The organism is Niallia sp. XMNu-256, from assembly GCF_036670015.1.
Lineage (GTDB): Bacteria > Bacillota > Bacilli > Bacillales > Cytobacillaceae > Bacillus_BD.
Map to the genome: position 1 here is coordinate 32501 of NZ_CP137636.1, position 57500 is coordinate 90000.

Annotated in this window: 52 protein-coding genes and 1 rRNA gene (2 of these 53 running past the window's edge); 50 read left to right on the plus strand and 3 right to left on the minus strand. The window is 38.5% G+C overall.

Annotation, left to right across the window (positions count from 1 at the left end):
* Nucleotides 1–79, plus strand: a 5S ribosomal RNA gene (rrf, locus tag R4Z10_RS00155); it begins 37 nt to the left of the window's first position.
* Between the two features lie 82 nt (nt 80–161).
* Here the strand turns inward: rrf and R4Z10_RS00160 are convergent.
* Nucleotides 162–362, minus strand: coding sequence for a sigma factor G inhibitor Gin (locus R4Z10_RS00160; protein ID WP_338471251.1), 201 nt, complete (start codon nt 360–362; stop codon nt 162–164).
* A gap of 221 nt (nt 363–583) precedes the next feature.
* Between R4Z10_RS00160 and R4Z10_RS00165 the strand changes: the two genes are divergently transcribed.
* Entirely contained in the window at nt 584–2011 is a 1428-nt protein-coding gene (locus tag R4Z10_RS00165; RefSeq protein ID WP_338471252.1) for an aminotransferase class I/II-fold pyridoxal phosphate-dependent enzyme, read from the plus strand.
* 19 nt (nt 2012–2030) lie between these two features.
* Nucleotides 2031–2666 carry a dTMP kinase gene (gene tmk / locus R4Z10_RS00170; protein WP_338471253.1) on the plus strand — a complete coding sequence of 212 codons (636 nt, stop codon included), beginning with the start codon at nt 2031–2033 and terminating at the stop codon, nt 2664–2666.
* Between the two features lie 130 nt (nt 2667–2796).
* Here the strand turns inward: tmk and R4Z10_RS00175 are convergent, their stop codons facing one another.
* The gene (locus tag R4Z10_RS00175; protein ID WP_338471254.1) at nt 2797–11022 is read right to left on the minus strand and encodes a glucoamylase family protein; all 8226 of its coding nucleotides are present in this window, start codon (nt 11020–11022) and stop codon (nt 2797–2799) included.
* Nucleotides 11023–11262: 240 nt separating this feature from the next.
* Here R4Z10_RS00175 and holB point away from each other — a divergent pair, with 240 nt between their 5' ends.
* The 6 genes from holB to rsmI all read left to right on the plus strand — a co-directional run bounded on the left by holB (nt 11263) and on the right by rsmI (nt 15560).
* Nucleotides 11263–12270 (plus strand): DNA polymerase III subunit delta', encoded by a 1008-nt coding sequence (holB, locus tag R4Z10_RS00180; RefSeq protein WP_338471255.1) that lies wholly within the window; start codon nt 11263–11265, stop codon nt 12268–12270.
* A complete protein-coding gene (locus R4Z10_RS00185) occupies nt 12263–13090 on the plus strand; it encodes a stage 0 sporulation family protein (RefSeq protein WP_338471256.1) in 828 nt (275 codons plus the stop codon). Before holB ends, R4Z10_RS00185 begins: the two co-directional genes overlap by 8 nt.
* Before the next feature lie 13 nt (nt 13091–13103).
* Nucleotides 13104–13469 (plus strand): DNA replication initiation control protein YabA, encoded by a 366-nt coding sequence (gene yabA, locus R4Z10_RS00190; protein ID WP_338471257.1) that lies wholly within the window; start codon nt 13104–13106, stop codon nt 13467–13469.
* Between the two features lie 223 nt (nt 13470–13692).
* Nucleotides 13693–14436, plus strand: coding sequence for a tRNA1(Val) (adenine(37)-N6)-methyltransferase (locus tag R4Z10_RS00195; protein WP_338471258.1), 744 nt, complete (start codon nt 13693–13695; stop codon nt 14434–14436).
* Nucleotides 14426–14707 carry a GIY-YIG nuclease family protein gene (locus R4Z10_RS00200; protein WP_338471259.1) on the plus strand — a complete coding sequence of 94 codons (282 nt, stop codon included), beginning with the start codon at nt 14426–14428 and terminating at the stop codon, nt 14705–14707. The genes R4Z10_RS00195 and R4Z10_RS00200 overlap by 11 nt, the downstream gene beginning before the upstream one ends.
* Complete coding sequence (rsmI, locus tag R4Z10_RS00205; RefSeq protein WP_338471260.1) at nt 14685–15560, plus strand: 16S rRNA (cytidine(1402)-2'-O)-methyltransferase; 876 nt, start codon at nt 14685–14687, stop codon at nt 15558–15560. Before R4Z10_RS00200 ends, rsmI begins: the two co-directional genes overlap by 23 nt.
* A 41-nt stretch (nt 15561–15601) precedes the next feature.
* On the opposite strand, the gene R4Z10_RS00210 is transcribed toward rsmI, so the two are convergent.
* Nucleotides 15602–15886, minus strand: a complete 285-nt coding sequence (locus R4Z10_RS00210) for an AbrB/MazE/SpoVT family DNA-binding domain-containing protein (protein ID WP_338471261.1) — start codon at nt 15884–15886, stop codon at nt 15602–15604.
* A gap of 312 nt (nt 15887–16198) precedes the next feature.
* Between R4Z10_RS00210 and metG the strand changes: the two genes are divergently transcribed.
* The 41 genes from metG to lysS form a co-directional block, all read left to right on the plus strand.
* Complete coding sequence (gene metG, locus R4Z10_RS00215) at nt 16199–18166, plus strand: methionine--tRNA ligase (RefSeq protein WP_338473128.1); 1968 nt, start codon at nt 16199–16201, stop codon at nt 18164–18166.
* Between the two features lie 171 nt (nt 18167–18337).
* The gene (locus R4Z10_RS00220) at nt 18338–19108 is read left to right on the plus strand and encodes a TatD family hydrolase (protein ID WP_338471262.1); all 771 of its coding nucleotides are present in this window, start codon (nt 18338–18340) and stop codon (nt 19106–19108) included.
* Between the two features lie 236 nt (nt 19109–19344).
* Nucleotides 19345–20523: a ubiquitin-like domain-containing protein gene (locus tag R4Z10_RS00225; RefSeq protein WP_338471263.1), complete on the plus strand. Its 1179-nt coding sequence runs from the start codon at nt 19345–19347 to the stop codon at nt 20521–20523.
* A 224-nt stretch (nt 20524–20747) separates the two neighbouring features.
* The gene (gene rnmV / locus R4Z10_RS00230; RefSeq protein ID WP_338471264.1) at nt 20748–21308 is read left to right on the plus strand and encodes a ribonuclease M5; all 561 of its coding nucleotides are present in this window, start codon (nt 20748–20750) and stop codon (nt 21306–21308) included.
* The gene (gene rsmA / locus R4Z10_RS00235; protein WP_338471265.1) at nt 21301–22191 is read left to right on the plus strand and encodes a 16S rRNA (adenine(1518)-N(6)/adenine(1519)-N(6))-dimethyltransferase RsmA; all 891 of its coding nucleotides are present in this window, start codon (nt 21301–21303) and stop codon (nt 22189–22191) included. Before rnmV ends, rsmA begins: the two co-directional genes overlap by 8 nt.
* A 94-nt stretch (nt 22192–22285) precedes the next feature.
* The gene (gene yabG, locus R4Z10_RS00240; protein WP_338471266.1) at nt 22286–23155 is read left to right on the plus strand and encodes a sporulation peptidase YabG; all 870 of its coding nucleotides are present in this window, start codon (nt 22286–22288) and stop codon (nt 23153–23155) included.
* Between the two features lie 283 nt (nt 23156–23438).
* Nucleotides 23439–23702: a Veg family protein gene (locus R4Z10_RS00245; protein ID WP_338471267.1), complete on the plus strand. Its 264-nt coding sequence runs from the start codon at nt 23439–23441 to the stop codon at nt 23700–23702.
* A gap of 186 nt (nt 23703–23888) precedes the next feature.
* A complete protein-coding gene (locus R4Z10_RS00250) occupies nt 23889–24068 on the plus strand; it encodes a small, acid-soluble spore protein, alpha/beta type (protein WP_338471268.1) in 180 nt (59 codons plus the stop codon).
* Nucleotides 24069–24380: 312 nt separating this feature from the next.
* Nucleotides 24381–25250: a 4-(cytidine 5'-diphospho)-2-C-methyl-D-erythritol kinase gene (gene ispE / locus R4Z10_RS00255; RefSeq protein ID WP_338471269.1), complete on the plus strand. Its 870-nt coding sequence runs from the start codon at nt 24381–24383 to the stop codon at nt 25248–25250.
* 61 nt (nt 25251–25311) lie between these two features.
* The gene (purR, locus tag R4Z10_RS00260; protein WP_338471270.1) at nt 25312–26148 is read left to right on the plus strand and encodes a pur operon repressor; all 837 of its coding nucleotides are present in this window, start codon (nt 25312–25314) and stop codon (nt 26146–26148) included.
* An 83-nt stretch (nt 26149–26231) separates the two neighbouring features.
* The gene (locus R4Z10_RS00265) at nt 26232–26606 is read left to right on the plus strand and encodes a RidA family protein (RefSeq protein WP_338471271.1); all 375 of its coding nucleotides are present in this window, start codon (nt 26232–26234) and stop codon (nt 26604–26606) included.
* A 222-nt stretch (nt 26607–26828) separates the two neighbouring features.
* On the plus strand, nt 26829–27125 hold the full coding sequence (spoVG, locus tag R4Z10_RS00270; protein WP_338471272.1) for a septation regulator SpoVG: 297 nt from the start codon (nt 26829–26831) through the stop codon (nt 27123–27125).
* Nucleotides 27126–27349: 224 nt separating this feature from the next.
* Nucleotides 27350–28723: a bifunctional UDP-N-acetylglucosamine diphosphorylase/glucosamine-1-phosphate N-acetyltransferase GlmU gene (gene glmU, locus R4Z10_RS00275; RefSeq protein WP_338471273.1), complete on the plus strand. Its 1374-nt coding sequence runs from the start codon at nt 27350–27352 to the stop codon at nt 28721–28723.
* A gap of 16 nt (nt 28724–28739) precedes the next feature.
* Nucleotides 28740–29696, plus strand: a complete 957-nt coding sequence (locus R4Z10_RS00280; RefSeq protein WP_338471274.1) for a ribose-phosphate diphosphokinase — start codon at nt 28740–28742, stop codon at nt 29694–29696.
* A 215-nt stretch (nt 29697–29911) separates the two neighbouring features.
* Entirely contained in the window at nt 29912–30550 is a 639-nt protein-coding gene (locus tag R4Z10_RS00285) for a 50S ribosomal protein L25/general stress protein Ctc (RefSeq protein ID WP_338471275.1), read from the plus strand.
* 91 nt (nt 30551–30641) lie between these two features.
* Entirely contained in the window at nt 30642–31199 is a 558-nt protein-coding gene (gene pth, locus R4Z10_RS00290; protein ID WP_338471276.1) for an aminoacyl-tRNA hydrolase, read from the plus strand.
* A 254-nt stretch (nt 31200–31453) separates the two neighbouring features.
* Nucleotides 31454–31684, plus strand: coding sequence for an anti-sigma-F factor Fin family protein (locus R4Z10_RS00295; protein WP_338471277.1), 231 nt, complete (start codon nt 31454–31456; stop codon nt 31682–31684).
* Between the two features lie 102 nt (nt 31685–31786).
* A complete protein-coding gene (gene mfd / locus R4Z10_RS00300) occupies nt 31787–35323 on the plus strand; it encodes a transcription-repair coupling factor (protein ID WP_338471278.1) in 3537 nt (1178 codons plus the stop codon).
* Nucleotides 35324–35498: 175 nt separating this feature from the next.
* Nucleotides 35499–36035: a stage V sporulation protein T gene (gene spoVT / locus R4Z10_RS00305; RefSeq protein WP_338471279.1), complete on the plus strand. Its 537-nt coding sequence runs from the start codon at nt 35499–35501 to the stop codon at nt 36033–36035.
* A gap of 272 nt (nt 36036–36307) precedes the next feature.
* Nucleotides 36308–37909: a polysaccharide biosynthesis protein gene (locus R4Z10_RS00310; protein ID WP_338471280.1), complete on the plus strand. Its 1602-nt coding sequence runs from the start codon at nt 36308–36310 to the stop codon at nt 37907–37909.
* A 13-nt stretch (nt 37910–37922) separates the two neighbouring features.
* Nucleotides 37923–39377: a nucleoside triphosphate pyrophosphohydrolase gene (gene mazG / locus R4Z10_RS00315; protein ID WP_338471281.1), complete on the plus strand. Its 1455-nt coding sequence runs from the start codon at nt 37923–37925 to the stop codon at nt 39375–39377.
* Nucleotides 39378–39393: 16 nt separating this feature from the next.
* Nucleotides 39394–39660 carry an RNA-binding S4 domain-containing protein gene (locus R4Z10_RS00320; protein ID WP_338471282.1) on the plus strand — a complete coding sequence of 89 codons (267 nt, stop codon included), beginning with the start codon at nt 39394–39396 and terminating at the stop codon, nt 39658–39660.
* Nucleotides 39661–39764: 104 nt separating this feature from the next.
* Nucleotides 39765–40067, plus strand: a complete 303-nt coding sequence (yabP, locus tag R4Z10_RS00325; protein ID WP_338471283.1) for a sporulation protein YabP — start codon at nt 39765–39767, stop codon at nt 40065–40067.
* Nucleotides 40064–40693, plus strand: a complete 630-nt coding sequence (yabQ, locus tag R4Z10_RS00330; protein WP_338471284.1) for a spore cortex biosynthesis protein YabQ — start codon at nt 40064–40066, stop codon at nt 40691–40693. The genes yabP and yabQ overlap by 4 nt, the downstream gene beginning before the upstream one ends.
* Before the next feature lie 14 nt (nt 40694–40707).
* Nucleotides 40708–41139, plus strand: a complete 432-nt coding sequence (locus tag R4Z10_RS00335; RefSeq protein ID WP_338471285.1) for a septum formation initiator family protein — start codon at nt 40708–40710, stop codon at nt 41137–41139.
* Between the two features lie 85 nt (nt 41140–41224).
* Nucleotides 41225–41710 carry a S1 domain-containing RNA-binding protein gene (locus tag R4Z10_RS00340; RefSeq protein ID WP_338471286.1) on the plus strand — a complete coding sequence of 162 codons (486 nt, stop codon included), beginning with the start codon at nt 41225–41227 and terminating at the stop codon, nt 41708–41710.
* Nucleotides 41711–42037: 327 nt separating this feature from the next.
* A complete protein-coding gene (gene spoIIE, locus R4Z10_RS00345; protein WP_338471287.1) occupies nt 42038–44512 on the plus strand; it encodes a stage II sporulation protein E in 2475 nt (824 codons plus the stop codon).
* Between the two features lie 61 nt (nt 44513–44573).
* Entirely contained in the window at nt 44574–45308 is a 735-nt protein-coding gene (locus tag R4Z10_RS00350) for a VWA domain-containing protein (protein WP_338471288.1), read from the plus strand.
* Nucleotides 45280–46284, plus strand: coding sequence for a protein kinase family protein (locus R4Z10_RS00355; RefSeq protein WP_338473129.1), 1005 nt, complete (start codon nt 45280–45282; stop codon nt 46282–46284). The genes R4Z10_RS00350 and R4Z10_RS00355 overlap by 29 nt, the downstream gene beginning before the upstream one ends.
* Nucleotides 46285–46428: 144 nt before the next feature.
* Nucleotides 46429–47856 carry a tRNA lysidine(34) synthetase TilS gene (gene tilS / locus R4Z10_RS00360; protein ID WP_338471289.1) on the plus strand — a complete coding sequence of 476 codons (1428 nt, stop codon included), beginning with the start codon at nt 46429–46431 and terminating at the stop codon, nt 47854–47856.
* Nucleotides 47857–47949: 93 nt separating this feature from the next.
* Nucleotides 47950–48498, plus strand: coding sequence for a hypoxanthine phosphoribosyltransferase (gene hpt / locus R4Z10_RS00365; RefSeq protein WP_338471290.1), 549 nt, complete (start codon nt 47950–47952; stop codon nt 48496–48498).
* Between the two features lie 128 nt (nt 48499–48626).
* Nucleotides 48627–50588 (plus strand): ATP-dependent zinc metalloprotease FtsH, encoded by a 1962-nt coding sequence (gene ftsH / locus R4Z10_RS00370; RefSeq protein WP_338471291.1) that lies wholly within the window; start codon nt 48627–48629, stop codon nt 50586–50588.
* Nucleotides 50589–50704: 116 nt separating this feature from the next.
* The gene (locus R4Z10_RS00375) at nt 50705–51490 is read left to right on the plus strand and encodes a type III pantothenate kinase (protein ID WP_338471292.1); all 786 of its coding nucleotides are present in this window, start codon (nt 50705–50707) and stop codon (nt 51488–51490) included.
* A gap of 51 nt (nt 51491–51541) precedes the next feature.
* Nucleotides 51542–52420, plus strand: coding sequence for an Hsp33 family molecular chaperone HslO (gene hslO / locus R4Z10_RS00380; RefSeq protein WP_338471293.1), 879 nt, complete (start codon nt 51542–51544; stop codon nt 52418–52420).
* Nucleotides 52421–52528: 108 nt separating this feature from the next.
* Entirely contained in the window at nt 52529–53455 is a 927-nt protein-coding gene (cysK, locus tag R4Z10_RS00385; RefSeq protein WP_338471294.1) for a cysteine synthase A, read from the plus strand.
* A 136-nt stretch (nt 53456–53591) separates the two neighbouring features.
* On the plus strand, nt 53592–54425 hold the full coding sequence (gene folP, locus R4Z10_RS00390; protein ID WP_338471295.1) for a dihydropteroate synthase: 834 nt from the start codon (nt 53592–53594) through the stop codon (nt 54423–54425).
* On the plus strand, nt 54418–54780 hold the full coding sequence (gene folB, locus R4Z10_RS00395; RefSeq protein WP_338471296.1) for a dihydroneopterin aldolase: 363 nt from the start codon (nt 54418–54420) through the stop codon (nt 54778–54780). Before folP ends, folB begins: the two co-directional genes overlap by 8 nt.
* 1 nt (nt 54781) lies before the next feature.
* Nucleotides 54782–55306 (plus strand): 2-amino-4-hydroxy-6-hydroxymethyldihydropteridine diphosphokinase, encoded by a 525-nt coding sequence (gene folK / locus R4Z10_RS00400; RefSeq protein WP_338471297.1) that lies wholly within the window; start codon nt 54782–54784, stop codon nt 55304–55306.
* The gene (locus R4Z10_RS00405) at nt 55258–55461 is read left to right on the plus strand and encodes a helix-turn-helix transcriptional regulator (RefSeq protein ID WP_338471298.1); all 204 of its coding nucleotides are present in this window, start codon (nt 55258–55260) and stop codon (nt 55459–55461) included. The genes folK and R4Z10_RS00405 overlap by 49 nt, the downstream gene beginning before the upstream one ends.
* A gap of 31 nt (nt 55462–55492) precedes the next feature.
* On the plus strand, nt 55493–56491 hold the full coding sequence (gene dusB / locus R4Z10_RS00410) for a tRNA dihydrouridine synthase DusB (RefSeq protein WP_338471299.1): 999 nt from the start codon (nt 55493–55495) through the stop codon (nt 56489–56491).
* 210 nt (nt 56492–56701) lie between these two features.
* On the plus strand, nt 56702–57500 hold the 5' portion of the coding sequence (gene lysS, locus R4Z10_RS00415; RefSeq protein ID WP_338471300.1) for a lysine--tRNA ligase. Its footprint extends 686 nt past the window's final position; only the first 799 of its 1485 coding nucleotides appear in the window; its start codon is at nt 56702–56704; the stop codon falls past the right edge of the window.

A 57500-nucleotide genomic window follows, 5' to 3' on the forward strand; every position in this document is an offset into this window, starting at 1 on the left:
TCCCGAACACGGAAGTTAAGCTTCTCAGCGCCGATGGTAGTTGGGGTTTTACCCCTGTGAGAGTAGGACGTTGCCAGGCAAACAAAGAGTATCCTTTTTATTTGGATACTCTTTTTCGTTTTCACAGTAAAAAGAGCATCTAAAATCAGGTGCTCTTTTTACTAAGAAAAGATCTCTGGTGCTGTTACCTTTCTTAACTTACTCAGAAAGTATTTATACTTTGGGTCATTTGTTTCAGTCGCAATCATATCCTTTTCACAATCTGAACAAATAAATGAAGTATACAGATGGATTCCCTTTTCTTTATGAACTTCACAAATCACACATACTTCTCCTCTTTCGTCCCTTGTCGCTGAATTCACTCGATTCACCTCCATATCATTATGTTGCCCATTGCAACATTAATATATACAACATTGCGAAAATTAAATCATATAGTTTACTTGATTAATATTGTATGTTTACCCTTTTCATTGGTTGTATGTCTCTTCATACTTTTATATAAGATGAATGTTGAACATTATGTTTGGTTTGATAAAATGAATGAGGATTGGATAATGAATTAGAAAAGGTAAGGTGTATAATGAATCATTCAATAACCCCTTTATATAATAGATTAATCAATCATATTAAGAAACATCCAATTTCCTTCCATGTTCCAGGGCATAAACAGGGGATAATTTTTACAGAACCGTTTTCATATTTTCATGACATACTTAATTTAGATGTAACTGAGTTAACGGGTTTAGATGATCTTCATTGCCCTGAAGGAGTTATAAAAGAAGCTCAGGATCTTTTGGCGTCTTTATATAAAGTTAATAAGAGCTATTTCTTAGTAAATGGATCAACGGTAGGCAATCTAGCTATGATATTGGCTGCTATAAAAGAGAATGATGAGGTACTAGTTCAGCGAAATAGTCATAAGTCTGTCCTTAATGGGATTGAATTGGCAGGGGGCAAACCTGTTTTCCTAGACCCTGAATACAATGAACAATGGGCTATTTCTCAAGGAGTTTCTCGAGAAATGGTTCAACATGCACTAGATATGTTTCCAAATGCTAAGGCGCTTGTTCTCACATATCCGAATTATTACGGACAGGTTAATGATCTTGAAGGCATTATTAAAATCACGCATAGCAAGAATATCCCTGTTTTGGTTGATGAGGCACATGGTGCTCATTTTATTACAGGGGGGGCATATCCAAAATCAGCCGTTCAATTAGGAGCTGATATAGTCGTTCAATCTGCACATAAAACTCTCCCTGCCATGACCATGGGTTCGTTTTTACATATAAATAGTCGATATATTTCAGTTGAATCGATAGAAAAATACCTTCATATTTTGCAGTCAAGCAGTCCGTCCTATCCAATTTTAGCTTCACTTGATCTAGCGAGAAGCTATGCAGCGACCTATGAGGATGACGATCATGAATACTTAAAGAAGGAAATAGAAACTTTTAAAAATAAACTCCATCAATTGGATCAAATTAATGTACTTGAGAGCAGTGAAGGGGATTTGCTTAAACTTACCATTCAAACAGCGAATGAATTAAGTGGATTTCAAATGCAATCTTTGTTTGAAGAAAAAGGTATTTATACAGAAATGGCTGACCCAGCTAATGTCTTACTCGTTCTTCCACTTTTAAAAAGGGGGATGGACTTTCCCTTCGATAAGGTAGTTGATACCATAGCTAGTTCATTAAACCCCTATAAAATACAGAGAAGGACAATCATTAAATCTAAATATCAGCCAAGAGTTTCAACTCTAGTCATTCATTCAAATCAATTTACCCAATGGAAGGTAAAAGAGGTTAATTTAAGGCAATCAATAGATGGAATTGCTGCAGAGCCAGTTACTCCTTATCCACCAGGAATTCCGATATTAATGCCTGGAGAGAGAATCACAGAAACAGTTGTTGAGCAAATAGAAGGTTTAATCGAAACTGGGGCAAGGTTTCAAGGGAATCCGAGAATTTACAAGCGATTAATCTATATTTTTGAAAAACAGTGAGTTGGAGGAAACAGGACAAATGGGTTATTTTATTACTCTTGAAGGTGTAGAAGGCTCTGGAAAATCTACGCTTATTCAAAATTTAAAGGAATTTGTCGGAAGTATCGGTAGAGAGGTTATTGTTACTAGGGAACCGGGTGGAATTGATATCTCTGAACAAATACGCTCAGTTATTTTGGATACAAAAAATACAAAAATGGATGGCCGCACGGAAGCATTGCTTTACGCTGCAGCTAGAAGACAGCATTTAGTTGAGCGAATCATCCCTTCGTTACAGGAGGGAAAGGTTGTCTTATGTGATCGGTTTATTGATAGCAGTTTAGCTTATCAAGGTTATGCTAGAGAGCTTGGCATTGATGAGGTTTTATCGATCAACGAATTTGCAATTGGAAGTTTTATGCCAGATTTAACAATATACTTAGATTTGGATCCTGAAATTGGTTTGAGTCGGATTCGTAAAAATAAAGGGAGAGAGGTCAACAGGCTGGATTTAGAGGAAATTCACTTTCATAAGAAGGTTCGAGAAGGTTATGAGGCTGTTATAAAGAGGTTCCCTGAGAGAATCGTGACAGTAGATGCAAACCAGGAATTTAATAAAGTATTTGCAGATGTAAAAGAGGTATTTTTGGATAGAGCAAAGGAAATATTTAACTAGTTAGGCAGGCAAAATGGGGTATTAAGTTCGGGTAGAAATCCGGTCAAATAAGAGAAAGGGTTTCTAGGTCCGCGTGCTGCTTACAAATCAACCAAGAAAACCCCCATTCAAAGAATGGGGGAAGGTATTCTTATAATCGAATCACGACAAAATGTTCATTACCGTCGTTTAGGAGTTCGATCGCGAAACCAGTGTCAAGGGAATCATTAATTAAATCAACTCCCTTTCCATCAACTTTAATTCCAGTGGATCCTGTATGATTTTCAACTTCAATTGTATAGACCGTATTTCCATAGCGATAAGAAGCTGAAAAACCAGGCCAATCCCGAGGAATTTTCGGGTCAATTACAAGCTTATCTCCACGACGTCGGATACCGAGTATCCACTCAATCCCAACTTGGTACATCCAGCTTGCGGCACCGGTATACCATGTCCAGCCTGCATGACCTTCATTTGGTATAGCGGTGTACACATCGGCTGCCATTGCGTATGGCTCTCCGACATATCGTTTAACCTCTTGATCGGTTCGGGTGTGATTCATCGGGTTCAGCATATTGAACATTTCCATCGCTTTATCCCCATTTCCAAGCTGACACCAAGCAACAATTCCCCAAATGACCCCATGAGTATATTGGGCGCCATTTTCCCTAAGACCTGGTGGGTACCCTTGAATATAACCAGGGCTCGGTTCTGTTTGATCAAAAGCCGGAGTTAACAAGCGAACAACTGATAATTCTCGTTCAACGAGTTCACGGTCAAATGAATTCATCGCTTGTTGGGCACGTTCTTCCGGGGCACCACCAGATATGACGGACCAGGATTGGGCAATGGCATCAATTCGACATTCATCATTTTCAATGGAACCTAACCAGTCCCCAGAATCAGTAAAGGCCCGGCGGTACCATTGACCATCCCATCCATGTTCATTTAAGGCGGCAACCAACTGTTCTCTTCTCTCAATGTAGCCTTTTGTCTTTTCAGAATCACCACGGTTATGACAAATTTCCTCAAACCGCCTTAACACATCACAAATAAACCAGCCAAGCCAAACACTTTCTCCACGGCCATTGGCACCAACTAAGTTCATGCCATCATTCCAATCCCCCACACCGATGAGTGGCAATCCATGTTCGCCAATACGTGACAGGGCTTTATCAATAGCCCGTAAGCAGTGCTCGTAAATATTGGCCAATTGAGAGGATTGAACGGTTGGCTCATAGCGTTCATGCTCACCTTCTTTAAGTGGTTCACTATGGAGGAACGGTACCACTTCATCTAATAGACTATCATCACCTGTATGCTCCATATACCTGGATACTGTATAGGGGAGCCACAATAAGTCATCAGAGAATAGAGTTCGAATTCCCCGTTGGGTTTCTTCATGCCACCAGTGTTGAACGTCACCTTCTTCATATTGGTGGGAGGCATGTAGTAATATTTGCTTTCGGGTTAATTCTGGCAAAGTATGCAGCATCGCTAAGGAATCTTGTAATTGATCCCGGAAGCCATAGGCACCTCCTGCCTGATAGAAGGCTGTTCTAGCCCACATTCGACAGGCAAGGGATTGATACAATAGCCATCCATTTAGCAGAATATTGGTTTTAACAGATGGGGTTGAAACTTGAATTTGATTTAAATGGTCTTCCCAAAATGTGATGACCTCTTGGAGTGCCTCCTCACAAGCAACGGGTTGACTATACTTGTTAGCCAATTCCACAACAGTCTCATTATCATCGTCACAGCCTAAAAGTACATAGACAACTTGCTCTGATTGTGGCTCAATTACGAGCTTTTGTTGAATTGCCCCACAGGATTCATGAAACACACCCGTTCGACAAGTTAGTGAAAGATAATCGAAAGCTTCAGGATGTTCCAATGAACCGTTACGGCCAATAAATTCGGTTCGATCTGTTGTCCACGATTGATTTTCCACTAGTTTGCCGCTGTCATCCTTAGGGAAAATGCCTAAAAAGGCAATTGCCTCACGGAAAATCTCTTGATACGTATTTCTTGCGGTTAAAATATGAGCAGTCTCGTTCCACTCTGAAACGATATAAGGTGCATTTGCCGGTCTCATGACACCGAGCACCCATTCAGCATAATACGTTAAAGAAATCTGCCTCTGTCGATCACTATTGTTTTTCAATACAACCCTCATAATTTTAACCGGATCTTGTCTTGGAACAAAAACAGTCATTTCATGGAAAATTCCGTTACGTTCATGTTCAAAACGTGAATACCCTCGGCCATGTGTGACTTTATAAGGTTCCTTCGCTTTAATAGCAGAAGGAGTAACAGACCAAACCTTGCCGCTTTCTTCATCTCGTAAAAAGGCTGTCTCTGTTGGCGAATCTAGGACGGGATCATTTGACCATGGAGTTAGCTTAAACTCGCGACTGTTATTCCACCATGTATAGCCTGTCCCTAGCTCCGATATGAACGTACCGAATTTTGGATTAGCCATGACATTAATCCATGGTGCTGGTAAGTGGTGTCCGTCTTTTATTAAAATATTGTACTCGTTTCCATTAGGAGAGAATCCCCCCCAGCTATTGAAAAACTGCCAATTTTTTGTATCCTCCAGCCGATATTGATCAGAAGATGGAGAATAGGAAACAAGAGGGGTAGCAGGAACCAATTTCTCTCTTTTTATAGCATCATCTTTGTCTTTAGGAATGCGCATTTGTGCTTTTAAGCTGACTCCGCCAGCCTGTAAAATTAAGCGGGATACAGCCAACAATAGACTTTTATCTTCTTCTGGTAATTGGTTTGCGGGAATTGCAAATACCCCGGAAGAACCAGCACCAAAGCGATTGACCCCATGCTCAGCTGCACGCTGCAACGATTCCTGTAAGTTTTGCTGATACCCACCTGCTGATTCATTGAGCAGGACAAGGTCAAATAAAATTCCAAGTCGTCGTAAATACTCATGACCCGTTAAGATTTTTACAATGAAAGGCATCTGACTTTCATTTTCAATCCGAACGAGTAAGATTGGACGGTCACCGGAAATTCCGTATGACCACAGGCTAGATTGGCCTTTTTGATTGTTCAAAATGCTACTCTCACTCTCTTTACGAAGAGGGGAGCGGTATAAAATTTGGCTTGCTAGGTATTGGTATTCGGTCGCTTCTTTACTTGATAAGTGTAAATTTCGCAACTCGATCTGAGCTCGATTCCAAGCCATTTGAAAGGCTCTTTCCATTGAATGGTCTGGTGTCAACTGGCGAACAATCTCAATGGCCTCTTCACGATTCTCACTCACAGAGGTAATCGCAAACATTTGAATTTGTTGGCCCGGCTTGATGGATACCCTTCGTCTCATAATGAAGGCTGGGTCGGCAACAGACCCTACTTTTCCACGAAGACGGGAACGAATCGCTTGTGGTTCTGATAAGCGATAGCCACGGCCGATGAAACTAGAGCGACTCGTATCATACTCAATCGTTCCCATCTGACCGCCTTCTAAAAGGATCTTATGGGCAGCCCATAAAGTTTGATCGCCTTTTTCCCGAGGTCTTCTACCAGCAACAAGACAGCCTGCATGTTGGTCAAATTCCGTCCGAATAAATAATTTGCTAAATGCGGGATGGGCTTCATCAGCAATTGGATTCGCTAAGGCTAATTCAGTAAAGGTTGTTACCTCAACCACCTTAGATTCTTCACTTGTATTGTTTAATGTGATCCGACGAATCTCTGCATTCCATTCGGGAGAAACGCAAATCTCCATGGATGTTTTGAGATCGCCATCTATCCTTGTAAAGGTAGCTTTATCCAATCCAAATCCTACGTGTTGATCCAATGATTCAACTTTACACGGCTGGTAAGAGGGAGACCAAACTCGATCCGTTGAAATATCACGTATATAAACATAGTTCCCCCAGTGGTCCATAACTGGATCAGGGCGCCATCTTGAAACAAGTAACCCTTTATAAAGGGTGAACCCGCTTCCACTGTTCGTCACCACCGTTGTAAAAGAACCATTCGACAGAACATTTACCTCAGGAGTTTGCGTCTTTGGTGAACGATACTCTCTTACAGAGACAGCGTCCTGTTTTTGTTTACTATTTTCCACATGATCTTGGGTTAAGGCTGGATGTTTTATAAATCGTGCTTTTTTCGGAATTCGTTCTTGTAAAAGCAGCTCAGCGGCCCGTACTTGTTTATTACGATGGAATCGCTCATAAATCGGTGTCGGCAGTAATACATTGGCAAGCGTTAAGAAACTCATTCCTTGGTGATGGGCCATAAAACTGCGAACCACCATATGTTTTTTATTTTCAGGTAAGCGTCTCTTCGTAAAATCGATCGCTTCGTAATAGCCATACTTTCCTCTTCCATTTAACTTTTCAATTTCCTTTAATGTTTGTAAGGCCTTATTCTTGGCAAAAGGAAGCGAAAGGATGGTAGCGTAAGGGGCCACAACTAAGTCTTGTTCTAGTCCACGTTTAAAACCTAGACCAGGAACCCCAAACGCACGATATTGATAATTCATTTGATAATCGAAGGCGTAGAAGCCAGATTCGGAAATACCATAAGGGACGCCCCGATTCTTGGCATATTCGATTTGCCGCTCCACAACAGCTTTGTACGTACTTTCCCATAGGGAGTTTCTATAGGTGCGCGTAAAGAGCCAGGGCATCAAGTATTCGAACATGGTAGCGGACCAAGATAGCAATACAGGTCTTTTTCCCACTCTAGTCATTGTTCTACCGAGTGCTTTCCAATGTGAAACAGATACTTGTCCTAAAGCAATCGAAATAAAACTTGCTGTTCTTGCCTCAGAAGCCATTAAATCATAGAGAATATCATCACGTTCATGCCGCTCCACATGGTATCCCAATGTGAACAGCTTTGCATCATGATCGTATAATGGAACGAAGTTGGTTTCCCTAATCATTCTGTCCATTCGTTTAATTAGCTTTCTTCCTTTTTCAATCCATTCGTCGCTAAGCGGATTTCGCAAAATTTTTCCAGAGCCAACTGGTGTCAGCTCCTCTGAAAAGGCAATTTGCAATGAGTCAAATTCACTATAGTTGGTATCTGCAGTAACATCATTTAAATGAAGTAAATCTGCTAATCCTTCTTTAACCGTAATGAGGCAACCTACAAGGTTTCCAGAATCTACAGTTGATACGTAAATAGGGGACAATGGTTTTAGTGTAACGGTGTCATACCAGTTGTAGAGATGTCCTTCCCATTTTTCCATTTTATCAAGCGTATCTAACGTTCTGTCCAATCTTTGTATCAATCCAGGTGTATCAATAAAGTGGAAATCCCTTGCTGCTAATATACAGGTTAAATATAACCCAATATTAGTTGGTGATGTTCGGTGGGCAATTCCGTTTGGTGGATCGATTTGAACATTATCAGGCGGTAACCAGTTGTCCTCCTCGGTTACATAATCCTCGTAAAAAGACCAGATCTCCCGTGAGAGCTTTCGGAGCTCTTCTGTTTCTTCCTTTGAAAAGGAAAGTCTCTCTTGACGCACAGGTTTGTTCAACCACCCCACCATGAATGGTGTACTTGTCCATAAAGCAGCAAGAATTAAACCAATCACCCTAACGGCAGTATTTTCATAGAGAAAAGTTGCAAGAATGAAAAGCCCAATTAGAAGATAACCACCATACAAGCCATAAATGTGATTTCGATTATGGGAATGTTTACGTTCTTCTTCCGCTGCCGTCGTCCATTGGAGTAATTGCCTTTTTGAAATGATCAGACGGTATAACGTTCGAGCAATTGCATCAAGCAATACGGCCGTTTGAAACGGCAGAGTAATAATTAAAACCATTACTTGGCCAAGGGTATAAAGAAAGCCCTTGAAATTCTGTATGACATTCTGTATCGGTACCAATGATCGGAATACAGGAATAAATAAAGTTGCCATCACAATGAACACCCATCTTAATGGGGAACCCGGGAGTACGGTTAATGCTAATAGCAATGTAAAAAACAGAGCCGGAGAAAGTAAACTTCGACGTAAATTATCAAAGATCTGCCAGCGTGTTAAAATGGACAAATCAACGGGTGCCAGTTCTCCATTTCGATTGCGGGCTTTTGGAAATAGCCATAATAGCAGTTGCCAATCCCCACGTACCCAACGATGCAGCCTTTTTTGATAAGAGCTAAAAAGGGAAGGATGATCATCAATTAATTCAATGTCTGACAGCAATCCAGCACGGAGAAAACCGCCTTCTAATAAATCATGACTCAAGACACGGTTCTCCGGAATTCGATCACAGAGGACTTCGTAAAAGGCATGGAGATCAAAAATTCCCTTACCTGTGAAAATCCCTTGACCAAAAGCATCTTGATAGGCATCAGATACGGCAAATGCGTAAGGATCAATTCCTGGATCTGAAGACCATAAATTAGCAAGATTTGATTTGGTAGTCGCATTATGACTAATGGCTACCCTCGGTTGTAGAATGCCGTAACCTTCAATGACTCTTGTACCAGATGGATTTAGTCTTGGTTGATTATATGGGTAATGCAGCGCCCCAATCATGCGATGAGCACTTTCTAAAGGGAGCTCAGTATCAGCATCAAGAGTAATAATATAGCGGACCTCTTTTAATGCTTGGAGGTTTCCTTCAATAACCGAAAAACTTGTCTCTTTTTTTCCTTTTAATAGCTCAACAAACTCAACTAACTTTCCACGCTTTCTTTCCCATCCCATCCATTTCTTTTCAGACAGATTCCATTTTCTTTGTCTCTGTAACAAATAAAAAGAGCCTTCTGGATAAGATTGATTTAATTGTCTAATCTTTTTCACTGCCGTCTTTAGGAAGATGTCATCCTCTGGACAAAGCTCTGAATCAGCATCAGCAAAATCACCTAATAAGGCAAAATGGAGATGCTGATGTTTATTGGCTAAGTAGTGCAATTGGAGCCGATCGGCTAATTCCTCTACTTCTTTTACCGATGACCATATAACAGGAATGACAACAGCTGTTGCCGCTTCTTTTGGAATCTCCTTGGAAAAATCATATCTTAGCAGATGAACGGGTTCTTTCGTTTTTTCTATAAAATAATGTACTCCGGTTATGGCCCATTCCAATGCTGGAAATGACAGGACCAAGAGGACAGCCAACCATTGGAATGGTGAAAGAACTTGATCCCAGCCAATTAATAGAGTAAATGCGAATAAAAAACCTGCAAAAACCCCGCCAAGAGTATTGAAATACGTTGCTGCCGGACGTCGCATAATTTGTGTTTCAGGTACCGGTTTTGGCTTTCCACATTTTTTAAGTGCCTTTCGTAAAGCATCGATGCCATCTGGCTCGAATAAATAAAAGGCAACATAAGCCTTGCGAGGCAATGGTTCGGAGCGGTTCTTTGAAAGACCCTTTACAAATGCTTCAACAAGCTCAATGGCTTGGGTTGCGACTAGGTTTTCCGGAAGTTTAAAACGACGGCTTAAATATTCAACCCGCTTCCGAAGGGTATTCCGACTAGAAAAGTCTAATTTGGCATAGGTTCCGGTTGGCTCTTTTCTAAGTGTTTGCTCAACAACGGAAATCTGTTCAAATGTTTCATGCCAATTCCACCGATTTAATTTTCGTAGGCTTGTAATTAGATTGCCCGTGGAAATTCCAAATGAGGACTGGAGCTGGTATTCGTAGGATAAGATATGGTCAAGGCTTTCAGGCCCATTTTCCAACTTACAAACTAACCATTCTCCAACGGTAGCGGTATAATCGGCTCTTTCTCGTAAATGGGTCACTAGATGGACAATCATTGGCCCCGAAAGAGGGAATTCCTGTCCATAATTCTCCAATACTTCATTTAGCCTTTCAGGGGTAATCTCGCTTGTCTCGAAATGGGAGAGCACATCCTCAACGAAAGCACAGGTTTCATGACGTTCTTTTAAAGTATTCATCACTTCAGCTAGACGGTGAATCAGAGCTACTCTCATAAACATTGGAATCGACCATACTTCAGACATAGTTAGTACGGATACTTCCTGGTAGGCACGTACATAGGAAATAAAACTATCCATATTTAAATTTCCATCTGTATACTTTATATAATCCTTACAAATTGAAAAAATCCGGGCTTCCTTTGTTTTCTTTAAATGTGGAAGTAAATTGACGACCTTTTTTGTCAGTTCCTCTTTAATGACTAAGGCTTGTTCTTCCAAAAACTCAGCGTTATCGAGGAGCCATTCTTCAGCAGGCTGGGCACAAGAGGCTCTTTTTTCACGTAAAAGATGAACGAAAGAACGTAAATCCTCAATATCTGATTGACCCAATCCCCAAAAAAGTTTAGATGATTTACGCTTCATATGAGGGTCATGGTTCAATGCAGACTTATGTGCTTCCTCTCTAAGCTGTTCTTGACTTAAAATCACTTTAATTTCCCCCTAAAAATTACATTGCAAAATCTGCATTATATAAATGTGCCCAAATTAAGGAAAAATTATGCATTTTAAAGGGAAAGCCTGTTTGGTTCGGATTTTTGCAAGGTAGCAACAATGCTATTACAGGTGTTTGTTTCAACAAATTCTTGCTATAATAGAACTACATCATAAGAAAGAGTTTCTATGATAAAAAGATAAATCATTAATATAAATAAGTTAGTGAGTGATAGTGTGGTAAATACGTGGGAGGAAATCCAGAAAATACAGCCTGTTGTCTTAAAAATGATAAAGAATAGTTTAGAAACGAAGCGAATTGCCCACGCTTATTTATTCGAGGGAATGAGAGGAACAGGAAAAAGAGAAATGGCCATGCTTTTGGCGAAAGGCTTGTTTTGTCTATCTCCTCAGGATGAGGTTATTCCTTGTGAGAATTGTATAAATTGTAAAAGAATTAATCATGGCAATCATCCTGATATTCATATCGTTGAACCGGATGGATTATCGATCAAAAAACAACAGATCGGCGAATTACAAAAGGAATTTTCAAAGACAGGATTGGAAACGAACCAAAAGTTGTACATGATCTATCATGCAGACCGAATGACCGTCAATGCTGCAAATAGTCTGCTTAAGTTTCTCGAAGAGCCTCATCCCCAAACCTATGCTATTTTAATCACGGAACAGCAACAGAGGATGCTGCCAACAATCTTGTCGCGTTGCCAAATTCTCTCATTTAAGCCCTTATCCACTCAATACTTTATTGAGAAGCAAATCGCAATGGGCATTAAGAGTGAAAAGGCACCACTAATTGCAGAGCTTACTAATAATTTAGATGAAGCTTCAGAGCTGAGTAATAATGAATGGTTTGCACAAGCCCAAAAGATAGTGGTAAAATTATATGAAGTGCTTATGAAGAGTTCTTTAGAAGCACTCGTTTTTCTTCAAGAAGAATGGTATCCGCACTTTAAAGAAAAGGAACAAATTGATCGTGGATTAGATCTTTTACTTCTTATTTATAAAGATTTATTATATATACAAATTGGGAAACAAGAGCAGACGGTTTATGTCAGTGAAGCCCCAAAGATAGGACAGTATGCTTTCAAAATTTCAGGTCGGCGTTTGGCAGCACAAATGACAACGATTTTGGAAGCTAAGAGAAAGCTTCAAGCGAATATGAATACACAATTGTTAATGGAGGAGCTAGTGCTTAGCTTGCAGGAGGGATCTTCAAATGTATGACGTTGTAGGTGTACGTTTTAAAAAGGCGGGGAAAATCTATTACTTTGATCCCGGTGATCTCTCAATTCAAAAAGACAGCTTCGTCATTGTCGAAACGGTAAGGGGTGTCGAATATGGCAAAGTGGTCATAGGCCCCAAACAGGTTGACGAAGAGGATGTTGTTCTCCCTTTAAAAAAAGTACTAAGAATTGCAGACGAAAAGGATCACTTGATTGTGAAAGAGAATAGAAGTGCCGCGAAAGAAGCTTATGAAGTTTGTAATGAAAAGGTATCCACCCATCAACTAGATATGAAATTAGTAGATGTTGAGTATACATTTGATCGTAATAAAATTATTTTTTATTTTACAGCGGATGGAAGGGTCGACTTCCGAGAGTTGGTAAAAGACTTAGCGGCTATTTTCCGCACAAGAATCGAGCTTCGGCAAATCGGTGTCCGAGACGAGGCGAAAATGCTTGGTGGAATTGGTCCATGCGGAAGGATGCTCTGTTGTTCTACGTTTTTAGGTGACTTTGAACCAGTCTCTATCAAAATGGCAAAAGATCAAAATCTATCATTAAACCCAACGAAAATTTCAGGATTATGTGGCAGGCTCTTATGCTGTTTAAAATATGAAAATGATGAGTATGAAGAGGCAAAGCAACAACTGCCAGATCTAGGCCAAATCATCGATACTCCGCTTGGTACTGGAAAGGTCGTAGGACTAAATATTTTAGAAAGAGTCATACAGGTGAACATTCCAGAACTAGAACGTGTAGTAGAATATACTTTAGACGAAATCCTTAAAGAGGGTGCTGTATCGGTACAATCCACAGATTAATGAGGTGGAACCAGTGGATAAAAAGGAAATTTTTGATTCAGTCAGTAATATGGAAAAACAGATTGGACAACTGTACCAGCAGCTTGGTGAGTTAAAACAACATTTGGCAGAATTCCTCGAAGAGAATAACTCGTTAAAGCTGGAAAATGAAATACTGAGAAGTCGCTTGGAAGAAATTCGTAACATGGAATATGAAAAAAAGAAGTCGAATAAGAAGAAGTCCAATTCAAACGAAATTGGATTTGTTGATATAGGAGAGGGCTATGATAATTTAGCTCGCCTCTATCAAGAAGGATTTCATATATGTAATCTTCAATTCGGCAGTCCACGAACAGAAGGAGATTGTATGTTTTGTTTATCCTTCTTAAATAAAAAGTAATAGCTAGCCTTCCTAATTCTTTGGGAAGGCTATTTTTTAGAAACTAAATGAAGAAGAGCAATGAACAGAAGTATTGGGAGAGTGAATATGGCCAAAATTAAAGGAGAAGCGTAAAACGGGTAGTACCCAGACAGATAAACAAATAAAAAAGGTACCATAGTGTAATTGTTTACTCTATAATCTAGAAGTTCACCTTAAATTAGAAAGGAGGGACCCCACATATATGGTTGAATTAATTGAAGATGAGCGGCTTGACTATTTATTAGCCGAGAAGGATATGCGGATTATACAAAGTCCATCCGTTTTTTCATTTTCCTTGGATGCGGTTCTTTTGGCAAAATTTGTGTATGTACCAATCCAAAAGGGAAATTTACTTGACTTATGCAGCGGAAATGGGGTCATTCCTTTATTCTTGAGCTTACGGACAAAAGGAAAGATTACCGGTGTTGAGATTCAAGAAAGACTGTATGGGATGGCAACCCGGAGCATTAAATACAATCACCTAAGCGATAGAATTGAAATGATCCATGGGGATATTAAAGAAATGCCCAGTGTACTCGGCTATGGAAAATATGACGTAGTTACTTGTAATCCTCCGTATTTTATTACACCATCAAATGAGGAAATCAATGAAAATGAACATCTTGCTATCGCTCGACATGAAATATTATGTACGTTAGAAGATGCGGTAAAGGCATCGAGCCAGCTTGTTCGGCAAGGGGGCAAGGTAGCATTTGTTCATCGGTCGGGTCGTCTTATTGATATGATTACATTGATGCGAAAGTATCGGTTGGAACCGAAGCGACTGCAGTTCATTTACCCAAAAGAAGGCAAAGAGGCAAACACTTTATTAATAGAGGCTACGAAGGATGGTAAACCTGATTTAAAAATAATGCCTCCACTTATTGTTTATCAGGACAATGATGAATACACAGAATCGATGAGGAAGATTCTATATGGAGAATGAGGAACATTTTTTTTATGTACTTTCTTGCAAAGATAATAGCCTTTATGCGGGTTATACGAACAATTTGCAAAGAAGAATTAAACTTCATAACGAAGGCAAAGGTGCTAAATATACGCGTGGCAGAGGACCAGTGAACCTAGTATTTTCAAAAAGGTATCCCACTAAGCGTGAGGCAATGCAAGCAGAATACGCATTCAAAAGATGGGGCCGAAAAAGGAAATTACAATACTTAAAAAAGGAGGGGTGTTATGTGGCAACAGAAGAGCTTTGAGGGAGAAGAAATGAAAGGGATTCTCTATTTGGTTCCAACCCCAATTGGTAATTTAGAGGATATGAGTTACCGGGCCATTCGAACCTTGAAAGAGGCGGATTACATTGCGGCAGAGGATACCCGCAACTCTAAAAAACTTTGTCATTATTTTGAAATTGATACCCCATTAATGAGCTACCATGAGCATAATAAAGAAAGCAGTGGTCGGAAAATCATTGATTTGTTGAAAGATGGTTGTAAAATTGCCTTGATTAGTGATGCAGGCTTGCCAACAATTTCGGATCCTGGATATGAGATCGTTGTCTCCGCTTTGGAGGAAAGATTAACTGTTGTCCCATTACCAGGGGCAAACGCAGCTTTAACAGCGTTAATTGCATCAGGTATTTCTACTCAGCCTTTCTATTTCTTTGGATTTTTGGATCGTCAAAAAAAAGAAAAGAAAAAACAGCTAGAAGAATTGTTACATATTCCTTCGACTATTATTCTATATGAAGCTCCGCACCGTTTAAAGGAAACATTAATCTTAATAAAAGAAGTATTAGGGGATCGCCAAATCGCACTCTGTCGAGAACTGACTAAGAAGTTTGAAGAATTTATAAGGGGAACAGCCTCTGAGTTGATTGTATGGGCTTCCGAAGGAGAAGTTCGTGGAGAGTTTTGCCTTATTATTGAAAAAGGTGAAAGCCCTCTTACCATTGAAAAAGAGCAGTGGTGGGATGAATTATCGGTCCAAGACCATGTTACCCGCTATATAGAAGAAGGACACACTTCAAAAGAAGCCATTAAACTTACAGCGAAAGACCGTAATCTTAATAAAAGAGAAGTCTATCATACGTACCATGTTCAAAAATGACAGGCAAAAAGGGGCTCAATAATGAGCCCCTTTAAAAATATTTATTTTGTAAGATCAAATCTCTCTTGGATCTCCTTTAAGAGCTTTTCGGCTCCTTCACGGCTTAAAGTCAATTTGCTGCCAGCTAATTGAATATTATCATCTGAAACTTCCCCTGTAACTTGGCAAGCCCTCGTTGGTTTGTATTTTTTTAAAATAATCCGATCATCATCAACATAAATCTCAATTTGATCCTTTTCGCCAATCTCAAGGTTACGTCTCAATTCAATGGGAATAACAACCCGACCCAGTTCATCAACTTTACGAATAACTCCTGTAGATTTCATCCTAATCCCTCCAATCTAAGATTTTTTTATGCTCATCTATTACATTTTTCGTCATTTTTCGACACAATTTAATAGTTTCATAGTAACAATTTTTCCAATAAACGTCAAATAGAATAGGAACGCATTGGTTAGCAATTTTTCCCATTTATATGTGGCTATAGATCGTCAATTTTGTCAATGATGATAGGAGCAAAGAGTAAACAAAGTGGTTTTTGATAAAAATTTATGAGAAGTATTTTGCCTGTTTTGTATAAAGCGATATAATGGAAGGTAGCGTACTTTGCTGAAGATTGATGAAAGAGGAGGGAAAATATAGTGGGAGAAAAAAAGACTTTCTATTTAACTACTCCTATATATTATCCAAGTGGTAATTTACATATTGGACATGCGTATACAACGGTTGCAGGAGATGCAATGGCGAGGTATAAACGAATGCGTGGTTTTGATGTCATGTACTTAACAGGAACGGATGAACATGGCCAGAAAATCCAACAAAAGGCAGAAGAAAATGGGGTGACCCCTCAGGCATACGTAGATGAAATTGTGTCTGGGATTAAAGATTTGTGGCAGAAATTGGATATCTCTTATGATGATTTTATCCGTACAACAGAAAAACGCCACACTGAAGTTGTACAGAAAATATTTGAAAGATTACTGGCTCAAGGAGATATTTATCTCGGTGAATATGAAGGGATGTACTGCACCCCTTGTGAATCGTATTTTACAGAAATTCAATTGAATGAGGAAGGCAATTGTCCTGACTGTGGCAGACCAGTGCAAAAGGTAAAAGAAGAGTCATACTTTTTTAAAGTAAGCAAATATGCGGACCGCTTATTGCAATACTATGAGGAAAACCCGGACTTCATCCAACCTGAATCTAGAAAAAATGAAATGATTAACAATTTTATCAAACCAGGTTTAGAAGATTTGGCCGTATCCCGAACCACATTTGACTGGGGAATTAAAATCCCAAGTAATCCAAAGCATGTAATTTATGTATGGATCGATGCCTTAACCAATTACATTACCGCTTTAGGCTATGGGTCAGAAGACGATACAAAGTATAAAAAATACTGGCCTGCAAATGTTCATTTAGTTGGAAAGGAGATTGTTCGATTCCATACGATTTATTGGCCAATTATGTTAATGGCATTAGACCTTCCATTGCCTAAAAAGGTATTTGCACATGGTTGGTTATTGATGAAAGACGGTAAAATGTCAAAGTCAAAAGGGAATGTTGTTGATCCAGTTACGTTGATTGATCGTTATGGATTAGATTCATTAAGATATTATTTATTAAGAGAAGTTCCATTTGGTTCAGATGGCGTTTTCACACCTGAAAGCTTTGTCGAACGTTTAAACTTTGATTTAGCAAACGATTTAGGGAACCTATTAAATCGTACAGTGGCAATGATTAATAAATACTTTGACGGCGTCATTCCTGTTTATAATGGCTCAAACGGTGAATATGACCAGTCTTTACTAGAGATGAATAAGGCAACAGTTGAAAAATATGTTGAAGCGATGGAGAAAATGGAGTTTTCTGTTGCATTATCTGTATTATGGCAATTAGTTAGCCGTACAAATAAGTATATTGATGAAACACAACCTTGGCAGTTAGCAAAAGAAGAGGCGAAGACAGAGCAATTAAAGGATGTGATGGTTCATTTAGCCGAATCATTGAGAAGAATTGCCATTATGTTACAGCCATTCTTAACAAAAGCGCCAAAAGAAATCTTTTCCCAACTAGGAATAGAGAATGAAAACTTAACCACTTGGGAGAGCGTAAATGAATTTGGTGGCATCCTAGAAGGAACAAAGGTGAAAAAAGGCGATCCGATTTTCCCAAGATTAGATATTGAAGAAGAAGTAGCCTATATCAAAATGAAAATGCAAGGAAGCGTACCACAGCAAGAAGAGAAAAAAGAGGCAAAGGCGGAACCCCAACAAGAAGCTGCTGAAATAACAATTGATGACTTTATGAAGGTTGACTTACGCGTAGCAGAGGTTATTGCCGCAGAGCCTGTGAAAAAGGCAGATAAACTGCTGAAGCTGCAATTAAATCTAGGCTATGAAACTCGTCAAGTTGTTTCTGGAATCGCGCAATATTACAAACCAGAGGATCTTGTCGGCCAAAGAGTCATTTGTGTGACAAATCTAAAACCAGTTAAGCTTCGTGGAGAATTATCTCAAGGAATGATTTTAGCAGGAAGCCAAGATGGAACCCTTGCATTAGCAACCGTTCCTGAATCATTGCCAATTGGAGCAAAAGTTAAGTAACATTATTGGAAAATGTTTCACGTGAAACAAAGCGTGAAGCATTTTTTTAATTAGATCTCTTCTCCTATTAGGAGAGGATAAAGCTCCCTAAAAAGGGTTATAATCAATTTCTTTGTAATCAAGTTGTAATACTTGTAACATTAAAAATATTTATAAAAAAAGGAGTATGACATGTTATTTGATACTCATGTGCATTTAAATGCCGATCAATTCGAAGAAGATTTAGCAGAGGTTATAGAAAGGGCGCTTCAAGCAGGAGTGGAGCAAATGGTCGTTGTTGGGTTTGACCGTCCAACAATTACAAAGGCAATGGATCTCGTAGAAGCGTACGATTTTCTCTATGCAAGTGTCGGTTGGCATCCGGTAGATGCGATTGATATGACAGATGAGGATTTAATCTGGATTGAGGAGCTTTCCGCTCATCCAAAGGTAGTGGCTTTAGGGGAAATGGGACTTGATTATCATTGGGATAAATCACCTAAGGAAATCCAACACGATGTATTTAGAAAACAAATTCGCTTAGCTAAAAAGGTGAAGCTGCCGATCATCATTCATAATCGGGAAGCCACCGCAGATATCGTCCGTATTTTACGGGAAGAAGGGGCGGATGAGGTTGGCGGAATCATGCATTGCTTCAGTGGCAGCGTAGAAGTGGCCAGGGAATGTATAGAAATGAACTTCTATATTTCACTAGGTGGACCGGTCACCTTTAAAAATGCAAAAAAACCAAAAGAGGTAGCAAAAGAAATTCCATTAGATAAACTTTTGATCGAAACCGATTGCCCATATTTGGCCCCGCATCCATATAGAGGAAAGAGAAATGAACCTTCATATGTAAAATTAGTAGCGGAGCAAATTGCAGAGTTAAAAGGTATTTCCCTAGAGGAAGTAGCCAATGCGACAACCAAAAATGCGCAGAAATTATTCGACATTAACAGATAAAGATTGCTGTCGAATATATGGTAAGTTTGTCCAAAGTCTATCCAAATGAACTTGTTCTATACGTCTCCTTTTCTTCATAGGATAACCTTGTCGATAACTTTCTCTTTACTTTTTTCTCAAACCTTTTGCATAATAGGTATTAAATTTGAGGAAAGAGAGGGGGTTGACAGATGACAGGTAAGTCTATATAATTCACACGAAGAGAAAAGGAGGCGTTTTTCATTTGGATTGAGACCATGAAAAACCTGTTTTCCAAGTCTTTCACACACAAAAAATGGTCGATTGTTATTGCAAGTCTAATAGTTTTACTCACATCAGCAGGATTTATTACATACGAAACGAGTAAAAAGAATGTAACACTCAACCTAGATGGCCGAGAGAAGGTCGCAAAAACACATGCAGCAACAGTTGAAGAATTGTTTGAAGAATTGGACATTTCAATAAAGTCACAAGACCATGTGACACCCACAAAAGACTCGAAGGTTACCAACAACATGGAAATTGTTTGGAAACCGGCAAAACAGGTACAATTAACGCAAGAAAATGGGAAAACATCAGTATGGACGACAGCCCAGACAGTTGATGGTTTTTTGAAAGAGCAAAACATTGTACTAAATGAACATGACGAAATACAGCCAGATAAGAATACAACTTTACAAAAGGGTATGAATGTAGTAATTGATAGAGCTTTCCCGCTCACGATTATCGACGGAGGGAAAGAGGAAGTTGTGTGGTCAACTTCGACTACGGTCGCTGACTTTTTAAAACAACAGGAGATTTCTTTAACGGATTTAGACCGTGTTGAACCAAGCTTAGATGAAACTGTCGTAGAAAATGACATGGTTCATGTTATTCGAGTAGAAAAGGTCACCGATGTAGTGGAAGAACCAATTCCATTTGCTGTTGTCACGAGAAAGGACGAGAATCTGGCAAGTGGAACAGAGAAAATCATTACCCATGGAAAAGAAGGACTTATCAAAAAGACCTATGAAATTGTAAAAGAAAACGGGAAAGAAGTATCGCGTACTGTATTAAATGAATCAGTAACAAGAGAAAAGCAAGATCAGGTTGTTGCAGTAGGGAACAAGGAAGTGGTTCAAATCGCTTCTCGTGGCAGCGAGAGCGGAAAAGAAATCCATGTAACCTCTACTGCATATACAGCGAATTGCAACGGCTGTTCTGGCACAACAGCTACTGGAATTAATCTGCATGCCAACCCGAATCTTAAAGTGATTGCAGTAGACCCAAATGTCATTCCACTTGGTTCTAAGGTCCATGTGGAAGGATATGGATATGCAGTTGCTGCAGATACCGGCGGTGCGATCAATGGCAATAAAATTGATGTGTATTTTGCTTCTAAACAAGATGCAGTTAATTGGGGAAGAAAAACAGTTAAAATAAAAGTACTAAACTAACATAAGGTGCAGTGGAGATTCTCCGCTGCATTTTTCTTTTTCCCCTTATAAGCTATAATAAGTAAGGTAAAAGAATGTCCATTGACTAGCGGCGGTTCTTTAGCATATAAACACTAAGGATAGAGAAAAAGATTTCCTATCCTAATCTTATTTATATAGACGTTTAATATTACAAAAAGGTTTCATTTTTCTATCAATTTTATTATAAATATTTCGGAGGACCTATGAAAATAAGGGAAATAATTGTTGTAGAAGGAAAAGATGATACAACAGCCATTCAACAAGCTGTTCATGCAGATACCATTGAAACGAATGGCTCTGCGATTAACACAGAGACAATCGAGAAAATTAAATTAGCGCAAAGTACTCGGGGGGTGATTGTGCTTACAGACCCTGATTACCCGGGGCAACGAATTCGCACGATCATTTCTGAAAAAGTCCCAGGCTGCAAACATGCCTTTATTGAAAAGGGAGATGCCCTTCATAAGCGCGGAAGGGGTGTAGGAGTTGAACATGCTTCCCCAGAAGCCATCAGAAAGGCGTTAGCGGGTGCGCAATTAATGCAGGAAGACGTGAAAGAGGAAATCACTCATGATGATTTAATCGCAGCAGGATTAATTGGTGGCCCTGGAGCGAAAGATCGAAGAGAAAAAATCGGCAAATTACTGAAAATAGGTTATACCAATGGAAAACAGCTCCACAAGAGATTGATGGTATTCGAGATCAGTAAACAAGCGTTTGGAGAGGCTGTAAAAGTGATTCGTCAGGAGGAAAAAGATGCATAAAGATATAGCTACACCCGTAAGAACGAAGAAGATCTTAGAGAAGTATGGATTCTCTTTTAAGAAAAGTCTCGGACAAAACTTTTTAATTGATACGAATATTTTAAGAAATATTGTCGAGTATGCCGGGTTAACGGGGGAATCAGGTGCCATTGAGGTTGGTCCAGGGATTGGAGCTTTAACCGAGCAATTGGCAAAGGTATGTAAAAAGGTAGTTGCCTTTGAAATTGACCAGCGATTACTGCCAATACTAGATGATACACTGTCCCCATACCCAAATACAAAAATCATTCATCAAGATGTGTTAAAGGCTAATGTTAAAGATGTGATAAAAGAAGAATTTACGGAAATTGAAGACATTATGGTCGTCGCGAACTTGCCTTATTATGTAACAACCCCAATTATTATGAAGCTGTTAGAGGAACAATTGCCAATACGTGGGATTGTGTGTATGTTGCAAAAAGAGGTAGCAGATCGAATCTCAGCTAAGCCAGGAACGAAAGAATATGGGTCTCTTTCAATTGCAATCCAATATTATACAGAGGCAGAAACAGTCATGATTGTTCCAAAAACCGTGTTTATGCCCCAACCAAATGTTGATTCAGCAGTCATTAAGTTAGTAAAAAGAAAAGAGCCGTTGTTTCCGGTTAAAGATGAGAACTTCTTTTTTACCGTTACGAGAGGAAGTTTTATTCAAAGACGAAAGACGATTATTAATAACTTAATGAGTGCATTACCAAATGGTAAGGAGAAAAAGGAGTTAATCCTGAGTGCTCTTTCCGAGGTGGGCATCGAATCAAACAGAAGAGGAGAATCACTATCTATTGAGGAATTTGCCAAACTAAGTGATGCTTTGTATCCATACTTTCACGAAACGACAGTCTAGGAGATTCCACTTTACATTCACAGGTAAACAGCCCCGTGCATATTTTAAGGAGAAGGATCGTATTCCGGATGATATGTAAAGTGGAGTGTTGCCAATGAGTATAAAGAAGATGGATATAGTTGGCAGAAAATCTTATCGTTGCGATATTTTATTTAGAGTGATTGACATTAGGGAACAAGGGAATACAAAGATAGCCGTTTTATACGGAGAAGACTTTCGGTTAATTGCTGATGCACCTTTTGATGATTTAGTGCCGATAAATCCTTCAGAGCGGGCTAAGAAGTCACAGCAATTTCGATCGATGGAAGAACAGTCCCTTCAACTATTTCGGCAGGATCTTCATCTTTTAAAGGAAAAACGGGAATTTGAAACGACAGAGGGTTATAAGAAACCAAATAATTATTTCCATATGCCCGGAAGAGTCCTTCATTTAGATGGAGATCCTCTCTATTTAAAAAAATGTCTTACTTTATATGAAACGATTGGGATCCCTGTTACTGGTATCCACTGTAATGAGAAAGAGATGGCTCATAAGATCGGTGGGTTAATTGAAAGTTACCGGCCTGATATTTTAGTTGTCACCGGTCATGATGCTTATTCAAAATCAAAAGGTGAGAAAACCGATATTAATGCGTACAGACATTCAAAGGATTTTGTCCTAACAGTGAAAGAGGCTAGAAAAAGGGTTCCAAGTTTGGATCAACTTGTGATTTTTGCAGGGGCATGTCAGTCCCATTTTGAATCTCTGATTCATGCTGGAGCCAACTTTGCTAGTTCACCTTCTCGTGTGAACATCCATGCACTAGATCCTGTCTACATTGTTGCTAAAATCAGTTTCACCCCATTCATGGAAACCATTAATGTCTGGGATGTCTTGCGGAATACATTAACAGGTGAAAAAGGCCTCGGTGGTATAGAAACAAGAGGGATTTTACGAACTGGAATGCCATTAAATAAAGAGTAACGTATAGCCGTTGTTTTTAATTACGGCTATTTTTTTATGGTTGATAGACTGGTAAACAAGGTGTTTTTATCTTTCTTGTTATATTTGAAAATCAATATATTAAATATGTTTGAAAAGGCTACATAATTCCTTTCATTGGGGAAAAGATAATAATGTTGAAATAAGGGAGAAAATGTAGAAGAAAAAATGTTGACTTTTATATTATAGAAATATATAATTTATTATTTTGGGTTGACTTTTTTTCATCTTTGTTGTAAACTAACAATTAGTGAGGTGGTTCGAAGTGGCAAAAACACTAACGGATATTAAAAAAGCACTCGATTCAAATTTGGGTAAGAAGCTTTTACTTAAAGCTAATGGCGGAAGAAGGAAGACAATTGAGCGGTCAGGTATTTTAGCGGAAACATATCCATCAGTATTTGTTATTGAACTTGATCAAGACGAAAATGCTTTTGAACGTGTTTCATATAGCTACGCTGACGTTTTAACTGAGACGGTACAAATTACTTTTTATGAAGATACATCAGGACAAGTTGCTTTAAGTTGATACATGTTGGCAGCATCTCATAAGATGAGCCGATGAGAAGAGGATCTGCACCTTCTCATCGGCTCATTTTGTTTTATATGTATTTATGTTTACTAATGCACTCCAACTTCAATTAAAAGGCAATTATAATTAGCCTCATATCTTTCCATAATAGGAGTACCGGGATGATGAAAGGAGTTGTTACGATTGGGCAGAAGAAGAGGAATTATGTCTGAAGGGTTTAAAGAGGAACTTGCAAAAGAACTTGGGTTTTATGATGTCGTTCAAAAAGAGGGATGGGGCGGGATCAAAGCCCGAGATGCAGGTAACATGGTGAAGAGAGCGATTGAAATCGCTGAGCAAAACCTTTTAAACGAAAGACGTTAAGACTCTTTATAAGCCATATAAGTTTTGTAACAGAACTGATTTCAAACAAAAATGGATTCATCACGGTTGTCGGGAGATTGATCTCCCGACTATTTTTATGGGTTATTCCTATACTAACATCATAATTTCACACCTTTTATAAGTTTGTTAGGATTGTCATGTCTTACATTAGTGTTTTTGTGGTAAAATAGGACAAAAAATGTAGTCGTATTTTGTCTCCCGTTTTTATTAAATCGGTTGAAAGGAGAGTTATATTACAAAATAGAGATTTGACGGAGACATCCTGACCTGAGATTAAAGTAGGTGGAATTTTTGAAGCTTTTAGTAAAGGCACCGGCAAAAATTAATTTGTCTTTAGATGTGTTACATAAACGTCCTGATGGTTATCATGAGGTCGAAATGATTATGACAACCATTGATCTTGCAGACCGATTGGAATTAACTTTATTAGACCGTGATGAAATATATATCGTTTCTCACAACCGTTTTGTACCGGACGATCAACGTAATTTAGCTTATCAAGCGGCCCTTTTACTTAAAAAGCGATACGCTGTTAAAAAGGGTGTTGTGATAAGAATCGAGAAAACAATCCCAGTCGCGGCTGGTTTGGCTGGTGGGAGTAGTGATGCTGCCGCAACATTAAGAGGGTTAAACAAACTGTGGAACTTACATTTATCAATGGATGAATTAGCACGAATTGGAGCTGAGATTGGCTCAGACGTATCCTTTTGTGTCTATGGAGGGACAGCATTAGCAAAAGGCAGAGGGGAAAAGATTAAACATCTTCCAGCGCCCCCAACATGCTGGGTCATATTAGCGAAGCCCTATATTGGTGTATCAACAGCAGATGTATATCGACGCTTAGATTTATCCAAGATCGAACATCCACAAACAAATCAAATGATTCAAGCGCTTGAAAAGGCGGATTTCAACGGGGTATGTAAGAACCTTGGAAATGTTCTGGAGGATGTGACTTTGAAGGTTCATCCAGAGGTTGCCTTGATTAAAGAACAAATGAAACGCTTTGGAGCGGATGCTGTACTAATGAGTGGCAGTGGACCGACAGTATTTGGACTTGTTCAGCATGATTCAAGAATGCAACGGGTTTATAACGGTTTAAGGGGATTTTGCGATCAGGTTTTCGCGGTCCGGATGCTAGGAGAGCAACATACTCTTGATTAAATCCGGATATTAGTGTTATATTTACAGTAAATTATTCGGATTTGATGGGAGGTTAGGAAAAGTGAAATTTCGTCGAAGTGAACGTTTGATCGATATGACGAACTTTTTATTACATCACCCCCGACAATTAATTCCGCTTACCGTTTTTGCTGAAAGATATCGTTCTGCGAAATCATCTATTAGTGAGGATTTGGCCATTATTAAAGAGGTTTTCGAGGAAAGAGGAATTGGCACGTTGCAAACGGTTGCAGGAGCGGCAGGCGGGGTGAAATACCAGGCCTTTGTTAGTAAAGATGAAGCGCGTTCATTTATTAGTGAACTATGTGAAACAATAACAGACCCGGCCCGATTACTGCCGGGAGGCTATTTATATTTAACTGATATTCTTGGAGACCCAATGATTGTTCAAAAGGTTGGAAAAATGATTGCTGCGGCCTTTATTGATAAGGATATTGATGTCGTCATGACCATTGCAACAAAAGGAATCCCACTTGCTTACGGAGTTGCAAATTACTTAAATGTCCCAGTCGTTATTGTAAGAAATGATAATATTGTGACAGAAGGTTCTACCGTCAGCATCAATTATGTATCAGGTTCAACAAAGCGGATCCAAACAATGGTTTTATCGAAAAGAAGTCTTTCCGAAGGTTCTAAAGTGCTAATTATTGATGACTTTATGAAAGCAGGCGGAACCATTAATGGGATGATTAATTTATTAGAAGAATTCCAAGCCCAATTGGCTGGAATTGCCGTTTTAGTTGAGGCAGAAAAAGCAGAAGAACGATTAGTAGAGGATTATTTGTCTCTTATTAAACTTTCCAATGTGGATTTAAAACAAAAGCAAATTAGTGTTAGTGAAGGAAATTACTTTTCAAAAGGTAATACAAGCTATAGTTGATTAAATGCCTGCTAAGGTCCATTACAGGGTCAATAAATAGCAGGCATATTATTTTATATATATAGAAAATAGGAGGAGATACCATGAAAGTAGTAAGCACAAAAGAAGCACCAGCAGCAATCGGGCCATATTCCCAAGGGATGGTGGTCAACAATGTTTTTTATAGCTCAGGGCAAATTCCTTTAACTGCAGAAGGTGAACTTGTTGAGGGCGATGTTGTCGTTCAAACTCATCAAGTATTTAAAAACCTACAAGCTGTTTTAAAAGAGGCTGGAGCATCATTAGATTCTGTCGTTAAAACGACTGTTTTTATAAAAGACATGAATGACTTTGGAAAGGTAAATGAAGTGTACGGTGAATACTTCCATACACATAAACCAGCGCGCTCCTGTGTGGAAGTAGCTCGGTTACCAAAAGATGTATTAATTGAAATTGAAGTAATTGCACTCGTTAAGTAATAGTTTAGTTAATGGCGAAAAGACCCTGAAAAAGGGACTTTTCGTTTTTTTATACTTTTATCTTTGAATATGTATAAATTCAAAGATTTTTGTTTATGATTCTTAAAGGATTTAAAATTATCACTATATTTTTAAAAAATTTTAATAATTAAGAAGGATTTAAGAAAATTCTGTTGAATTATTACCAATAGATTTGAATCTATGGAAAAGGTGGTGAACAAAATGGAAGTAACTGACGTAAGATTACGCCGTGTCAATACGGATGGCCGCATGAGGGCGATTGCATCTATTACGTTGGATAATGAGTTTGTTGTTCATGATATCCGCGTCATTGATGGAAACAATGGCTTGTTTGTTGCAATGCCAAGTAAACGTACACCAGATGGAGAGTTTCGCGATATCGCCCACCCAATTAATTCTGGAACTCGCGGCAAAATTCAAGAAGCCGTTTTAACAGAGTATCATCGTTTAGGGGAAGCAGAAGCGGAAGTAGAATTTGAAGAAGCTGGTGCTTCATAAAAAGATAAATAGTAATTACAATTAGAGCCTTCTTCAAAAGTTGGCTCTTTTTTCCTGCTTAAATCTCCCCTCATCCCCCCTAAAGTCAGTATTTTATCTTAGTTAGTTATAATTTCACAGTTAGATTTTTGTCCCTTTTTCATGTCTTCTATTATCTATCCTTGAAAAGAATGGGTTTTTAAGATATATTTTTAATGGATAAAAAGGTAAATTGGAGGCCTGTTATGCTCACACGTTATGCAATCATATTGGCCGCAGGTAAAGGGACGAGAATGAAGTCTAAGCTATATAAGGTCCTTCATCCCGTTTGCGGCAAACCAATGGTTCAACATGTTGTTGATCAAATTTCACAGCTTAAAATAGAAAAAATTGTAACGATTACTGGCCATGGTGCGGAAGAGGTAAAATCCACGCTCGGTCAACAAACCGAATATGTCCTTCAGGCAGAGCAATTAGGTACAGGACATGCGGTTATGCAAGCGAAAGAATTATTAAGCAATAAATCTGGTACAACACTTGTCGTATGTGGAGACACTCCGCTCATCAAGGCAGAAACGATGGAGGCCCTTTTTACTCATCATGAGGAAAAGGGAGCAAGTGTAACCGTTTTAACAGCAGAGGCAGATGATCCTACTGGATATGGCCGAATTGTCAGAAGTGAATCAGGCTTAGTTGAAAAAATTGTGGAACATAAAGATTCTACAGATGAAGAAAAATTGATTAATGAAATCAATACAGGTACGTATTGCTTTGATAATCAGGCTTTATTCGATGCTTTGAATCATGTGACAAATGAAAATGCTCAAGGGGAGTATTATTTACCTGATGTCATTGAAATTTTGAAAAATCAAGGTAAAATGGTATCGGCCTATAAAACGCCTGATTTTAGTGAGACACTTGGTGTAAATGATCGAGTGGCTCTTGCAGAGGCTGAAAAAATTATGAAAATCCGAATTAACGAGCAACAAATGAGAAACGGTGTCACACTTATTGACCCGGAGAATACGTACATTGGTGCCGACGTTGAGATTGGATCGGACACGGTTATATATCCTGGATCAGTCCTTACAGGCAAAACAACCATCGGCTCTGATTGTGAGATTGGTCCGAACAGTGAAATAAAGAATTGCCAAATTGGTGATGCTACTGTTATAAGGCATTCGGTTGCCCATGATAGTCAAATTGGTTCGCATGTTAATATTGGTCCTTTTGCTCATATTCGTCCGCTTTCAACAATCCATGATAAGGTGAAGATCGGTAACTTTGTTGAGATTAAGAAGGCTGAGTTTGGTGAAGGCAGTAAGGCTTCTCATCTAAGTTATATTGGTGATGCGGAAGTTGGAAAAGATGTTAACATTGGCTGTGGTTCAATTACAGTGAACTATGATGGGAAAAATAAATATTTAACTAAAATTGAAGATGGTGTCTTTATTGGATGTAATTCTAACTTAGTTGCTCCTGTTAAAGTTGGAAAAGGAGCCTATGTAGCAGCGGGTTCAACCATTACTGAGGATGTACCAGGGGAAGCTTTAGCCCTTGCACGTGCTCGTCAAATTAACAAAGAGAATTATGTAGATAAATTGGACTTTAATAAATAAAAAATCGGAGGCTATCATGTCTAATCAATATCTCGATCCTAACTTAAAGGTATTTTCCTTAAATTCCAACCGTGACTTAGCAGAACAGATCGCAAAAGTCATTGGTGTTGAACTTGGTAAATGTTCTGTTTCTCGTTTTAGTGACGGGGAAATCCAAATCAATATTGAAGAAAGTATCCGTGGTTGTGATGTATATGTCATCCAATCGACAAATACTCCGATTAATGAGCATTTGATGGAGCTATTGATCATGATTGATGCACTGAAAAGAGCTTCAGCTAAATCAATTTGTGTTGTAATGCCTTATTACGGTTATGCACGTCAAGATCGTAAAGCACGTGCTCGTGAACCAATCACGGCTAAACTAGTAGCAAACTTGTTAGAAACAGCTGGAGCAACACGTATGATTACATTAGATTTACATGCTCCGCAAATCCAAGGATTCTTTGATATTCCAATTGACCACTTAATGGGTGTGCCAATTCTATCGGACTATTTTTCAAACAAAGAGCTAAACGGTGAAATCGTGGTTGTATCTCCTGACCATGGTGGTGTTACCCGTGCCCGTAAAATGGCCGAGCGCTTAAAAGCACCGATTGCAATTATTGATAAACGCCGTCCACGTCCAAATGTGGCAGAAGTGATGAATATCGTCGGTAATGTTGAGGGCAAGGTCTGTATTTTAATTGATGATATTATTGATACAGCGGGAACGATTACTATTGGTGCAAATGCTCTTGTTGAAAGTGGGGCAAAAGAAGTGTACGCTTGTTGTACACATCCTGTATTATCAGGACCTGCTATTGAAAGAATTCAGAATTCGAAAATTAAAGAGTTGGTTATTACGAACTCCATCGCCTTGCCAGAAGAAAAGAAAATTGATAAAATCAAAAACCTATCAGTGGCATCGTTAATGGGTGAAGCGATCATTCGCGTTCATGAAGAACAATCTGTAAGTATTTTATTCGACTAATTTGACCAATAAAGGTTTTCAAGGCTTGCTCTTGTCGGCAAGCCTTGAAATTATGATAATAAAATTTATTTGTTTGGAAAATTTTTATTTTTTAATATAATTAAGAGTAGGTGCCATTCCTTTACGTTAATTTAGAACTTAAATGTTTAGACCTTCTGTTTTTGGGGCATTTTTTATATAGATGCTATTTATAAAAAATGGAAGGTGATTAAGTGATGAGTACTGTATTGCAAGCAAAGGAAAGATCAGATAAGCGTCGTGGTACACTTACAAAACTTCGTAAAGAGGGGAATGTCCCTGCAGTTGTTTATGGACCAAAAAAGACAAACCGTTCGATCTACTTAAGTGAAGCAGATTTAATGAAGACGATTAAAGATGTCGGCCGTAACGGGGTCATTTCTTTAGATGTAAATGGGACAACAGAAAATGTGGTATTAACAGATTACCAAGTGAACCCATTAAAAACTGGTTTTGTTCATGTAGACTTTTTGGCGGTGGATATGTCAAAGGAAATTACGGCGAATGTAGGCTTAAATTTGGTCGGTGATGCAGCAGGGGTTAAAGATGGCGGTGTGATGCAACAGTCATTATTTGAAATCTCCATCAGCGCAAAACCAGCTGATATTCCAGCATCGATTGATGTCGATGTTACTCATTTACAAGTTAATGAAACGATTACTGTAGCTGATATTAAAGTTCCATTTACGATTAATCATGATGAAGACGAAGTCGTTGCTTCAATTCTACCTCCACGTCAGGAAGAGGAAATCAGCAGCGGTGAAAAGCAAGAAGCCGGTACTCCTGAGAATGAGGAAGGCAGAGAAACTAAAGCAAGTGCAGAAAGTAAAGCATAATGATTTTAGCAGCCCTTTTCTAGAGAAAGGGCTGCTATAATGATTTGAACAAGAGATAACCCTTTATGGGTGTGAAAAAAAGGTGGGGAATATGAAACTTATCGTTGGTTTAGGAAACCCGGGGAAACAGTATGAACATACGAGACATAATATAGGTTTTGAAGTGATTGATGCCCTCTCCGAGAGAATGCAAATCCCACTCGATCAAGCCAAATTCAAAGGAATCTATGGTTTTCGGGTCATTGATGGTGAAAAAGTATTCTTATTGAAACCATTAACCTATATGAATTTATCAGGTGAATCTATTGTTGCTCTTATGAATTATTATCAAATTAATGAAGAGGACCTTGTCGTAATCTATGATGATTTAGATTTACCCGTAGGGAAAATACGTCTTAGACAAAAGGGAAGTGCAGGCGGGCATAATGGAATCAAATCGATCATTTCTCATTTAGGAATAAATGAGTTTAATCGAATCCGCGTCGGCATTAATCGTCCATCCAATGGAATGTCTATTGTCGACTATGTACTCGGGCGTTTTTCAAAAGAAGAAACCGAAGAAGTCAAAATCGCTGTTGATAAAAGTGCGGAAGCCTGTGAGGATTGGATCAAGAAACCTTTTTTACAAGTGATGAATACTTATAATTAACTCTCTATTCGAGGGAAGTATATGATTAAGTACAAATATGAAATTTAATAATATTCACACAAAGGAAAATAGGTCCGCAAGTCAATCGATTTTCCAAAAAATGATTCGATCAAGCTCAAATAATCTGGGTGGAATCACGTACGCCAAGGTGAATTTGATTAGGTTGAATGGAATGTCCCATTTTAGGAAATAATAACATTAACAAAGTAGGCACTATATTGAAATACTATTATGTTATTAGGGAGGAAATGGGAATGGCCATTCATTACCATTGTCGTCATTGCGGTATCCAAATGGGGACCCTTGATCAAAACATCGTTGAAGCCGAGCGTTTAGGTCTTCATACCTTAAATGAAGAGGAGCGGCAAGAGATGGTTTCGTATGAATCAAATGGCGATATAAACATTAAGTCCATTTGTGAAGATTGTCAGGAATCATATTTAAGAAATCCCGATAATTATCAAAATGACTTTATCATTCATTAAAGCTTTGGAAATATCCAAAGCATTTTTCTATTGTAAAAATAATAATCAAGAATATGAACTGTTTATTAAGAATAGAGAAAAACATCGGAGGGAGGGGCTGTCATGTTAGGCTTAAAACGCCTTTTTATACAACAAGAGGATATAAGCAATTTGACTGCGGGAATAGAAGAAGGCTTACGAGAGCAGCTAGTCGCAGGACTGTCCGGTTCAGCGAGAACCATGTATATTGCGTCTATTTATGAAAAAATCAAAAGACCGATTGTTATTATTACGTATAACCTTTTACAAGCACAGAAATTGTATGATGATCTTACAAATGTCATTGATGACGAGAGTGTGGCCCTTTATCCAGCTAACGAATTAATCGGAGCTGAGCTCAGTGTAGCAAGCCCTGAGCTTAAGGCACAAAGAATTGAAGTTTTAAATCTATTAAGTAAAAGGCAGAAAAGTATTGTCATTGTCCCAATTGCTGGAATGCGGAAAATGGTTCCCCCAGCAGATATATGGAAACGATATCAGCTTTCATTGAAATTAGGGGATGAAATAAATATTGAGGAAATGCTGGTACAACTTGTTCAAATGGGCTATGTCCGTTCAGATATGGTCAGTGCTCCAGGAGAGTTTAGTGTCAGAGGTGGAATTATTGACGTTTATCCATTAACTGAACAAGATCCAATTCGAATTGAATTATTTGATACTGAGGTCGATTCCATTCGTACCTTTTCCCTAGATGATCAACGTTCGATTGAAAAACGGAAGGACGTCATGGTTGGCCCAGCAACAGAGATGCCCCTGCAGAAGGAAGATTACGCTCGCTTAGTTGATAAGTTGGAAGCGGGACGAAAAGAGAGCCTTAAACAAATAAAAAATGAAAAGGTTAAAACAGAACTCGTTCAAAATATAGGTTTTGAAATTGAAAAATTAAAAAATGAGCAAAGACCTGAACAGATTTTTAAATATCTATCAATTGCTTACGGTGAGGCCCATAGTTTAATAGACTATTTTTCAAAGGATACCATTCTTTTGGTTGATGAAATCAGCCGCGTTCTTGAAATGAATGAGACATTGGAGAAGGAAGAGGCAGAGTGGTATACAAATCTAATTAGTGAAGGAAATATCATTCATGGTTTAAGGATGTCCCATAACTTAACCGAATTAATTTCAAATAGCTCTTTATCGATTGTGTATTTATCGCTATTTTTACGGCATGTGCCTAATACGAACCCGCAAAATATTATTAATTTAACATGCAAACAAATGCAGAATTTCCATGGTCAAATGAATGTCCTAAAAGGAGAAGTCGACCGATGGAAGAAAGGGCGGTTTGCAACAGTCTTTCTAGGTGCTGATGATGATCGGGTGAAGAGACTTGAACGGATTCTAGCAGATTATGAAATTGAAGCTGATATCATTAATGAACAATCTGACTTAATGCCCGGGAAGGTTCAAATTATGAAGGGGGATCTGCTGACAGGATTTGAACTTCCACTTCAAAAAGTAGCGGTTGTTACGGAAGAAGAACTTTTCACAAAAAGAGCTAAACGCACGAAAAGTAAGCAGAAACTATCAAATGCTGAAAGAATTAAAAATTATTCTGAATTAAAGGTTGGCGATTATGTCGTTCACGTCAATCATGGGATTGGTAAATATTTAGGAATAGAAACGCTCGTCATTAATGGTGTGCATAAAGATTACCTTCATATTCGTTATCAGGGCAGTGATAAGCTCTATGTTCCTGTTGAACAAATCGATCTCGTCTTAAAATATGTCGCGGCTGAAGGCAAAGAGCCAAAAATATATAAACTAGGCGGCAGTGAGTGGAAAAAGGTTAAGAAGAAGGTTCAATCTTCTGTGGAGGATATTGCAGAAGATTTAATTAAACTTTACGCTGAGCGAGAAGCATCTAAAGGGTATGCTTTTAGTCCTGATGGGGATCTTCAGCGTGAATTTGAAGGATCCTTCCAATACCAGGAAACAGAGGATCAATTACGATCAATTCATGAAATTAAAAAGGATATGGAAAAAGAGCGGCCAATGGACCGGCTTCTTTGTGGGGACGTTGGATACGGTAAGACAGAGGTAGCGATTCGAGCGGCCTTTAAAGCAGTTGCTGATGGAAAACAAGTGGCAATCCTTGTGCCAACGACCATTCTAGCTCAGCAGCATTATCAAACGTTAACAGAGAGATTTCAAGACTATCCGATTCAAATTGGGATTCTTAATCGCTTCCGTACGAGAAAACAACAAACTGAAACGATTAAAGGTTTGAAAAATGGAACCATTGATGTGGTCGTTGGAACTCATCGCTTATTATCCAAAGATATTGTGTACCGTGATTTAGGACTTTTAGTCATCGATGAAGAGCAGCGTTTTGGGGTCACACATAAGGAAAAAATTAAAAAGTTGAAAACAAATGTTGATGTTTTAACCTTAACAGCCACTCCGATTCCACGAACATTGCATATGTCGATGCTTGGCGTCCGTGACTTGTCTGTCATTGAAACGCCACCAGAAAACCGATTCCCTGTTCAAACGTATGTGATGGAATATAATGGAACACTGGTTCGCGAAGCGATTGAGCGTGAACTTGCGAGAGGCGGGCAAGTGTATTTCCTTTATAACCGTGTAGAAGATATTGAACGGAAGGCAGAGGAAATATCTATGCTTGTTCCAGATGCCAGAGTCACTGTCGCCCACGGCCAAATGACTGAAAACGAATTAGAATCTGTCATGTTAAGTTTTATCGAGGGTGAATTTGATGTGCTTGTCAGCACAACGATTATTGAGACAGGGGTAGATATTCCTAATGTGAATACATTAATTGTGAATGATGCTGACAAGATGGGACTTTCACAACTTTATCAATTAAGAGGTCGGGTAGGGCGATCAAATCGGGTTGCGTATGCTTATTTTACGTATCAAAAGGACAAAGTCTTAACAGAGGTTGCCGAAAAGCGTCTTCAAGCAATGAAGGAATTTACTGAACTTGGGTCTGGTTTTAAAATCGCGATGCGAGATTTGTCCATTCGTGGAGCAGGAAACCTATTAGGCTCACAGCAACATGGATTTATTGATTCCGTTGGATTTGATTTATATTCGCAAATGTTAAAAGAAGCCATTGAGGAAAGAAAAGGAATTGTTGAAGAGGTCAAACAGAAGACAGTTGAAATTGATCTTGATATTGATGCTTATATTCCGGATACCTACATCAGGGATGGTCAGCAGAAGATTGAAATGTATAAACGATTCCGTGGTATTACCGATATAGAAGAAATAGAAGAGTTACAAGAAGAGATGATTGACCGGTTTGGAGAATATCCGAATGAACTGATGTATTTATTTAAGATTGCAGAAATTAAGGTATTTGCTCTTCAATTAGGAATTGAAAGCATTAGGCAAGTAAAAGAAGAGGTAACCATTTTATTATCAGAGGAATCTAGCACGAATGTCGATGGTCAAAGGGTTTTCCAATTAACAAGTCAATATGGTCGTATGATTGGTCTTGGCATGGAAGGACAGAAGTTCAAAATGGTTGTCTATATTAAGAAGATAGCCTTAGAAACATGGTTAAATGCAATCCATGAAATCTTAAAGGGATTAGCAGAGGGAAAGAAGGATAAGGCGGAGTCTATTCGATAGGATGATTGGTTCAATCGGTATTGGGAATAATTCCCTTAGGTAGAAAAAGTAATTCGATATGCATAGATCTTTCCAGATGTAAGATACTAAGTTCAAATATGGTGAAGGTTAACAAAAAAGGAATTCAAACCATCGCCACTAGTAAAATCATCTGATGAAAGTGAGGCAACGTTGAATGAAAGCAACTGGTATTGTTCGTCGAATCGATGATTTAGGTCGTGTCGTAATTCCTAAGGAAATCCGTAGAACTTTACGGATCCGAGAAGGAGATCCTTTGGAGATTTTTGTAGACCGTGAAGGAGAAGTAATTTTAAAGAAGTATTCTCCAATTAGTGAATTAGGTGACTTTGCAAAAGAATACGCCGAGGCTTTATTTGACAGTCTTGGGAATCCTGTTCTGATATGTGACCGAGACAACTATATTGCTACCGCTGGTGGCTCGAAGAAAGACTATTTAAATAAAAACATTAGTAACTTGATTGAAAAGACGATGGAAGAACGTACTTCAATTTTAATGAATCAAAAAGGTGAAACTGCATTAGTAGATGGGAATAATGAGGAAGTTTCCGCTTATACCATTGGTCCAATCATTGCAAACGGGGATCCTATCGGTGCTGTGATTATTTATTCAAAAGAAGGATCACTAGGTGAAGTTGAACAGAAGGCTGTTGAGACAGCTGCAGGCTTCCTAGCAAGACAAATGGAATCATAATAAGTAGATATTCGAGACAGCACATTGCTGTCTCTTTATTTTGTAAAACAATGCAATAATTGTTTATGTAAGCCCTATTTTGTTTGGATATGCGTCATTTTTGCTGTATATGGTGAATTTGTCGGATATGAGTCATTCTAGCCAGATATGCGTCATTTTAGACCTTATATCCATTATTTACCATTATCTGTAAAAGTGTACAGTCATCCGATGATAGAAACGTCCAAACGTGCTATAATACTTTGGAATTGACCATTGGAAGGGGATAAAAAATGGAGCTCAAGGATCAGACAAAACATCTATTTAAAGGAACATTGATCTTAACCATTGCAGCCCTTCTTACCAAAGTTTTAAGTGCATTTTACCGAATTCCCTTCCAAAACATTGTCGGGGATGTAGGTTTTTATATTTATCAACAGGTATACCCATTTTATGGGATTGCTATTGCATTATCGACCTATGGATTTCCTGTCGTCATCTCTAAATTATATGCAGAGGAAATGGGGAAGGGGGAAAATGGAAATCCTAAACAATTACTAGGGACGATGATGATTATTTTATGTGGCTTTGGTTTCTTAACATCGGCCCTCTTATTTGTGCTATCGGATTCCATTGCTCATTACATGCATGATCCTGGGTTGGCTCCATTGCTAAGACTTGTATCGCTTGTTTTTTTAATGATGCCTGTCATTTCTCTTCTGAGAGGAGTTTTCCAAGGATATGGGGAGATGCTGCCGACAGCAGTGTCCCAAGTGAGTGAGCAGCTCATAAGAGTCATTACGATTCTTGTGACAGCTTTATTCCTTGTGTCTCATGGGTCTTCCCTATATACCGTTGGCGCTGGCGCCGTGTTTGGTTCTATTACAGGGATGATCGCATCCTTTAGCATTCTGTTATTTTATTGGCTTAGATTACAGAAAAGGAAGCCGATTATTGGAAAAATACAATTTAAACAGACCCGAAACATCTTTAAGCTTTTTCTCACTCAAGCATTGCCCATTTGCATAAGCAGTATGTTGCTTGTCTTGATTCAATTAGCTGATTCCTTAAATCTGTATTCATTATTAGTGAGTTCAGGGATATCTGTCGATAGCGCCAAGGCTACAAAAGGTGTGTACGATCGGGGGCAGCCTCTTATACAATTAGGGACTGTCGTGGCGACATCGATGTCATTGTCCTTGGTTCCCTTGATTACAAAGGATAAAATGCAAAACCATTCAGCTGAACTAAAGGAAAAAGTGGTTTTAGCATTAAAAACAAGTATACTTGTTGGCGTTGGGGCGACACTGGGATTATTAAGTATTATAGAGCCTACAAATATCATGCTCTTTGAAAATAATGCCGGTTCCTATGTTTTGGCGGTGCTCACTATTTTAATCTTGCTTGCTTCCGTAACGATGACTTTGGCAGCTATTTTTCAAGGGTTGGGTTTTACTATTTATCCAGCCGTGTTAGTAGTGCTAGCATTTCTGTTAAAGAATGGGTTAAATACAGTCTTAGTCCCCGTGTGGGGGATATTAGGAGCAGCGATTTCATCTGTTCTAGCATTATTCGGGATTCTCGTCTTATTTATTATTAAATTACATAGAATGGTGGAAGAGTCCTTGCTGACCCTGCGTTTTTACATAATGACCCTCTTATCAGCACTTGTAATGGTGATCGTACTGAAAGGTTTTTTGTTATCTACTCACTTTATCTATGATCTAGATTCTTCAGAACGCTTGTTGGCCAGCTTTCAAGCGTTAGCAGCAGTTGTGATCGGCGGTTTCGCTTACATATTTATGATGATTAAGACCCATTTACTTACAGAGTCAGACCTCTTTTTGTTGCCATTCGGAAGTAAGTTAATGGTTTTTTTACCAAAGGAAAAATAGAAAGGAAGAGTTAATGAAAAAAATTAATATTGTTGGACTTGGTGCAGGGGATCTGGATCAACTTCCATTAGGAGTATACAAAACATTAAAAAGTGGACTTCCTGTATATTTACGAACAAAGGAACATCCAGTTGTGGCTCAATTAGAAGAGGAAGGCTTTACCTATCAATCCTTTGACCACATTTATGAAAATCAGTCCCAATTTGGAGCGGTTTACGAGGAGATATGTGAAACTCTTCTTTCCGTCGAGGAGGATGAGCTCATCTATGCCGTTCCAGGACATCCGCTTGTCGCCGAGAGAACGGTTCAATTATTGTTGCGATCCGGCGACAAACGCGACGCCACGATTGAAATAACCGGTGGACAAAGTTTCTTAGACGATATGTTTCGTGTGTTACGAATTGATCCAATTGAAGGGTTTCAATTACTTGATGCTACTGATTTAAAGCCAGAAGAGATACAATTAAGACAACATATATTAATAGGCCAAGTATACGATTCCTTTATTGCCTCCAACGTTAAACTTACTTTTATGGATAAGTTGCCATATAACTATGATGTTTATTTAGTTACGGCCGCAGGTAGTAAAGAAGAAAAGATTCGTAAAATCCCACTTGTTGACCTTGACCGTGAAACTGAAGTAAATAATTTGACGACGGTGTACATACCACCGGTTCAACAAGGGACGCTTCTCTATAAGGACTTTTATAAATTGAAAGACATTATTGCGGAATTAAGAGGTCCAAATGGTTGTCCATGGGATTTAAAGCAAACCCATGAATCATTGAAAAGGTATCTAATAGAAGAAGCCTATGAAGTTATTGAGGCGATCCAAGAGCAAGATGTCGATCATTTAGTCGAGGAACTTGGAGATGTGTTATTACAAGTTCTGTTACATGCACAAATTGGAGAGGACGATGGTTACTTCACCATTGATGATGTTATTGAAGGATTATCGGCAAAAATGGTTAGGCGCCATCCCCATGTGTTCGGTGATTCTATAGCAGAAACGGCAGAAGATGTCGTGAAAACTTGGCGGGAAATCAAACAAGAAGAAAAAGGCAAAGAACAAGAATCGCTTTTGGATGAAGTGGGTAAGTCGTTGCCAAATATCTTGCGGGCCTTTGAACTTCAGAAAAAGGCAGCGAAGGTTGGTTTTGACTGGCCTGATATCAGTGGTGCCTGGGATAAGTTAATGGAAGAGATTCAAGAGTTTAAACAAGAAATTACGCAGGAACAACACGAAAAAGCGCTGAAAGAGTTTGGAGATATTTTATTTGCCTTTATAAATATCGCTCGTTTCTATGGAATTAATCCAGATGAAGCATTATTTACGACAAATCAGAAATTCAGCAACCGTTTCCGTTATGTAGAGCAAAAGGTAATGGAGAGCAGTAAGCCTTTTTCCCATTATACGTTAGAGGAACTAGATGGTTTTTGGGATGAGGCAAAGAAGTTAGGGTTATAGGAAGGATGTGTAAGCGTTGAGACTAGATAAATTTTTGAAAGTATCTCGATTAATTAAACGGAGAACATTGGCAAAAGAGGTTTCTGATCAAGGCAGAATTCTCGTCAATGGGATACAGGCAAAAGCGAGTACAAATGTGAAGGTTGGAGATGAATTAACCATTCGTTTTGGACAAAAGGTGGTAACGGTTAAAATTGAACGAATACTAGAAACAACAAAAAAAGAAGAAGCAGCTGAAATGTATTCTGTTGTTAAAGAAGAACGCGTACCAACAGAATCTTAAGCCGTTTAACTCTCTTTTGCTCTTTCAATTTCTGTTCTAATTGCCATCGTTTTTCATACACTTGTACAAAAGGGTTGTACAATGTGATTGAGAGGGATGAATGCATGAGCCAATTTTATGATAGTAATTCTACAAAGGGTACGATGCAAGAACATGATGTTGTCATGAAAGGGAGAAGGCTTTTAGATATTACGGGTGTTAAGCAGGTAGAAAGCTTTGATAACGAAGAATTTTTATTAGAAACTGTGATGGGTTTTCTCGCCATTAAAGGGGAAAATCTTACGATGAAAAATCTTGATGTGGACAAGGGGATTGTCTCGATCAAAGGAAAAATCTTTGACCTGGTTTATATTGACGACCATAGCGGAGAAAAGGCTAAAGGCTTCTTTAGCAAGTTATTTCGATGACACTAAGTACACAATTTATGACCATGTTGGCAATGGTCGGCATGGGAACTTTTTTTGGAGCTGCCCTTGATACGTATAATCGCTTCTTACAGAGAAGTAAAAGAAAAAGCTGGTTAACGTTTATTAACGATGTATTATTTTGGGTTTTTCAAGGGCTGCTCATCTTTTACGTATTATTTCAGGTAAACCAGGGTGAATGGAGATTTTATATCTTTCTCGCATTAATATGTGGCTTTGCCGCTTATCAAAGTTTATGTAAAAGCTTGTACTTAAATCTATTAGAAAGACTCATCATTTTTACAGTTTCAACATACAAACTAATCGTAAGGTTATTTCGTCTATTAATCTATAAACCCATCCGAACGCTTGTTACTCTCATCATTTCCTTCGTCATTATGCTTGGGAATGGTTTATATACGATATTGAAATGGATTTTAATGGTTATTTGGTCTGTTGTTCGACAAGCAATTAAGTTTATTATGTGGTTTTTATCCCTTTTTTGGAAACTTGCCCCAAAACCGCTTAAAAAATACGTCGAGAAGATATATAATAAATTGGAAGGAAATTTACGTAAGATCAAGAATTCTATTAATAAATGGGTTTCTCGTTGGAAGAAGGAAAAGTAAGGAGGGTTGCTGAAGTGGGTGACAACAAGAAAGACAACATTACAAAAATCCAAACAAATTATGCACTACAACATGAAGAAGGTCAAATCAGTGTTGCAAGGAGAAAAAAGCTATTATATCGAAGGTTAACAGCTTTCTTTGTTCTTGTTGCGATTGTAACCTATATTATGGTTTCAACACTCATTTCACAAACCTCAACGATCGCAGAGAAGAAAGAAGAACAAGAAAAGGTTAAACAAGAACTTGCTTCCTTAAAACAAGAAGAAATTCTTTTAAAAGAGGAAATTGTAAAATTAAATGATGATGATTACATTGCAAAGTTAGCTAGGAAGGAATACTTTTTATCGGATGAGAACGAAATCATCTTTACTCTTCCTAGGGAAAAGGAAAAGGAAAAGGGTAAAGAAGAGGAAGAAAAAGAGGAAGAGGAAAAATCTTCAAGGTAAGCACTGTATTGCACTCTTTGGTATCATTCGGTATAATATAGTATAGGTATTATTCTGCATATTTTTAAGGAGGAAATTTTTTTTTATGTCAATCGAAGTAGGCAGCAAGTTACAGGGAAAGGTAACCGGTATTACTAATTTTGGAGCGTTTGTGGAGCTGCCAGAAGGCTCAACTGGACTTGTTCACATCAGTGAAGTTGCGGACAACTATGTAAAGGACATTAATGACCATTTAAAAGTGGGCGATGTTATTGAGGTCAAAGTCATTAATGTAGAAAAGGACGGGAAAATCGGCCTTTCAATTAAAAAGGCAAAAGACCGACCAGAAAGACCAGATCGACCAGATCGACCAGAAAGACCGGCAAGAAATGATAGGGGAGATCGTGGTGATTCTAGAGGGGGTCATTCAGGTCGTCCACGTCAAGGGAGATCAAATGATAACCACCGTGCTCCAAAGGAAAACTTTGAAGCAAAAATGGCACGCTTTTTAAAAGATAGCGAAGACCGATTATCTTCTCTTAAGCGTAACACCGAATCAAAGCGTGGTGGAAGAGGCGCAAGAAGAGGGTAACTTGTTGCTGATTTAAATAAAGAATAGGGTTTATCATGATATTCCCTTAAGGCAAATTCATAATGAATTTGCCTTATTTTTTTTAGTGTTAGGCACCCCATTCAATGGAGGATGTCTGACACTTTTTTTATTTGTCCCATTTAGTTGACTGCTTTCGATATCAAGCCTTTGGTTTCCTGTTTATATTTCTGGGAAAAACAGTTATTTTTCCGCTTTTACTAGAAATGAGTCGAACGAAAATGTAGGGCTTGTCTGCCATTTTGACAAACTTCTAATCTAGTGGACTATATAATGTTTAAAAATACTTGTATAGGGAGTGTAGCTATAGTGGAAAAGGTGGAACAAAACTTCATTGAACCAATCAGGGAAGTTGACTTTGTCAAGCCATTTAAAATAGAGAATCCCTTTAAAAACTTCCAGGCGAAAATGGAAAACTTTTTTCTTAAAAAGGGCTATATCCTGCTTTTTTTATCGTTTTTACTTGGACGATCTCTCATCCTAGCTCAATTGACGCCATTTAGTGTACCGTTTTTTGCAGCTGTATACTTAATTAGAAGAGATAAAGCTCCTCTTGTGCTAGTGGGATTAATCGCTGGGGCTGCTACACTGTCCATTGGTACAGCCATATCTACTTTTGCCATTACCGTCTTATTTTTACTAATATACCGGGGAACGAAAAAGTGGTTAATGAATGAAGTGAAACTTATACCTTATTATGTATTTTCTGTTTTGTTACTTGGAAGTCTTGCTGAAGGGTATTTATTCTCAGATTCATTTACGATGTATGAACTAATGATGGCTGGTGTCGAGTCAAGTCTAGGCTTTATATTAACCCTCATTTTTATTCAAAGTCTTCCACTCCTAACCATTTCAAAGCGAAGGCAATCCTTTAAAACCGAAGAGATTGTTTGTTTAATTATATTACTGGCTTCTGTTATGACGGGAACCATCGGATGGACGGTATATGATTTGTCGATTGATCATATTTTTTCTCGTTATCTTGTCATACTATTTGCTTTTGTAGCTGGTGCAACGGTAGGTTCAACGGTTGGGGTCGTAACAGGTCTTATTTTTAGTTTATCTAGCGTAGCTAGTTTTGCCCATATGAGTTTACTAGCTTTTGCTGGGTTACTAGGGGGTCTATTAAAAGAGGGAAAAAAACTGGGGGTATCTATTGGGTTATATATTGCTACATTACTCATGGCGATGTATGGAGATGGCACAGCAGTATTAGTCAATACATTGTTAGAAACAACTGTAGCAGTTGTTTTATTGCTCCTTACACCAAAAAGTATTACCTCAAAGCTCGCCAAATATATTCCTGGAACGATTGAATATTCTCAAGAGCAGCAACAATATATGCGAAAAATGCGAGATGTTACTGCCCAAAGGGTTGAACAATTTTCTAATGTGTTTCAGGCGTTATCCCGTAGTTTTTCCAATCAAAATGAACCCAATGAGTGGGGGGATGATGAAAGGGAGTTAGATTACTTTTTAAGTAATGTAACAGAAAGAACTTGTCAGCTATGTCACCGTAAAGAGCAATGTTGGACGAGGAACTTTAATACAACCTATGATTATATGAAAGAGATTATGCTTGAAATGGAACAAAAGGATGGAGCGGTTACCCAAAAGTTATATAGAGAGTGGGACACCCATTGTGTGAAACCGAAAAAGGTCATTGAGATTATGTCACAGGAATTAACCTTCTATCAGGCGAATCATAAGCTAAAGAAACAGGTAAGGGAATCAAGACGACTTGTGGCCGAGCAATTGCTAGGCGTTTCAGAGGTCATGGGGAATTTTGCTAGTGAAATCCAAAAAGAACGGGAGAACCATCACCGTCAAGAGGAACAAATCCATGAGGCTCTCCAGGATTTTGGAATTGAGATTGAAAATGTAGAAATTTATAGTCTTGAGCAAGGAAATATTGACATTGATATGACTATTCCTAATTATGAAGGGCATGGAGAATGCGAAAAATTAATTGCCCCGATGTTATCCGATATTCTAGGAGAAACAATATTAGTAAATTCAGAGGAGTATTCAGAGTATCCAAATGGCTATTACCATGTTACGTTCCGATCTGCTAAAGCGTATACAGTTGAAACAGGAGTTGCCCATGCAGCAAAGGATGGTGGTCTTATTTCAGGTGACAGTTACTCCACCATTGAGATTGGCTGTGGAAAATATGCGGTTGCCATTAGTGATGGGATGGGGAATGGTGAACGCGCCCATATAGAAAGCCAGGAAACTCTAGGGCTCTTGCAGCAAATTCTCCAATCAGGAATTGAGGAAAGGGTAGCCATTAAATCGGTCAACTCTGTATTATCCTTAAGAACAACGGATGAAATTTTCTCAACCTTAGATTTGGCAATGATTGATTTACAAAATGCATCAACTAGATTTCTGAAAATTTGCTCAACACCTAGTTTTGTAAAAAGAGGGGACAAGGTCACCAAAATTCATGCTAGCAATTTACCAATGGGAATTGTTGATGAATTTGAAGTAGACGTTGTTAGTGAGCAATTAAAAGCAGGAGATCTGCTTATTATGATGAGTGATGGTGTCTTTGAAGGTCCAAAGCATGTAGAAAATTATGATTTATGGATGAAACGTAAAATAAAAGAATTAAAAACCAATGACCCTCAGGAGATTGCGGATTTAATTATGGAGGAAGTAATCCGTTCGGGCTCAGGATTTATTGAGGATGATATGACCGTTGTTGTTGCGAAAATCAAGCACAACACACCAAAGTGGACTTCCATTCCAGTTCCTCAGTTTAAACAAAAGGCAAACTAATGTATAAATCACCCTCCAATGGTGAAAAATGGTAACATTTCATATTTTGGAGGGGAACTTGATGAAGACTGGAACGCTGAAGCAAATTTTACTAATCACGGATGGCTGTTCAAATCAAGGAGAAGATCCCATTGCAATCGCTGCGCTTGCAAAAGAGATGGGCATTACAGTAAATGTTATTGGGGTTATGGAACATGATGTAATTGATGAACAAAGCGCTAAAGAAATTGAGGGAATTGCACTGGCTGGTGGTGGCGTAAGCCAAATCGTTTATGCTCAGAAATTGTCACAAACCGTTCAAATGGTGACAAGAAAGGCAATGACTCAAACCCTTCAAGGTGTTGTTAATCGAGAGTTACAGCAAATCCTTGGCAAGTCCCAAACCATAGAAGATCTTCCACCTGAAAAAAGAGGGGAAGTGATGGAAGTTGTCGATGAGCTCGGAGAAACCGTAGAGGTTGAGGTTCTGATTCTTGTTGATACATCAGCAAGCATGAAGGAGAAACTTCCAACAGTGAAGGAAGCGCTCCTTGATTTATCATTAAGTTTAAACGCCCGAAGTGGGGAAAATCGTTTTTCCGTCTTTGTATTTCCCGGGAAAAAGGGTGAAGTGGATAAATTATTAGACTGGACCCCAAAACTGGAATCGTTAACAGGTATTTTTTCTAAGTTAACAACCGGTGGAATTACCCCGACAGGGCCAGCTGTTAATGAAGCGATTCGTTACTTTAAGAAAAAACGGTCATTGAGGAGCTTGTTATCCCGTGATGATGAATTCTTCGAAGAGTCGATTTAATGTCCAGCCGGGAACGGTCATAGAGGGTAAGTGGCATAAAAATCGATACACCATTATAAACGAATTAGGATTTGGGGCAAATGGGATTGTCTATCTTGCAAGGAACAAAAATGTTCAAGTTGCATTAAAAATGAGCGATAATGGGATGTCGATAACATCTGAAGTGAATGTGCTCAAATCCTTTGCAAAGGTCCAAGGATCAGCCCTTGGGCCTTCTTTGTTGGATGTAGATGATTGGCAAGTAAACGGCGGCCAAATTTCCTTTTATGTAATGGAGTATATCGAAGGGCCTGACTTTTTAACATTTATTGAAAAAAAGGGAAGCTCATGGCTACCGGTCCTGATTCTACAATTACTAGCAGATTTAGAAAAACTCCATCATAATGGTTGGGTTTTTGGGGATCTAAAACCGGAAAATTTAATTGTGACGGGGCCGCCGTCGCGTATCCGTTGTATTGATGTCGGTGGCACTACCCTCCAAGGAAGAGCCATTAAAGAGTTTACTGAGTTTTATGACAGAGGGTATTGGGGTCTAGGATCGAGAAAGGCAGATCCGAGTTATGATCTATTTGCCGTAGCTATGATCATGATTAATTCTGCTTATCCGAAGCGTTTTAATAAAAAACAAGGTGGAATCACTCAATTACGCCAAGCTATTAATAATAGTAAGTTATTACAAAAATTTGAGCCTGTCATTTTAAGTGCCCTACAAGGACAGTACTTGAGTGCTGGCGATATGAGAGATGATTTATTGCATCTCGTTAAAGCAAAAACTAGCAAGGCGACAGCAGGAACTAGACAAACAAGACAAACTAGGCAAACCAGGCAAACCCATTCGGTCAACACAAATCCTCAAAGAAATCGGGTGAGACAAAACCAGAAAGGAAGGAAGAAAAAGGGATCGCTAGAAACGGTTTTAATCCTTGTTATTGTGATGCTATTCTATGCCTTCTATATATTCGGAGAACTCATCTGAAATAGTTTTGAAAAAATATTAATATAAATGAAAAAAGTTCTGGTTAATCTTTTGTTTTTTTGATAGAAACTGATATCCTTATAAACAAGGAACTGGATTTATTAGGGTTAACGGACAGTGAAGCCCACTGATGGAAGTTTCAATTTGATTAAAGACGATTACTTTTTTAAGGAAGAAATGCAAATGGAAGAAAAGGTTGACCAGTTTTTAAAACAGAAAGGATTTACATTTGCCGGGAAACGGGTTCTAGTCGGGGTATCTGGCGGACCGGATTCCTTAGCTTTGTTAAACTACCTCTTAAATAAACATCAGGATATCACACTTGTCGTCGGTCATTTAGATCATATGTTTAGAGGAGAGGAGTCTCTGCAAGACGCAAAATATGTAGAACAGTTTTGCCAAGTAAGAGGAATTCCCTTTAAGATGAAAAGGGTAGACGTACCTGAGTATATGGAGAAAACAGGAAAGAGTCCAGAAGTTGCAGCCCGAGAATGTAGGTATCAGTTTTTTGCAGAAGTGATGAAAGAATACCATCTTTCACATTTGGCACTGGCCCATCATGGGGATGATCAAATTGAAACCATTCTAATGAGGCTTACTAGAGGCAGCTCTGGCAGTGCTCGAGCTGGAATTCCATTTATGAGGCCATTTGAAAAAGGGACGATTGTCAGGCCATTCTTAGCCTTAAGTCGTCAAGAAATTGAACAGTATTGCATGGAGCATCACTTACATCCTCGTCATGACCCAAGTAATGATAGTGATAGCTATCTACGCAATCGGTTTCGAAAATATGTTTTACCCTTTTTAAAAAAGGAAAATAACAATGTACATGAACATTTTAGACGGTTTAGTGAGGATCTGCTGCTTGATGAAGAATGCCTTCAGGAATTAACGAAGCAAAAGATGAATACAGTATGGAGAGAGAAGCATACCGATAAAGTAACCATTGATTTAGATGCATTTCAGAAGTTGCCGCTGCCTTTACAAAGAAGAGGGATTCAACTAATATTAGATTATCTTTATGAACATAGACCACAAGCATTATCTGCTATACATATTGATTCCTTCTTTTCATTAATAGCTAGTGAAAATCCTTCTGGAAGACTAGATTTCCCTTCAGGATTGAAGGTTATTCGTTCCTACCGATTATGTCACTTTCTATTTTTGGTTGACAATCATCCAAACTTCCATTATGTTTTGACGGAGCCTGGTGAATGTATACTTCCAAATGGTGACCAGATTACTATTCAATGTATTAAAACTCCTGTAGAAACAAACTCTAACAACATTCTGCTAAATAAAAGTGATGTTGCATTCCCGGTCATTATTCGAACAAAGGAACAAGGGGATCGCATGAGTTTAAAAGGAATGGGAGGAACGAAAAAACTTAAAAGTATCTTTATCGATCACAAAGTTCCAATTGCTGAGAGAGAAGAATGGCCAGTTGTTACAGATGGTAAAAATCGTATACTGTGGCTGCCAAGATTAAAAAAATGCCACAATGCAGACACTTTAAATAATGATAAGGAACCATATATCCTTATCACCTATAAGGAGAAGCGGCAATCATAATGTTTCAATTTCTATATTCAGGCAACACATCTCTAAAGGTTATTATTTAACAAATACATATAAGCATTGATCATCTAGGGGGTTTAACGAAGTATGAAAAACGATATTGAAAGAATATTAATATCGGAAGAGGAAATCCAAAAAAAGGTTACAGAATTAGCAGAGCAGCTGACAAATGATTATCAAGACCGTTTTCCACTTGCAATTGGGATTTTGAAAGGTGCAACCCTATTTATGGGAGACCTTCTGAAAAGAATGGATACTTATCTTGAAATGGACTTTATGGATGTTTCAAGTTATGGTAAATCAACTGTTTCATCAGGTGAAGTTAAGATCATTAAAGACTTAGATGCATCTGTTGAAGGTCGTGATATTCTAATCATTGAGGATATCATTGATAGTGGTTTAACACTGAGCTATTTAGTTGAACTATTTCATTATCGAAAAGCAAAATCGGTTAAAATCGTTACTTTATTAGATAAACCAACAGGTCGAAAAGCTGATATTCAAGCGGATTATGTAGGGTTTAGTGTGCCTAACGCATTTGTCGTTGGATATGGTTTGGACTATGCTGAACGCTATCGTAATCTACCTTATATTGGTGTATTAAAACCAAAAATATATAGTGATACAGAGGAATAATTATTTTATTAGTATTCATATATTATAAACTTGATTTTACTTGGTTTTACAAGTGTAAATCCTTGTAATAGTAGGATTTTCTATGGTACTATACACTATAGTTTCTTGACCGTGGGAGGAGGTAAGGGATGAATCGGATTTTCCGTAATACGATCTTTTATTTATTAATCTTTTTAGTCATCATTGGCGTTGTTAGTTTCTTTAATGGCGGAAATCAGCCGACTGAGAACTTAACTTACAATCAATTTATTGAAAAGCTTGAAAATGGTGAGGTAACAAAACTGACCACACAGCCTGAACGCGGAGTATTAGAAGTTCGCGGTGTGCTAAAGGGTTATGAAGAAGGGAAACAATTTATTACCTATGTCTCTAATACAGACAGTGAAAATGAACGCATAAATTCCTATGCGGCAAATATTACTGTTGATAAATTACCTGCTAAAGAGACAAGTGGTTGGGTAACCTTCTTTACATCGATTATTCCCTTTGTGATTATCCTGCTTTTATTCTTCTTCTTAATGAACCAGGCTCAAGGCGGCGGTAGCCGAGTGATGAACTTTGGTAAAAGTAAAGCAAAACTTTACAGCGAGGATAAGAAGAAAGTTCGCTTTAAAGATGTTGCTGGTGCAGATGAAGAGAAACAAGAACTTGTCGAAGTCGTTGACTTTTTGAAAGATCCACGAAAATTCGTTGAACTTGGAGCAAGGATTCCAAAAGGGGTACTATTAGTTGGACCACCAGGTACTGGTAAAACATTATTAGCTAGAGCAACTGCAGGGGAAGCAGGAGTTCCTTTCTTCTCAATCAGTGGTTCTGACTTTGTTGAAATGTTTGTCGGTGTCGGTGCATCTCGTGTTCGTGACTTATTTGAAACTGCAAAGAAAAATGCTCCATGTATTATTTTCATTGATGAAATTGACGCTGTTGGTCGTCAACGTGGTGCTGGTCTTGGTGGTGGACATGACGAACGTGAACAAACGTTAAACCAATTACTTGTTGAAATGGACGGATTTGGAGGCAATGAAGGAATCATAATTATTGCTGCAACGAACCGTGCTGATATTCTAGACCCTGCCTTGTTACGTCCAGGTCGTTTTGACCGTCAAATTACGGTAGATCGCCCTGATGTGAGAGGTCGTGAAGCTGTATTAAAAGTACATGCTCGCAATAAGCCACTTGCAGAAGAAGTGAATTTGAAGGCAATTGCTCAACGTACACCAGGTTTCTCTGGTGCAGATCTTGAGAACTTATTAAATGAGGCAGCTCTTGTGGCAGCGCGCTCAGATAAGAAGAAAATTGATATGACCGATATTGATGAAGCAACAGACCGTGTCATTGCCGGACCTGCTAAGAAGAGCCGTGTTATTTCCAAAAAGGAACGAAATATTGTGGCATTCCACGAAGCAGGACATGTTGTAATCGGACTCATGTTAGATGATGCTGAAATTGTCCAGAAAGTTACGATTGTTCCTCGTGGTCAAGCTGGTGGATATGCCGTTATGCTTCCAAAAGAAGACCGTTACTTTATGACAAAACCTGAACTACTTGATAAAATCACAGGTCTACTTGGAGGCCGTGTTTCTGAGGACATCGTCTTTGGTGAAGTGAGTACAGGGGCTCATAATGACTTCCAACGTGCAACAGGAATTGCTCGTCGGATGGTAACCGAATTTGGTATGAGTGATAAATTAGGACCACTTCAATTCGGTCAATCACAGGGCCAAGTATTCTTGGGTCGTGATTTTCATAATGAGCAGAACTATTCAGATGCAACTGCTTATGAAATTGACTTGGAAATTCAACGAATCATTAAAGAATGTTACGAAAAGGCGCGTAAAATCCTTACAGAACATCGTGACAAACTAGATGTGATTGCGAAAACATTGCTTGAAGTAGAAACATTAGATGCGGAGCAAATTAGACACCTGGCAGACCATGGAACCCTTCCGGAACGCCGTAATGGGAATACGATTGATGCTTCCAATGAAAATGTTAAAGTAAATATTTCCAAAAAGGATGAGGAAAAAGGTGAAGACGACTCGACTTCATCTGAATCAACGAATGGACCTCGTTCTGACGACCGTTCATAATAAAAAGGCGCTCTTTAACGGGCGTCTTTTTTCTTTTTTCAGATTATACAACACCATCTTCTTTATGATATGATGTTTTCAGTATTTGAATCTTTCTGGAAAATGTGGTGAATAAAATGATTTTTGTATTTGATGTAGGAAACACCAATACCGTTCTAGGCGTTTATGAACAGGACAAATTAAAATTTCATTGGAGAATTGAAACAAATCGCAGTAAAACTGCAGATGAATATGCGATGACCATTAAAAGCCTTTTTGAACACGAAAATCTATCTTTTTCAGCCATTAATGGCATCATTATTTCTTCCGTTGTTCCTCCGATCATGACGGCATTGGAAAATATGTGCGAAAAATACTTCCATATCCCCCCTTTAATTGTTGGTCCAGGTATCAAAACTGGTCTAAATATAAAATATGATAACCCGCGTGAAGTAGGAGCTGACCGCATTGTAAATGCAGTGGCGGCTATCCATGAATATGGCAGTCCACTAATCATTGTCGATTTTGGTACAGCAACAACATACTGTTATATTAACGAGAAAAGGCAGTACATGGGAGGAGCAATTGCACCGGGAGTTGGGATTTCAACGGAAGCCTTGTATACACGTGCTTCTAAACTTCCTAGAATTGAAATCGCGCGTCCTGATGGAGGAAGTGTCATTGGCAAAAATACGGTCTCAGCCATGCAATCTGGAATTCTCTATGGCTATGTAGGACAAGTAGAGGGAATTGTAAAAAGAATGCAAGCAGAGTGTCAGCAGAGATTGACCGTAATTGCAACTGGTGGTTTGGCTGGTCTAATTGCTCAAGAATCCAATGTGATTGATATTGTTGATCCCTTTTTGACTTTAAAGGGTTTGCAGCTTATTTATAATAGGAATCTGGAAACCCTAAAGAGATAAGGTATAGTAATAGTTAAAATAATATTTATTGGTTTTGGAAGGAGATATTAGATGGGAGACTATTTAGTTAAAGCACTTGCTTACAACGGACAAGTACGCGCTTATGCGGTTCGTAGTACAGAAACAGTCGGGGAGGCACAACGTCGACATTATACATGGCCGACAGCCTCTGCTGCGCTGGGAAGAGCGATGACTGCCACGGTTATGATGGGGGCAATGCTAACCGGTGAAGATAAACTTACAGTCAAAATCGAAGGTGGCGGACCTATTGGCCATATTTTAGTTGACAGTAATGCAAAAGGGGAAGTTAGAGGTTATGTTTCCAATCCACAAACACATTTTGATTTAAATCAACATGGTAAATTGGATGTTAGAAGAGCTGTAGGAACAGATGGAAATTTAACGGTTGTAAAGGATATCGGATTACGGGATTATTTTACCGGACAAGTTCCGATCGTATCAGGTGAATTAGGTGAGGATTTTACGTACTATTTCTCAACTTCTGAGCAAACCCCCTCTGCAGTAGGTGTTGGAGTCCTCGTAAATCCGGATAATTCCATATTGGCTGCAGGTGGTTTTATCATTCAATTAATGCCTGGTACGGAAGATGAGACGATTACAAAAATTGAAAAACGATTAAGCGAAATCCCGCCGATTTCAAAGCAAATTGAAAAAGGGTTATCACCTGAGGAACTATTGATTGAAGTTTTAGGAAAAGACGAAGTCAAATTCCTTGAAAAGATGCCAGTTTCCTTTGCATGTAACTGTTCCAGGGAGAGATTCGGGAGTGCCATTATTGGTCTTGGAAAGGCAGAAATCCAAGATATGATCGATGAAGATGGTCAAGCAGAAGCCCATTGTCACTTCTGTAATGAAAAATATATATACCCTCAGGAAGAATTAGAAGTCTTTAAGAATGAATCAAAATAGCCATAAAGTATGAGTTTTTTCCCAATAAGTAATTGACAATTTTAACAATTGCTGATAAATTTAAATAAAACCAATATAAATACTCGGAAATGGGAAAGGGTGCTATTTATGGCTAAAACTTATAATTCAATAACAGAATTAATCGGTGGAACTCCAGTCGTTAAGCTAAATCATATTGTTGATACAGATAGTGCAGATGTATACTTAAAGTTAGAATATATGAACCCAGGTAGTAGTGTTAAAGATCGTATCGCTCTTGCAATGATCGAAGCTGCGGAACAAAGTGGGAAGTTAAAAGCTGGCGATACAATTGTTGAACCTACTAGTGGGAATACTGGTATTGGTTTGGCATGGGTAGCCGCTGCAAAAGGTTATAAAGCAGTATTAGTTATGCCAGATACAATGAGCTTAGAACGTCGTAATCTGCTTCGTGCTTATGGTGCCCAACTTATCTTAACTCCAGGAGCAGAAGGAATGAAAGGTGCAATTGCAAAAGCAAATGAACTTGCGGAGCAACATGGCTATTTCATCCCTCAACAATTTGAAAATCCTGCAAACCCAGAAATTCACCGTCATACAACAGGAAAAGAACTAGTAGAACAATTTAGCGATGGTCTTGACGCGTTTGTGGCAGGAATTGGTACGGGTGGAACTATTACTGGAGCCGGAGAAGTTCTAAAAGAAAAATTCCCTGAAATTAAAGTGTATGCGGTTGAACCATCTGACTCACCTGTCATTTCTGGTGGAAAACCAGGTCCACATAAAATTCAAGGGATTGGAGCAGGTTTTGTTCCAGAAGTATTGAATACAGGGATTTATGATGAAGTTATTACCGTGACAAATGACGAGGCTTTTGAAGCTTCTCGCCGTGTAGGTCAAGAAGAAGGAATTCTAGGTGGTATTTCTGCAGGTGCTGCTGTCCATGCAGCGTTAAAGGTAGCAAAACAACTTGGAAAAGGGAAAAAGGTAGTAGCAATTATTCCTGATAACGGTGAACGTTACTTAAGTACTGCTCTATTCCAATTTGAAGATTAATTTATACGATGATACAGAGGCTCTCCTATCATAAGGAGAGTCTCTTTTTACGTTTACTGGTTTTTCTTTTTTAGTTTTTTATATTATCATAATAGGATTAAAGGAAATGCCAATTTTTTATTAATAGAGGTGTAATATGTCTAATCAAATTATTCAATGTGGTTCTTATACACTTGACTACGGAAAGAAATCACTCATTATGGGAATTTTAAATGTAACTCCAGATTCCTTTTCAGACGGTGGAAAGTATAATTCCATTGACCATGCTGTGCAACATGCGCTAGAAATGGTTGAAAATGGAGCAGATTTAATTGATATTGGAGGGGAATCAACCCGTCCTGGTTATACACCGATTTCAGTTGATGAGGAACTAAGCCGTGTAGTTCCAGTTATAGAGGCGGTAAAAGAGGCGGTACCTGTCCCTTTATCCATTGATACTTTTAAAGCTGAAACAGCAAGAGGTGCTATTAAAGCGGGAGCTCATATTATCAATGATATTTGGGGAGCAAAAGCTGATCCAAATATGGGAAATGTGGCTGCAGAGTTACAAGTACCAATTATTCTTCAACATAATCGTGATAATCAAGACTATCAATCCTTTTTCAGAGATACGCTAAATGATATTTTTGAAAGTATAGCTATTGTGAAAAAAGCCGGTGTCAAGGATTCTCAAATCATATTAGATCCAGGGATTGGATTTGCAAAAGATGCCTATGATATTGAAATGATGAGAAATCTAGATAAGTTTACCGGACTAGGCTATCCTGTTTTATTAGGGCCTTCACGCAAAAGAATGATTGGAAATGTATTAAACCTTCCAGTAGATCAGCGTATGGAAGGGACGGGAGCGACAGTCTGTTATGGTATCCAAAAAGGCTGTCAGATTTTCCGTGTTCATGATGTGAAGGAAATAAGCAGAATGGCAAAAATGATGGATGCTTTAATGGGAAAGGGAGATCAAGTTGGATAAAATCTATGTGAATGGGATGGAGTTCTATGGGTATCATGGAGTTCTTCCTGAAGAAACCGTCCTAGGTCAGCGATTTGTAGTTGATCTAGTCGTAGAAACCGATTTTAAAAAGGCAGGAGTATCTGATGATTTACACGAGTCTATTAGCTATGTCGACCTTTTTCAAATTTGTCAGGAAATCGCTGAAGGAAGACCTTATAAATTGATTGAAGCAGTTGCAGAAAAAATAGCCCAACAGATTTTAAACCAATTTGAAAAGGTTAATCAAGTAACGGTAAAAGTAATTAAACCGAATCCGCCTATTAAGGGGCATTATCAATCGGTCGCAGTAGAAATTGTTAGGGGTCGTGTTTAAGATGAATCAAGCGTATATTTCGTTAGGTTCAAATATTGGTAATCGATCCAATTATTTAAAGGAAGCCTTAGAAGCTTTAGCTACTACATACCCAATAGAGTTGGTAAATGTATCCTCCATTTATGAAACGGTCCCAGTAGGGTATACGGAACAGGATTTGTTTTTAAACATGGTAGCCCAGTTAAAGACAGAGTTATCAGCGTTTGAACTTTTAGATGCCTGTTTAGATACCGAGAAAAAGCTAGGTAGAAAAAGGGAAATCCATTGGGGGCCCCGAACAATAGACCTTGACATTTTATTGTTTAATGAAGAAAATATTAAAACTGAGAAACTTGTTATTCCTCATCCCCGTATGTTTGAACGATCATTTGTTGTTATTCCATTACTGGAGATCAGTCCGGATACGATCATTCCATCGCAGAATAAGCCATTAAGTAAGATCGTCGATGAGTTAACTGATAAAGAAGGGGTTCAAATATGGAAAGAGAAAAATGGGGAAGACGTATTCGCGCTTTTCGAAAACTAAAGGGATTTACTCAGGAAAGTTTTGCAAGAGAGCTGGGTGTCTCGGTTTCGATGTTAGGTGAAATAGAAAGAGGAAATCGACTGCCTACGTTTGCGTTGATCGAAAAAATGTCCAGCTTACTTGGGATCAGTATAGATGAATTAAGGCCAATCTAGAAATACGAGCGGTTAAATGGAGGATGGATATATGCTAAAAATAGGCAATATTGAAATGAAAAATCCTGTCGTATTAGCTCCAATGGCAGGAGTTTGTAATGCTGCTTTCCGTTTAACGGTTAAAGAGTTTGGGGCCGGTCTTGTTTGTGCGGAAATGGTAAGTGATAAAGGAATTTTATATAAGAACGAAAAGACATTGAATATGTTGTTTATAGATGAGCGAGAAAAGCCGTTAAGCCTGCAAATCTTCGGCGGAGAAAAAGAAACATTAGTTGAAGCGGCTAAATTTGTAGATAAAAATACAAATGCAGATATTATTGATATCAATATGGGGTGTCCTGTACCGAAAATTACAAAGGTTGATGCAGGGGCTAAGTGGCTTTTAGATCCTAATAAAATTTACGAAATGGTTTCTGCTGTTGTAGATGCAGTCGAGAAACCTGTAACAGTCAAAATGAGAATGGGTTGGGATGAAAACCATATCTATGCTATTCAAAATGCACTAGCAGTTGAGCGGGCAGGTGGAAAAGCGGTTGCTCTTCATGGACGTACACGGGTACAAATGTATGAAGGGACATCAAACTGGGATATCATCCGTGAAGTAAAACAATCTGTGAACATCCCGATTATTGGCAATGGGGATGTTGCTACACCTCAAGATGCTAAAAGGATGCTTGAGGAAACTGGTTGTGATGGGGTTATGATCGGTCGGGCTGCATTAGGAAATCCATGGATGATTTATCGTACTGTTAAATATTTAGAAACAGGTGAATTAATGGGTGAGCCATCCTCCCAGGAAAAAATTGATGTCTGCATGCTTCACCTTGATCGTCTTATTGATTTAAAAAATGAAAAAGTCGCCGTAAGGGAAATGCGAAAACATGCAGCATGGTATTTAAAAGGAATTAAAGGAAGTGGCCGTATTCGAAATGCAATTAATGAGTGCGATACAAGAGACGGGCTCGCTTCCCTGTTATATGGATTAGTTGAGAATGTTGAGGAAGTAGAAACCCAAACTCAGGTTGGTTAATAAGGGAAAACTGTCAGATGGTGATCTGGCAGTTTTTGTTTATATCTCGGAATTGAGTTAAAATACTAGTTAAAGTGGCCTTTCATCGTTAAATTTAAGATTAAAACTTTTATGATTGCTATACTTTGTGTAAAATGATAAAGTATGCAATTTGAACTGATTGATTTATTAGCTTACATATAAAAGAATTGATTATAGGAGATGAACGAAATGAGTCATGAAGAAATAAATGACCAAATGCAGGTTAGGAGGGAAAAACTAAACGATTTACGTGAAAGAGGACTTGATCCATTCGGTAAACGATTTGAACGCTCTCACCTCGCAACAGAAATTGTTGAAAAATACGGAGAGGTAGAAAAAGAAGAGTTAGATAATCAAAATGTTGAAGTTACCATTGCGGGTCGTGTAATGACAAAACGCGGTAAAGGGAAAGCAGGTTTTGCTCATATTCAGGACTTAAGTGGACAAATACAAATATATGTTCGCCAAGACGCAGTAGGTTCTGAGCAATATGAAATCTTTAATCTTGTTGATCTAGGAGATATCGTTGGAATAACTGGACAAGTTTTTAAAACAAAAGTCGGGGAATTATCAGTTAAAGCTACAAGCTTTACTATTCTGACGAAATCACTGCGCCCATTGCCAGAAAAGTTCCACGGCTTAAAAGATGTAGAACAAAGATATCGCCAACGCTATTTAGATTTAATTATGAGTCAAGATAGTAAACAAACGTTTATTACAAGAAGTCAAATTATCCGTTCAATGCGTAACTATTTAGATAGCAATGGTTACCTAGAAGTAGAAACCCCAATGATGCATTCCATTGCTGGCGGAGCAGCAGCTCGACCATTTATCACCCATCATAATGCTCTGGATATGGAGTTATATATGCGAATTGCCATTGAACTCCATTTAAAACGACTAATTGTTGGCGGAATTGAAAAGGTTTATGAAATCGGCCGTGTATTTCGTAATGAAGGGGTCTCAACTAGACATAATCCGGAATTTA

What these genes read in the sequence shown, in the direction of transcription:
- R4Z10_RS00165 (WP_338471252.1), top strand. Translation starts at nt 584, where the DNA reads ATGAATCATTCAATAACCCCTTTATATAATAGATTAATCAATCATATT.
- tmk (WP_338471253.1), top strand. Translation starts at nt 2,031, where the DNA reads ATGGGTTATTTTATTACTCTTGAAGGTGTAGAAGGCTCTGGAAAATCT.
- R4Z10_RS00185 (WP_338471256.1), top strand. Translation starts at nt 12,263, where the DNA reads ATGTATGACGTTGTAGGTGTACGTTTTAAAAAGGCGGGGAAAATCTAT.
- R4Z10_RS00195 (WP_338471258.1), top strand. Translation starts at nt 13,693, where the DNA reads ATGGTTGAATTAATTGAAGATGAGCGGCTTGACTATTTATTAGCCGAG.
- R4Z10_RS00200 (WP_338471259.1), top strand. Translation starts at nt 14,426, where the DNA reads ATGGAGAATGAGGAACATTTTTTTTATGTACTTTCTTGCAAAGATAAT.
- rsmI (WP_338471260.1), top strand. Translation starts at nt 14,685, where the DNA reads ATGTGGCAACAGAAGAGCTTTGAGGGAGAAGAAATGAAAGGGATTCTC.
- R4Z10_RS00210 (WP_338471261.1), bottom strand. Translation starts at nt 15,886, where the DNA reads ATGAAATCTACAGGAGTTATTCGTAAAGTTGATGAACTGGGTCGGGTT.
- R4Z10_RS00220 (WP_338471262.1), top strand. Translation starts at nt 18,338, where the DNA reads ATGTTATTTGATACTCATGTGCATTTAAATGCCGATCAATTCGAAGAA.
- R4Z10_RS00225 (WP_338471263.1), top strand. Translation starts at nt 19,345, where the DNA reads ATGAAAAACCTGTTTTCCAAGTCTTTCACACACAAAAAATGGTCGATT.
- rnmV (WP_338471264.1), top strand. Translation starts at nt 20,748, where the DNA reads ATGAAAATAAGGGAAATAATTGTTGTAGAAGGAAAAGATGATACAACA.
- rsmA (WP_338471265.1), top strand. Translation starts at nt 21,301, where the DNA reads ATGCATAAAGATATAGCTACACCCGTAAGAACGAAGAAGATCTTAGAG.
- yabG (WP_338471266.1), top strand. Translation starts at nt 22,286, where the DNA reads ATGAGTATAAAGAAGATGGATATAGTTGGCAGAAAATCTTATCGTTGC.
- R4Z10_RS00265 (WP_338471271.1), top strand. Translation starts at nt 26,232, where the DNA reads ATGAAAGTAGTAAGCACAAAAGAAGCACCAGCAGCAATCGGGCCATAT.
- spoVG (WP_338471272.1), top strand. Translation starts at nt 26,829, where the DNA reads ATGGAAGTAACTGACGTAAGATTACGCCGTGTCAATACGGATGGCCGC.
- glmU (WP_338471273.1), top strand. Translation starts at nt 27,350, where the DNA reads ATGCTCACACGTTATGCAATCATATTGGCCGCAGGTAAAGGGACGAGA.
- R4Z10_RS00280 (WP_338471274.1), top strand. Translation starts at nt 28,740, where the DNA reads ATGTCTAATCAATATCTCGATCCTAACTTAAAGGTATTTTCCTTAAAT.
- R4Z10_RS00285 (WP_338471275.1), top strand. Translation starts at nt 29,912, where the DNA reads ATGAGTACTGTATTGCAAGCAAAGGAAAGATCAGATAAGCGTCGTGGT.
- pth (WP_338471276.1), top strand. Translation starts at nt 30,642, where the DNA reads ATGAAACTTATCGTTGGTTTAGGAAACCCGGGGAAACAGTATGAACAT.
- R4Z10_RS00295 (WP_338471277.1), top strand. Translation starts at nt 31,454, where the DNA reads ATGGCCATTCATTACCATTGTCGTCATTGCGGTATCCAAATGGGGACC.
- mfd (WP_338471278.1), top strand. Translation starts at nt 31,787, where the DNA reads ATGTTAGGCTTAAAACGCCTTTTTATACAACAAGAGGATATAAGCAAT.
- spoVT (WP_338471279.1), top strand. Translation starts at nt 35,499, where the DNA reads ATGAAAGCAACTGGTATTGTTCGTCGAATCGATGATTTAGGTCGTGTC.
- R4Z10_RS00310 (WP_338471280.1), top strand. Translation starts at nt 36,308, where the DNA reads ATGGAGCTCAAGGATCAGACAAAACATCTATTTAAAGGAACATTGATC.
- mazG (WP_338471281.1), top strand. Translation starts at nt 37,923, where the DNA reads ATGAAAAAAATTAATATTGTTGGACTTGGTGCAGGGGATCTGGATCAA.
- yabP (WP_338471283.1), top strand. Translation starts at nt 39,765, where the DNA reads ATGAGCCAATTTTATGATAGTAATTCTACAAAGGGTACGATGCAAGAA.
- yabQ (WP_338471284.1), top strand. Translation starts at nt 40,064, where the DNA reads ATGACACTAAGTACACAATTTATGACCATGTTGGCAATGGTCGGCATG.
- R4Z10_RS00340 (WP_338471286.1), top strand. Translation starts at nt 41,225, where the DNA reads ATGTCAATCGAAGTAGGCAGCAAGTTACAGGGAAAGGTAACCGGTATT.
- R4Z10_RS00350 (WP_338471288.1), top strand. Translation starts at nt 44,574, where the DNA reads ATGAAGACTGGAACGCTGAAGCAAATTTTACTAATCACGGATGGCTGT.
- R4Z10_RS00355 (WP_338473129.1), top strand. Translation starts at nt 45,280, where the DNA reads ATGATGAATTCTTCGAAGAGTCGATTTAATGTCCAGCCGGGAACGGTC.
- hpt (WP_338471290.1), top strand. Translation starts at nt 47,950, where the DNA reads ATGAAAAACGATATTGAAAGAATATTAATATCGGAAGAGGAAATCCAA.
- ftsH (WP_338471291.1), top strand. Translation starts at nt 48,627, where the DNA reads ATGAATCGGATTTTCCGTAATACGATCTTTTATTTATTAATCTTTTTA.
- R4Z10_RS00375 (WP_338471292.1), top strand. Translation starts at nt 50,705, where the DNA reads ATGATTTTTGTATTTGATGTAGGAAACACCAATACCGTTCTAGGCGTT.
- hslO (WP_338471293.1), top strand. Translation starts at nt 51,542, where the DNA reads ATGGGAGACTATTTAGTTAAAGCACTTGCTTACAACGGACAAGTACGC.
- cysK (WP_338471294.1), top strand. Translation starts at nt 52,529, where the DNA reads ATGGCTAAAACTTATAATTCAATAACAGAATTAATCGGTGGAACTCCA.
- folP (WP_338471295.1), top strand. Translation starts at nt 53,592, where the DNA reads ATGTCTAATCAAATTATTCAATGTGGTTCTTATACACTTGACTACGGA.
- folK (WP_338471297.1), top strand. Translation starts at nt 54,782, where the DNA reads ATGAATCAAGCGTATATTTCGTTAGGTTCAAATATTGGTAATCGATCC.
- R4Z10_RS00405 (WP_338471298.1), top strand. Translation starts at nt 55,258, where the DNA reads ATGGAAAGAGAAAAATGGGGAAGACGTATTCGCGCTTTTCGAAAACTA.
- dusB (WP_338471299.1), top strand. Translation starts at nt 55,493, where the DNA reads ATGCTAAAAATAGGCAATATTGAAATGAAAAATCCTGTCGTATTAGCT.